The sequence below is a fragment of the Pseudomonas sp. GW456-L12 genome, from assembly GCF_059424045.1.
Map to the genome: position 1 here is coordinate 56,561 of NZ_JBWKZA010000018.1, position 54,559 is coordinate 111,119.

Below are 54,559 nucleotides of genomic sequence, written 5' to 3' on the forward strand. Positions count from 1 at the left end.
CGCCGAACAGCGCCAGGTCTAGCCCCTGGATGCCCAGGGCTTTCGGCCCGCCGGCGGCGCCGGGCAGGGTGCCGACCTCGGCCGCGCTCAGGCCGTTGGCGCGAATGCGCGCCAGGGCGCGTGGGCCGGCCTTGAGGGTCAGGGCAGGGAACTTGATGTGGATAGCGGTCATACCGGCCTCAATCTCGAGCGACAGCCGAGTATAAAAGCTCGGGCCCGCGGCGCCGAATGAAACCTGCGCGGCGCCGATGATGGCCATTCAGTTTCAATTAAGTTCGACCGGCTATCGTGAGCCCCGTAGCAACACATAACGAGAAACTCGGAGACACCCCATGAAAACCCTGACTGCCCTGTTCACCGCGACCCTCATCGGTATGACCGCCAGCCTGGCCCATGCCCGCGACCTGGGGCCCGACGAGGCCCTGAGACTGCGCGACGCTGGTACCATTGTGTCCTTTGAAAAACTCAATGCCACGGCATTGGCCAAGCACCCGGGCGCGACCATCACCGAAACCGAGCTGGAAGAGGAGTACGGCAAGTACATCTACCAGATCGAGATGCGCGACCCTCAAGGGGTTGAGTGGGACCTGGAATTGGACGCAGTGAGCGGCCAGGTGCTCAAGGATCATCAGGATACGTAATGAAGGTGAATCTACGCGCCGGCAGCAGGGTGGCCCTGGCGCTTCTGGCTTTTTGCTCGGTGGCGCTGGCCCGCGACCTGGACCAGGACGAAGCCCTGCGCCTGCGCCAGCAAGGGGTGATCCTGCCGCTGGAGCAATTGCTGCAGCAGGCCCTGGACCGTTACCCCGGGGCCAAGCTGCTGGAAGCCGAGCTGGAAGAAAAACACGACGTCTACATCTATGAAGTCGAGCTGCTGACCGCCGAGGGCGTGGTTCGCGAGCTGGACCTGGAGGCCACCACCGGCCGCTTACTGAAAGACAAGGAAGATGACTGATGCGCCTGCTCCTGGTGGAAGACCACGTCTCCCTGGCCGACGAACTGCTGGCCGGGCTCAACCGTCAGGGCTACGCCGTGGACTGGCTGGCCGATGGCCGTGACGCGCTGTATCAGGGCGCCAGCGAGCCCTACGACCTGATCGTGCTCGACCTCGGCCTGCCCGGGGTGCCGGGCCTGGAAGTGCTGGCCAAATGGCGCGCCGGCGGCCTGGCGACCCCGGTGCTGATCCTCACCGCCCGCGGGTCCTGGGCCGAGCGCATCGAAGGCCTGAAGGCCGGCGCCGACGACTACCTGACCAAACCCTTCCACCCGGAAGAATTGCACCTGCGCATCCAGGCGCTGCTGCGCCGTTCCCACGGCCAGGCCAACCAACCGACGCTGCAGGCCGCCGGGCTGCACCTCGACGAAGGCCGCCAGTGCGTGCTGCGCGACGGCGTGGACATCCAGCTGACCGCCGCCGAGTTCCGCCTGTTGCGCTACTTCATGCTGCACCCGGAACAGATCCTCTCGAAAAGCCATTTGGCCGAACACCTCTACGACGGTGAGACCGAGCGCGATTCCAACGTGCTGGAAGTCCACGTCAACCACCTGCGGCGCAAGCTCGGGCGCAGCGTGATCGAAACCCGCCGCGGCCAGGGCTACCTGTTCGGCGGGAACGCCCAGTGAGGTCGATCCAGCGCCGCCTGAGCCTGGGCCTGATCAGTGTGATGGTGATTGTCGGCCTGGTGCTGGCGCAGACCAGCCTGTGGCTGTTCGAGATGGGCTTGCAACGCTACCTGGAAGCCGGCTTGCGCAACGACAGCGAAAGCCTGCTGGTGGCGCTGGTCCGGGGCCCCCAGGGTTTGCAGCTGGACGAGCGGAGGTTGTCGCCGGCTTATCAGCGACCGTTTTCCGGGCATTACTTTCGCATCGACTTCGATGACGTGCACTGGCGCTCCCGCTCGCTGTGGGACCAGGACCTGCCTGCACTGGCACAGACCGGCCTGCACAGCAACCTGCAGCTGGGACCGGAAGGCCAACGCCTGCTGGTGCTGCGCACCGACTACCGGCGCCTCGGGCAGTCGATTTCCATCAGCGTGGCCCAGGACTACACCCCGGTGCGCGAGAGCTTCCTGCGCATGCAGCAGGTGGGCCTGGGCCTGGGCCTGGCCGGCCTGCTGCTGATCCTGGTCCTGCAGCGGGTCACCGTGCGCCGCGCCTTGCGCCCGCTGGAGCAGGCCCGCGAGCAGATCGCCCAATTGCAGCGCGGCCAGCGTTCGCAACTGGACGAACAGGTGCCGCTGGAGCTGGAACCGCTGGTGGCGCAGATCAACCATTTGCTGGCCCATACCGAAGACAGCCTGAAGCGTTCGCGTAATGCCCTGGGCAACCTCGGGCACGCGCTGAAGACCCCGCTGGCGGTGCTGCTGAGCCTGGCGTCCAACCCCAAGCTGCAGGCGCACCCGGAGCTGCGCCAGTTGCTCGAGGAGCAGCTGGAGCAGGTGCAGCAGCGGCTCAACCGCGAGTTGAACCGCGCGCGCCTGGCCGGCGATGCGTTACCCGGCGCGCTGTTCGATTGCGACGCCGAGCTGCCGGGGCTGCTGGCGACCCTGAGCATGATCCATGGCGAGCACCTGGACCTGAGCTATCAGGCGGCTCCCGGCCTGCAACTGCCCTGGGACCGGGAAGACCTGCTGGAGCTGCTGGGAAATCTGCTGGACAACGCCTGCAAGTGGGCCGATGCCGAAGTGGCGCTGAGCGTGTGGCGAACCGCCGAGGGTTATGGCCTGGCGGTGGACGACGACGGGCCGGGGATTCCCGAGGAGCAGCGCAGCCAGGTGTTCAGCCGTGGCACGCGCCTGGACGAACAGACCGACGGCCACGGCCTGGGCCTGGGCATCGTGCGCGACATAGTCGAAAGCTGGGGCGGGGTGCTGCGCTTGCTGGAAAGCCCGCAGGGCGGCCTGCGGGTGTTGATCGAGTTGCCTGGGCGCCAGTAGCGGTTGCCCCCGAGCCTGGCGATGACAGGTGGGTCGCTATCGCGAGCAAGCTCGCTCCTACACTGACGGCGCCGTCCCTGTAGGAGCGAGCTTGCTCGCGATGAGGGGCGTCAGACCCGGAACTGGTCCATCAGGCTCTGCTGCTGGTTGGCCAGGCTGTTCAGCGACTGGCTGACCCGCGCCGATTCGTTGGCCTGTTCCGACAGCGATTCGGTGACGTCGCGGATGGTCGCCACGTTGTTGTTGATCTCCTCGGCCACCGCGCTTTGCTCTTCGGCGGCGCTGGCGATCTGCAGGTTCATGTCGCTGATCACTGTCACCGCGTCGCCGATCTGCCGCAGGGCGGTGACCGCCTGGCCGACCTGCTCGACGCTGCCCTGGGCCTGGCGATGGCTGTTGCCCATCGAGCCGACCACTTCCTGGGTGCCGCTTTGCAGCTGCTCTATGACCTGGCGGGTTTCCTCCACCGACTCCTGGGTGCGCCGGGCGAGGTTGCGCACTTCGTCGGCGACCACTGCGAAACCGCGCCCGGCCTCGCCGGCGCGGGCGGCCTCGATGGCGGCGTTGAGGGCCAGCAGGTTGGTCTGTTCGGCGATGGCGCGAATCACTTCCAGCACCGTACCGATCTTTTCACTGTTGGCGGCCAGGCCTTCGACCTGGGTCATGGCGGTGCTCATATCGGCCGCCAGGTGATCGATGCTCGCGGTAGTGCGGTCGATCACGCTCAGGCCCTGGCGCGTGGCCTGGTCGGCATCGCGGGCGGCCTGCGCGGCCTGGGCCGCGCTGCGGGCGACGTCCTGGGCGGTGGCGCTCATCTCGTGGGACGCGGTGGCCACCTGGTCGACCTGGCGATACTGCTGCTCCATGCCGGCGCTGGTCTGGGTGGCGATGGCCGAGGACTGGTCGGCGGTGCCGCGGGCGTCCTGCACCGAGCGTTTCACCTCGGCGATGATCGGTTGCAGCTTGTCGAGGAAGCGGTTGAACCAGCCGGCCAGCTGGCCCAGTTCATCTTTTTTGTCGTAGGCCAGGCGCCGGGTCAGGTCGCCTTCGCCGCTGGCGATGTCTTCCAGCATGTGCGCCACGCCGAGGATCGGCCGGGTCACGCTGCGCGCCATCAGCCACACCAATAGCAGGCCGAGCACCGCGGCCAGCAGGCCCAGGCCCAGTTCGACCAGGGTGCCGGCTTTATTGCTCTGGTCCAGCTGGTTTTTCAGGGCTTCGGCCGGACCCACCAGGACCCGCTCCGGCACTTGCAGCAGCACGCCCCAGGGCTTGCCGCCGGGAATCGGGGTGAAGGGCGCGAGCACTTTCAGGGCGTTGTCGTTGTGCAGGCTCTGGGTCTGGGTGCTGGCCGACAGCAGGCGGATCAGTTCGCCACCGTTGGTTTTGTCCAGTTGGTCCAGGCGCTGGCTGAGCTTGCTGGCGTCGGCGCTGTAGCCGGCGAGCAGGCCGACCGGGCTGATGATGCTGACCATGGTCTGGCCGTCGTAGAGCTCCTTGCTCGCTTGCTGGCTGACCGATTGCAGGCTGTTGAGGTTGATGTCCACCGACAGCGAGGCGATGACTTTGCCGTTCACCAGCAGCGGGAACACGATGCTGGTCATCAGCACGTTCTGGCCGTCGATCACATAGAAGTAGGGCTCGATCACACAAGGCTTGAGGGTGCTACGCGGGCAGGTGAACCAGGCATTGGCCGGCTGGCCGCTGGGGCCGGTGGTGGTGTCGCTCATGTCGCTTTCCGGCAGCGCCATGGAGGTCAGCTTGCCCGGGGTCGGCTGCGACCAGTAGAGGGCGAAGCGGCCCTTGTCGTTGCTGCCCAGTTCGCTCTGGCCGCTAAAGAGTTCGTCCTTGCCGTCCAGCGCGTTGGCTTCGAACACCAGCGACAGGCCGAGCAGGTCGGGGTTGGCCTGCAACGCCGACTTCACCTGGCGGGTCAGGTCCTCGCGCAGGTCGAAGGCATCGAGGAAGCGCTTTTCGGCCTGCTCGCGCAGGAACAGCACCTGGCGCGAGAAGCCGTGGCCGTATTGATAGGCGTCCATGAATTGCTGGCGGATGCCCAGCGCCTGGACCTCGCCCTGGGCCTCGATGCGGGCCTGGGCGGCTTCGTTGAGCATCTCCATGCTCGAGGCTTTCACCAGGGCGGAGCTGTGCTCCATGCGGTACAGCGAAAGCCCCACCAGCAGGGTCACTACACCGGCCAGGCAGAGGCCGGCGAGCAGGGTGATTTTCCACTGGATGGAAAGTTGTCTGAGCGACATGGAGACGTCCTTATTCGATATTTATTTGAGACTTTGCAGCGTATCGGCCGAAGAACAGCCTTCTTTAAACGCTCGTTCGAATGCCGCTCCCTGTAGCCGCTGCCGCAGGCTGCGATCGAGTGCGCAGCACTCGCAAAAAGGCACGCAATGCGACTGGCCTGGAAGACTCGATCCTCAGACCCGGCGTCCGCTGCGCGGCCGATCGCAGGCTGCGCCAGCGGCTACAAGTGACGGCGGAGCTGCCGGTGCAGGCGGTAGGCGGTCGGGCAGCGAGTGCCCACCGGTTTTGACAAGCGTTGCCCGCTGCTGCAAAGTGCGCGCCCTCTAATAAGACCCTCCTTTTTCAATCCGGCGTCGGCAATGGTTGCCCTCTGGCCGGACTCATTCCTTTTGCGGCGTTTTCCCGTCGCAGTGCCATGAGGTAACGATGATTAATGCAGTAATTGCCGCGGTTGGCGTCATGCTGGTCCTCAGCCTGTCCCGCGTGCATGTGGTGATCGCGCTGATCGTAGGCGCGCTGGTGGGAGGGCTGACCGGTGGCCTGGGCATCGAGGCGACCCTCAAGGCCTTCAACAACGGCCTCGGCGGCGGGGCGACGGTGGCCCTGTCCTACGCCTTGCTCGGCGCCTTCGCGGTGGCGATCGCCAAGTCCGGCCTGGCCCACGCCCTGGCGGACAAGATCCTGCTGCTGGTGGACCGCCAGGACGCCAACGGCGGCGGCAACATCAAATGGCTGCTGATCGGCCTGTTGTGGGTGGTGGCGATCGCCTCGCAGAACATCCTGCCGATCCATATCGCCTTCATCCCGCTGCTGGTGCCGCCGCTGTTGTATGTGCTGAGCAAACTGCAGCTGGACCGACGGTTGATCGCCTGCGTCATCACCTTCGGCCTGATCACCCCGTACATGTTCCTGCCGGTGGGGTTCGGCAACATCTTCCTCAACGAGATCCTGCTGGCCAACGTCGCCCGCAGCGGTGTGGACATCAGCAACATCAATGTCACCCACGCCATGGGCATTCCGGCCCTGGGCATGGTCTTCGGCCTGCTGCTGGCCTTTGTCAGCTACCGCAAGAAGCGCGTGTATGACCTGGAGCTGATCGAGAAAGTCGAGCAGGTGACGGTGCAATACAACCCGCGCACGCTGCTGGTGGCGGGCCTGGCGATTGTCGCGGCCTTTGTCATCCAGCTGTTGCTGGACTCGATGATTATCGGCGCGTTGTCCGGCTTCCTGATCTTCTCGGTGTCGGGCATCGTGCGCTGGCGCGAGACCGACGACCTGTTCACCGAAGGCATGAAGATGATGGCGATGATCGGCTTCATCATGATCGCCGCCGCCGGTTTCGCCGAAGTGATGAAGGCCACCGGCGAGGTGAAGAGCCTGGTGGAGTCCTCGGCCAGCTGGATCGGCCACAGCAAGGGCGTCGGCGCCTTGCTGATGCTGCTGGTGGGGTTGCTGGTGACCATGGGCATCGGCTCGTCGTTCTCCACCGTGCCGATCCTGGCGACCATCTTCGTGCCGCTGTGCGTGCAGCTGGGCTTCAGCCCGCTGGCCATCGTCTGCATCGTCGGCACCGCCGGCGCATTGGGCGACGCCGGCTCGCCAGCCTCGGACTCGACCCTGGGCCCGACCTCTGGCCTGAACATCGACGGCCAGCACCACCACATCTGGGACACCGTGGTCCCGACCTTCCTGCACTACAACCTGCCGCTGCTGGCGTTCGGCTGGGTGGCCGCCATGGTGCTCTGAGCCCGCGGGGGTTCAGTTGCAGCGCGTTGTTCCTATCGCGAGCAAGCTTCGCTCCTACAGAAGCATCAGATATCTGTAGGAGCGAAGCTTGCTCGCGAAAGATCTCAAGGGCGCTGCGCGTCCGCAGATTCCGTTCATCTTCCTGCCGGGCTCAACTTTTGTGGCGGCGTGCCGTTAAGGCTGTATCACGCCAACAACATCAAGAGTGAACCTCCTATGCGCTTAAGTCTGAAGGGCAAAGTCCTGTCCCTCGCGGTCCTCCCGGTCCTGTTGTTTGCGCTGGTGATCAGCCTGACCACGGTCGTCATGCTCAAGGAGCAGGCACAGAACGAGGTGGACGAGACCCGGCAGCGCCTGCTCGGCGAGGCCAAGACCACGCTGCAAAGCTATGTGGAGGTGGCCCTGAGCACCGTCAAGCCGCTCTACGACGCGGCGGCGCCCGGCGATACCGCGGCCCGCGCCCAAGTGGTGAAGCTGCTGTCGAACATCACCTACGGCAAGGACGGTTACTTCTTCGGCTACGACTCCGAGACGGTGCGCCTGTTCAAGGGCAACAGCCCGGACGGCGTCGGCAAGAGCTTCAAGGACAACCGCGACCCCAACGGCGTGTACGTCAACCGCGAGCTGGTCAAGGTCGGCAAGGACGGCACGCATTATGTGCAGTACAGCTCGACCCAGCCGGGCAGCGACGTGCTGGTGCCGAAGCTGGGGTACACCGAATACCTGCCCAAGTGGGACCTGATCGTCGGCTCCTCGGTGAACCTGGACGGCATCGACGCCCAGGTGGCCGAGGTCGAGGCCAGCGTCAACCAGCGCATGCGGGGCATGGTCCTGAGCATCATCGGCATCGCCGTGGTGGTGCTGCTGGTGATCGCCGCCATCGGCCTGCTGGTGGCCAATACCATCCTGCGGCCGCTGAACCTGATGAAGCTCAACCTCGACGATATCGCCGCCGGCGAGGGCGACCTGACCCGCCGCCTGGCCATCACCAGCCAGGACGAGCTGGGCGACCTGGCCAGTTCCTTCAACCGTTTCGTCGACAAGATCCACGGCCTGGTGCGGCAGATCACCGAGATGACCGGCCAACTGACCGGCCTGGTGACCCAGGTGTCCGAACAGGCCCAGCGTTCCGAGCAGGCCATGGAGCGCCAGCGTCACGAGACCGATCAGGTGGCCACGGCGATCAATCAAATGTCGTCGGCGGCCCAGGAAGTGGCGCGCAGTGCCCAGGGCGCGGCCGTGGCGGCGCAGCAGACCGACGAGGAAGGCCAGGCGGCCAAGCGCGTGGTGGATGGCAGCATCCAGCAGATTCACGCGCTGGTCAGCGATATCCGCAGCAGCGGCACCTCCCTGGACAGCCTGCAGAAGGACGTGGCGTCGATTGTCAGCGTGCTCGACGTGATCCGTTCCATCGCCGAGCAGACCAACCTGCTGGCCCTCAATGCCGCCATCGAAGCGGCGCGGGCCGGTGAGGCCGGGCGTGGCTTCGCGGTGGTGGCCGATGAGGTCAGGGCCCTGGCCAGCCGCACCCAGCAGAGCACCCAGGAAATCCAGGGCATGATCGACCGCCTGCAACAGGGCACGCGCACCGCCGTGGAGGCCATGCGCCGCTCCAGCGATGCCGGCGACGGCACCTCGCACCAGGCCAACGAGGCCGGGGCGTCGCTGGATGCCATGGCGCAACTGATCGGCACCATCAACTCGATGAACGCGCAGATCGCCAGCGCCGCGGAAGAACAGACCGCGGTGGCCGAGGAGATCAACCGCAGCGTGCACCAGATCGCGGTGGCGGTGGACAGCGTCGCCGACGAAACCCAGCTCGGCGCCCAGACCTCACGCAGCCTGGCCGACCTCGGCCAGCGCCTGGGCAAGCTGGTGGGGCAGTTCCGCATTTGACGCTGGAGGCTCTCTTGTAGCCGCTGCCGCAGGCTGCGATAGGCCGGGGTCGCGCTCGACCCGCAGGACCTTCCGAGGCCCTCAAGAGCACGGCTCCTTCGGAGCCGATCGCAGCCTGCGGCAGCGGCTACAGGGGCTGTCAGGCATTCACATCGAGCCAGCCCCTGTAGCCCGATAAAAACCGCCTCACGGCTTGCGCGGTTTGCCGCTGCCCGGGATATGCAGGTAGGACATCACGCTTTCGGTCAGCTCGGTCGCCAGCTTGACCGCTTCCTTGTTGCGCGCCATCACCCCGGCCACCAAGCCTTCGATCAGGGCCAGCACCGCGATGTTGGAGCTGGTCATCACCGGATGGTCGGCGGGGGCGAACAGCACATGTTCGGCAATGCTGGCCAGCGGCGAGGCAGGCGAGTCGGTGATGGCCAGCACTGAGGCGCCGCGTTCGTTGGCGAAACGGGCGAGTTGCAGGGTATCGAGGGAGTAGCGCGGCAGGGAGATCGCCAGCAATACATCCTGATCGGTGATCGCGGCCAGGCGGTAGGCGGCGTTTTCGTTGCCGCCCTCCATGCTGATGGCGGTGGCATCGGCGCAGAACGGCATCAGGGTCGAGGCGGCGAGGCCGGCGAAGTAGACGCTGTTGCCAAAGCCCAGGATGTAGATCTTGCGCGCCTGGACCAGGCTGGTGACGAAGGCGTCGAAGGTCTGGGCATGATTGTTGGTCGCCGCCATGGCGAGGTTGCTGCTGGCGCTCTGGATCTGCTCGTGCAGGCCGAAGGCGCCACCGGGACGATGGGCCAGTTCGTTGCGCAGCTTGTCGACCGGCGAGACCATTTGCTGCAGCGTCGTCACCAGCTCGGCCTTCATGCCGGTGTAGCCGCCGAGATCGAGGGTCTTGGCCAGCCGGTTGACCGCCGCCGGCGAGGTCGAGGTTGCGTGGGCCATCTCCTCGATGGTCAGCGTCGCGGCCTTCAACGGATGGCGCAGGATAAAGTCCGCGACCTTGCGCAGCGACGGCGGCAGGTCGGCAACGATTTGTGCCAGTTTGCGCATCACCGGCGCGGCATAGACCGTGGTGTCTTTCAGTGGGGTCGGCATATCCGGCTCACATGTCCTGAGGATGGGAGGAGGGGCACAAGGTTGGCGGAGTGTATCCGAAGCCGCCCCCTGGCGTGCAGCGCCAGGCCAGGGGGCGCCGCGTCGGGTTATTTCAGGCTGCCGGCGAGGAACTGCCGCAGGCGTTCGGACTGGGGCCTGGCCAGCACTTCGCGCGGCTCGCCGCGTTCTTCGACCAGGCCCTGGTGGAGGAATACCAGCTGGTTCGAAACCTCGCGGGCAAAGCCCATTTCGTGGGTCACCACGACCATGGTCCGGCCTTCCTGGGCGAGGTCCTGCATCACCTTGAGCACGTCGCCGACCAGTTCCGGGTCGAGTGCCGAAGTCGGCTCGTCGAACAGCATCACTTCCGGCTCCATGGCCAGCGCCCGGGCAATCGCCACGCGCTGCTGCTCGCCGCCCGACATATGGGCCGGCCAGGCGTCCATGCGGTGCGCCACGCCGACCTTGTCCAGGTAGTGCCCGGCCTTTTCCCGGGCCTCCTGCTTGCTCAGGCCCAGCACATGCACCGGTGCTTCCATGACGTTTTCCAGGGCGCTCATGTGCGACCACAGGTTGAAGTGCTGGAACACCATCGACAGCCGCGAACGCATGCGTTGCAACTGCCTGGGGTCGGACGCCTTGAGGCTGCCGAGTTTACTGGCGCGCAGTTCGAGGGGTTCGCCATTGAGTACGATGCTGCCTGCGCTGGGCTGCTCCAGCAGGTTGATGCAGCGCAGGAAGGTGCTTTTGCCGGAACCGCTGGAGCCGATGAGGCTGATCACGTCGCCGGCTTTCGCCTGCAGGGACACACCCTTGAGTACCTGGTGCGCGCCGTAGCTTTTGTGCAGGTCCTGAATTTCAAGTTTGTACATGGTTGCGATTCTCTGGAGTCAGTCGCTGAGCAGGCGACCCTGGCGGATGGGGGTATTGCCGGCCACCTTGGCCAGCCACAGACCGGGTTGGGCAAAACGCAGGCGCTCGCGGGCATAGAGGATGCCGTTGGTCTCGGCGCGCACCAGGCTGTGGTGATCGGTCAGCGGGTCGATGACCTCGAACAGCGGGTCGCCGACCTTGACCCGGGCCCCCAGGGGTTGCAGGAAACTCACCACCCCCGGGTGCGGCGCATAGGCGTACTGCGCGCCGGCGAAGGGCGTTGCTTCGCAGAGGCACGGTGGCGGTGTCGGCCAGCCGCCGCTGATCAGGCCCTGGTCGGCGAGGTAGCCGAGAATGGCCTGGGCACTATCGGCGCAGGGCTCGCGCTCGGTGTCGGCCATGCCGCGCAGTTCGATGGTGGTGGCCACGCACGCCAGCGGAATATCGGCCGCCGGAAAGCGCTCGGCCAACTGTAGCCAGGGGATGGCGCAGGCTTCATCGAAAGCGCTGCCGCCCGCGGCCTCGGCCAGCAGGGCGACCCCTGCGTACAGGCGCGCGGCCAGAGAGCGCAGGTGTGGCCAGTTCTGCGGCATGGCGTACAGCAGCATCACCGACTCGAAGTCGCAGTGCAGGTCCAGCACCACGTCGGCATCGCAGGCATGTTGCAACAACAGGCGGCGCAGGCCGTCGAGTTCCGAGTCTGGCGCCGGCATGTCCGCCAGGGCATCGAGCAGGGCGCGGCGGATCAGCGCGATGTTGGCGCTGGCGTCGTCGCCCAGCCGGCCTTCCAGCAACGGCGTCACGGCCTCGGTCAGCTCCGGGAAATCGCGATTGAAGTTCTTGCCGCTGCCGAACTCGAAGCGGCCTTGGTGGGTGGCCTGGAACATCTGGGCGATGCCGATCGGGTTGGCCATCGGCACCAGCTCGATCACTCCCGTCAGGCGGCCTTGTTCTTCCAGTTCGAGCAGGCGCCGCTTGAGTTCGACGGCCACCCGCATGCCCGGCAGCTCGTCGGCGTGCAGGGATGCCTGGATGTAGGCCTTGCGCGGCCCGCTGCCGAAACGAAACAGCGTCAGCTGGCGTTCGGTACCCGAAGCGCTCCAGGGCAAGCGGTATTGAATGTGTTCCATAACAGCTCCTCAGTGCTTGCGCGGTGCCAGGTACGCCAGCCAGCGGCGCTCGGCGAGCTTGAACAGGCGGACCAGGATGAAAGTCAGGACCAGATAGATGAGCCCGGCGGTGATGAACGCCTCGAACGGCAGGTAGAAGCGTGAACTGACGGTGCGCGCGGCGCCGGTGATGTCGACGAGGGTGACGATGGAGGCCAGGCTGGTGGTTTGCAGCATCATCAGCACTTCGTTGCTGTACTGCGGCAGCGCCCGGCGCAAGGCCGAGGGCAGGAGAATGCGCCGGTACAGGGTCAGGCGCGACATGCCCATGGCCCTGGCGGCCTCGATCTCACCGTGGGCCGTGGCCTTCAGGCTGCCGGCCAGCAGTTCGGCGCTATAGGCGCCGGTGTTGAGCGCGAAGGCCAGGCAGGCACAGAAGGTGGCGCTGGAGAGGTAAGGCCAGAGCAGGCTCTGGCGTACCGCTTCGAACTGGGCCAGGCCGTAGTAGATCAGGAACAGCTGCACCAGCATCGGCGTGCCGCGGATCACGTAGGTGTAGAGCCAGGCCGGGAAGTTGATCAGCGGCGAGCGGGACACCCGCATCAGCGCCAATGGAACCGCCAGCAACAGGCCGCAGGCCAGGGAAATCAGCAGCACTTTGAGGGTCACCAGTACGCCACCGAAATACAGCGGCAGGTTCTCCCAGATCAGGTGGTAGTCGAGAATCATGGGGGCTCCCAATCACAGTTCGGCGGCTTTGAGGCCGACCGAGTAGTGTTTTTCCAGATAACGCAGCACCAGCAACGACAGGCTGGTCAGCAGCAGGTAAAGCGCCGCCACGGCGAGAAAGAAGGTGAAGGGTTCATGGGTGGCGTCCGCCGCGTTCTTGGCCTTGAACATCATGTCTTGCAGGCCGATCACCGAAATCAGCGCGGTGGACTTGGTCAGTACCAGCCAGTTGTTGGTGAAGCCGGGAATGGCGAAGCGAATCATCTGTGGCACCAGAATCCGCCAGAACACTTGGGCGCCACTCATGCCATAAGCCGCGCCGGCCTCGGCCTGGCCCTTGGGGATCGCCATGAAGGCGCCGCGAAACGTCTCCGAGAGATAGGCGCCAAAAATGAAGCCCATGGTGCAGACGCCGGCGATAAACGGGTTGATGTCGAGATAGCGGGTGTAACCGAGCGCCAGGGCAAGGCGGTTCACCAGATCCTGGCCGCCGTAGAAGATCAGCAGGATCAACACCAGGTCGGGAATCCCGCGAATCAGGGTCGTATACCCTTCGCCCAGCATCGCCAGCCATTTCAGCGGCGACAGGCGAAAGGCCGCGCCGACCAGGCCCAGGGCAATGGCCAGGGTCATGGAGGTCAGCGCCAGGTTGATGGTCAGCCAGGCGCCATCGAGAATGCTCGATCCGTAGCCGTGGAGCATGATGAAGTTCCTCAAGCGAGCGCCGCGAGGCGCAAGGCGGGCGCGGCACCGGCAACGGGCCGGCGCCAGGGCCCTGGGTCAGGCTTATTCGCCGTAGATATCGAACGCGAAGTAACGGGCCATTACCTGCTGGTACTTGCCGTTGGCGCGGATGGCGTCGATAGCCGCATTGAGGCGCGCGGCATTGGCGCTATCGCCCTTGCGCACGGCGATCCCGGCGCCCCTGCCGAAATAGTTCGGGTCGCTGATGTCCGGCCCGACCAGGGCGAAACCCTTGCCTGCCGCGGTCTTGATAAAGCTCTCGTCGGTGTTGACGATGTCGGCGAGGGTGGCGTCCAGGCGGCCCGAGGCGAGGTCGAGGAAGGCTTCGTTCTGCGAGGCGTAGCGCACCACCTCGATCCCGGCGTTGGCCAGTTGCTCGGTGGCGAAACGGTCGTAGGTCGAGGAGCGTTGCACGCCGACTTTCTTGCCCTTGAGGTCCTGCACCGGATCGTTGATCACGTTGCCGGCCTTCATCGCGAACTTGCCCGGCGTGTGGTAGTACTTTTTGCTGAAGTCGACCGACTTCATCCGGTCCTCGGTGATCGACATCGACGACAGCACGGCATCGATCTTGCGCACCTTGAGCGACGGGATCATGCCGTCGAATTCCTGGATGACCCACTCGCATTTCACCTTCATCTCTGCGCACAAGGCGTTGCCGATGTCGTAGTCGAAACCACTGACGTTGCCCTCCGGCGTCTTGAAGGAAAAGGGCGGGTAGGCGGCTTCGATGCCGATACGCAGGCTGTCTTCGTCGGCATGGGCCAGGAAGCTTGCGGCGCACAGCGCCAGAGCACCTAGAAGTTCTGTCTTGTTCATATTGTTGACTCCTTGGAGGGGCGTTGGGGTGGTACGGGTACAAGCCGTCCGTTCTGGCGTGCTTCGGTCCTGGTGATTTTGGTGTGGCTATAAATGACATGTATTATTTCATAAATCAATATTGTGAAAATAATAATGTCAGAATGGCCCGTGCGGATATCCGGCCGCACCGGTCGGCGCAGCCTGTTGGGATGGATTTGGGGGAGGGGGCGTACGTGATGCAGGTGCAGGGTTATTGCGGTGTAGAAGCGAGCGGGCGGCGATCCGGCTTGCCCGCGATGGCGTCATCAGCGACGCCACCTCAATCAGGATTACACCGCGCTGTTCGCCGTCACGTCGCGCATCAACAAGGCAAAGCGCAGATCCACGGCGTCCGGGATCGGCAGGTACACCGTATGCCCGTCCCCCGGCGCGACCTCGATCGGCTCGCCGCGCACGTTGTGCAACTGGTGCAGGTCGAAGTGGAAGTTGCCCTTGGGGGTCATCAGTTCCATATGGTCGCCCAGGGCAAAGCGGTTCTTCACCTTCACTTCCGCCAGCCGGTCGCGGCGTTCGCCGGTGAGTTCGCCGACGAACTGCTGGCGTTCCGATACCGAGCTGCCGTTCTGGTAGTTCTGGTACTCGTCGTGCACGTGGCGGCGCAGGAAACCTTCGGTGTAGCCACGCTGGGCCAGGGACTCCAGGTCGTTCATCAGGCTGCGGTCGAACTCGCGGCCGGCCACCGCGTCGTCGATGGCCCGGCGATAGACCTGGGTGGTGCGGGCGCAATAGAAGTGCGACTTGGTGCGGCCCTCGATCTTCAATGAATGCACGCCCATGCGCGTCAGGCGCTCGACGTGCTGCACCGCGCGCAGATCCTTGGCGTTCATGATGTAGGTGCCGTGCTCGTCCTCGAAGGCTGGCATCGCTTCGTCCGGGCGATTGGCCTCGCGCAGCAGGAACACCTGGTCGGTCGGCGCGCCCTGGCCCAGGGTCGGCTCGGGCTGGAACGGCTGGACGATCTCGCCGAGGGTATTCTGCGTAGCCTCCTGGGCCTGGTATTTCCAGCGGCAGGCATTGGTGCAGGTGCCTTGGTTGGCGTCGCGCTTGTTCATGTACCCCGACAGCAGGCAGCGCCCGGAATAGGCCATGCACAGCGCGCCGTGGACGAATACCTCGAGCTCCATGGCCGGCACTTGCTGGCGGATTTCCTCGATCTCTTCCAGGGACAGCTCGCGGGACAGGATGATCCGGCTCAGGCCCTGTTGCTGCCAGAACTCGACGCTGGCCCAGTTCACCGTATTGGCCTGCACCGACAGGTGGATCGGCATCTGCGGGAAGTGCCGGCGCACCAGCATGATCAGCCCCGGGTCGGACATGATCAGCGCGTCCGGGGCCATGGCGATCACCGGCTCCAGGTCCTTGAGGAAGGTCTTGAGCTTGGCGTTGTGCGGGGCGATGTTGACCACCACATAGAAGCGCTTGCCCTGGGCCTGGGCCTCGCGAATGCCGAGGGCCAGGTTGGCGTGGTCGAATTCGTTGTTGCGCACCCGCAAGCTGTAGCGCGGCTGGCCGGCGTACACCGCGTCGGCGCCATAGGCGAAGGCGTAGCGCATGTTTTTCAGGGTGCCGGCGGGGGCGAGCAGTTCGGGGCGGGTCAGGGGCGTCATGGCGATTGTCGATGGCAAAAGGTCGCGAGGGTAAGGCCAGGGCCGGTTGGCGGCATTGATCTGGGTCTATGCTCGACGAATAAAACAGGGCACTTGGCCGAACGCCGGCGGACTAACGCTGTAGGAGCGCTTTGCGGCGTCCTGGACCTTATTGACGGGGAGCGGACATGAACCAGCACCTCATGCAACACAAAAGCCTGTTGCTTCTGCTGACCCTGGTGACCGTCGCCTTTATCTGGCTTCTGCTGCCCTTTTACGGCCCGGTGTTCTGGGCGGTGATTCTCGGCATCCTGTTCGACCCGCTGCAACGGCGCCTGCAACTCAAGTTCGGTTGGCCACGCAACCTGACCGCCCTGTGCACCCTGAGCATCTGCCTGGTCATCGCCATTCTGCCGGTGGCGATCATCAGCACCTTGCTGGTGCAGGAGGGCGCCAACCTCTACCAGAGCATCGAAAGCGGCAAGCTGGACATCGCCGGTCACCTGGACCAGTTCAAGCACAGCCTGCCGCCGTACTTCCAGCAACTGCTGGACCGTTTCGGCCTGGGTGAGCTGGAGAGCGTGCGCGAGAAAATCGTCAAGAGTGCGCTGCAAGGCAGCCAGTTCTTCGCCACCCAGGCGTTCAGCGTCGGCCAGGGCACCTTCAAGTTCGTGGTGAGCTTTTTCGTGATGCTGTACCTGCTGTTCTTCTTTTTGCGCGATGGCCCCGAACTGGTACGCAAGGTGCGCATCGCGGTGCCGTTGGCCGAGCACCAGAAACGCCGGTTGCAGCTCAAGTTCAGTCGGGTGGTGCGGGCCACGGTGAAGGGCAACGTGCTGGTAGCGGTCAGCCAGGGAGTGCTGGGCGGGCTGATTTTCTGGTTTCTGGAAATTCCCAGCCCGCTGCTCTGGGCGGTGCTGATGACCTTGCTGTCATTGTTGCCAGCGGTGGGTGCGGCGATCGTCTGGGGCCCGGTGGCCCTGTACTTTCTGCTCAGCGGGGCGATCTGGCAAGGGGTGGTGCTGGGCTTGTACGGGGTGTTCGTGATTGGTCTGGTGGACAACGTGCTGCGCCCGATCCTGGTGGGCAAGGACACCAGGATGCCGGATTACCTGATTCTGATTTCGACCCTGGGGGGCCTGGCGATCTTCGGCCTGAACGGCTTTGTCATCGGGCCATTGATCGCCGCGCTGTTCATCTCCAGCTGGGGCCTGTTCGTCGATACCCGGCCGCGGCCACAGCTGCCGTTGCCTTAGGCATGCAGGACGCGCTGCTCGATCTTTTGCGACAGGGCCTGGGCGGCGGTCAGCGAAGTGAGCGGGCCGCTGACCGGCTCGCCGTCGCGCACCAGGTACCAACACGCCAGCAACCCCAGTTCCCTGAGCGAGGTGGGAACGGCGCTACCGATAACGGACATGATCTGAACCTTGGGCATAAGTACCTCCATCAATCTGTGGAGTTACCTTACGGACCGGCAGGTGCTACGAAAAATCACCGCGCTCGATAGTGGACATCGATACCGGCGAAAAAAGCGCCAGCCCGATCAGTCCACGACCTGATCGAGCATGTAGACCACTTCCGGGTCGTGCAGCAGGCCCTTGCGCACCAGGTGCTCGGCCAGCAAGGCCAGGAACTTGGCGCTGCGGTGGCCTTCCAGGTGCTTGAGTTCGGTCAGGGCGCTGTACACCTTGCTCGCGGTACCCAGGGTGGGGGAGTGATGGGGGTTCTGTGTCGGCATGGGAGTCGTCCTTGTTGTTATGGGGCTGTTTTGTGGACAGATCCGATCTTGCGGACCTGGCATGACATAAATATGACAGTCGTGGGCTCGCCTACACGGGCTGCCGTTGGGCAACACTATTGCCGGATTGAATCGCAAAAACTGTTCCAGCAACGACCTTTGCAAGATTTATTCAGACGTTTGGCAAAACGCAACAGGCCCCGCTGGCGAAGGCGGGGCCTGTAGGTGTGTGGTCGCCTGGCTTACCAGCGGCCAGGGCCATAGTAGTAATGGCGGGGCGGGCCGTAGTAGCCGCGAGGTGGGCCGTAGTACACCGGGGCCGGGCGGTAATAGACCGGCGGGCCTTCCACGTACACCGGCTGTGGCTGGTAGTAGACCGGTGGCGGCGCGGCATAGACCGGCTGCGGCTGGACGTAGACTGGCTGTTGCACGTAGACCGGGCGGCTGTGGCTGGCGATCACCGAACCCACTACCGCGGCACCGACCACCGCACCGACTACCGCCGGGCCACCCCAACCACCGCCACCGTGGGCGGACGCTTGACCGGCGACAGCAAGTGCACCAATGAGCAAGGCTATCTTGGGGATTTTACGCATCATGGCTATTCCTCGGTTCCGACCCCAGCGCTCGGTCTTCAATAGACGCGAGGACTGTCGCGGGGATACTTCTAAGACCGCTTTTTTCTGAAAAACTGCACAGCCGCCGGGTAAATTTTGTGTAAGGTCTGTACCGGTTTATTGACCCTCGTCCGTGGGCGGCAGGCCCGTTTTTCAGGCACGTCGATATGATCGGGCAGAACCCGATGACTGGCTAATCCCGTCTATCCGAAAGTGCGTTCCAAGGAGATCAACATGCAGATGAACCCCAACAAAGACACCCAATTGTGTATGTCGCTGTCAGGGCGTCCGGGGAATTTCGGCTTGCGCTTTCACAATCACTTGTATGAACAGCTGGGCTTGAACTTCTACTACAAGGCCTTCAGCAGCCAGGACCTGCCAGGCGCCGTCGGCGGGATCCGCGCCCTGGGCATTCGCGGCTGTGGCGTGTCCATGCCGTTCAAGGAAGCCTGCATTGCCTTGGTGGACGAACTGGATGCCTCGGCCAGCGCCATCCAGTCGATCAACACCATCGTCAACACCAATGGCCACCTCAAGGCCTACAACACCGACTACATCGCCGTCGCCCAGTTGCTCGAACACCACCGGATTCCCAAGGACACCCGCTTTGCCCTGCGCGGCAGCGGCGGCATGGCCAAGGCGGTGGCCAGTGCCTTGCGCGATGGTGGCTACCGCGATGGCGTGATAGTTGCCCGCAATGCCCAAGCCGGGCAGGCCCTCGCCGACTCCCTGGGGTATGCCTGGCAGGCGGAGCTGGGCGAATTGCGCCCGCAGATGCTGATCAACGTCACCCCGATCGGCATGAGCGGCGGTCCCGAGGCCGACCAGCTGGCGTTCCCGGTCGAGGCGATCGAGGCCGCGCGCACGGTGTTCGACGTGGTGGCGGTGCCGGCGGAAACCCCGCTGATCCTGCGCGCCCGGATGGAGGGCAAGCAAGTGATCACCGGCCTGGAAGTGATCGCCATCCAGGCCCTGGAGCAGTTCGTGCTGTACACCGGCGTGCGCCCCAGCACCGAGCAGTTCCAGCAGGCGGTGGCCTTCGCCAGGGCCTGATCGGTGGGTGGGGCAGGGCAGGTCCGTGGGGCGCAAAGCCCTGCCTATACTGGTCGCCAGCAAGCTCAGACTTGCCCCTGTTCCCTGCCACCGTGATCGAGGTCTGTATGCCACCTGCCATTCTCAATCTGGATCAGGCGGACCTTCAGCCGCTGCCTGAAGCCCTGAGCCCCACCGGCGAGACCGCCGGCCGTTATGTCCAGCGCATCGCCCGCATCGGCCAGCAACTGGGTGCCCAGAAGCTCGGCTACCGGCTGATTGCCCTGGGCCCGGGGATGCGTGCCAGCCCCTTCCATAACCATCGCGTCAACGAAGAGATGTTCTACATAGTCGCCGGCGAGGGCGAGATCCGCCTCGGCGCCGAGCGTTTTGCCATCCGCGCCGGTGATGTGATCGCCTGCCCGCCGGGCGACATGGACAGCGCACACCAGATCATCAACACCAGCCAGGGCGAGTTGCGCTACCTGGCGGTCAGTACCCAGGAAGCGCCGGACATCTGCGAATACCCGGACTCCGGCAAATATGTGGTGATGAAGGACTTCAAGATCGACGACCAGGGCAACGCCTCGGGATTCGTCGCAGTGGCGCGGCATGCGGATGGGGTGGATTACTGGGACGGGGAGTAGCGGGAAGTCTTCTGAGGCTTTACCCCGACTGCGTCGGCGATCGCAGCCTGCGGCAGCGTCTACAAGGCGCTGCCGCAGGAGCGGGGATCAGCCTTCGAGTTTCGCCAGGCGTTCTTCGAGGGCGGCGATGCGCGCTTCCAGCTCTTCGATGCGCTCGGCGGACACGCCGCTGGCCGAGCCGCGTTCCACCGGGTTCTGCCGGGCGGCGAGGATCGCTTCGATATCCGCCGGGTCGCCCAGGGCATGCATGTAGCGATCTTCGCGCTGCCCGGCCTGGCGCGGAATCAGTAGCGCCAGGCCACGGGCGATCAGGCGTTCCAGTTGGTGCACCACCTGTTCGCTGTCTTCGAAGTCGTGCATGCGGCCGCTGCGGGTCAGCAGTTCGTTGACGGTCTGCGGACCGCGTAAAAACAGCAGTCCGGCCAGGGCCACCTGTGCCGGTACCAACTCCAGCGCCTTGTCCAGGCGATGCTCCCAGCGGTCGGCGCGGCTGCCCATCACCAGGCGGGCGAAGCCGCGGTTTTCCAGGGCGCGCAGGCTCTGGCCGACCTGGCCCTGGGTGAGGTTCATCACCGGTTCGCGGCTGGTTTTCTGGTTGCAGGCGATGACCAGGGCATTGAGGGTCAGCGGATAGGTTTCCGGGCTGGTGGCCTGCTTCTCGATCAGCGACCCGAGAATGCGCAGTTCGGTGCTGTTCAGTTGCAATTGCTCGCTGGAGGTTTCTTGCTCGATGCTCATCGCGCGTTCCCTATGCTGTCGAAGGCGACTAGCCTAATCCTTGCTGGATAAAAGACAAGCCGCCGGCGGCACCCAAGCAGGTCTATAATCGCGCCACCTTTGTTTGTGCTTTTTTCCGTCAGCCTGTCGAGATCACCATGACTATTTCCCTGTACGCCGCCTCCGTTCCTGTCTTCAAGCAAATGCTCAACGCCCTGAGCGATGTCCTGAACAAGGCCGAAGCCCACGCCACCGCCAAGAACATCGACCCGAATGCCTTCCTCCAGGCGCGCCTGTACCCGGACATGTTCCCGCTGATCCGCCAGGTGCAGATCGCCGTCGATTTCGCCAAGGGCGTTTCCGCTCGCCTGGCCGAAGTCGAACTGCCGAAGTACGACGACACCGAAACCACCTTTGCCGAGCTGCAGGCGCTGCTGGCCAAGGTCCTGGCCTTTATCGACGGCATCCAGCCAGCGCAGATCGATGGCAAGGAAGGCATCGAGATCGTCACCCGTCCGGGCACCCCGAAAGAGAAGCGCTTCAGCGGCCAGTCCTACCTGCTGACCTACGGCCTGCCGCAGTTCTTCTTCCACGTCACCACCACCTACGCGATCCTGCGCCACAACGGCGTGGAAATCGGCAAGCGCGACTACATGGGCGCTTTCTGACGTAGTTGTGGGCCAGGCCCATAAAAAAGCCCGGCAAGGTGCGAGCCTTGCCGGGCTTTTTAGTGCGCGCTATTCGTGCAGGATCAGGCGGTCTGGCGGACCTTCTCTTCCTGGGCCATGCACGCGGCGGCGGTGAAGAGCACATCGGTGGAGGAGTTCAGCGCGGTTTCCGCCGAGTCCTGCAGTACGCCGATGATGAAGCCGACGGCGACCACCTGCATGGCGATTTCGCTGGGGATGCCGAACAGGCTGCAGGCCAGCGGAATCAACAGCAGCGAACCGCCGGCCACGCCGGAAGCACCGCAGGCACAGATGGCGGCGACTACGCTGAGCAGCACGGCGGTGGGCAGGTCGACGGCGATACCCAGGGTATGCACGGCCGCCAGGGTCAGCACGGTGATGGTGATGGCGGCACCGGCCATGTTGATGGTGGCGCCCAGCGGGATCGACACCGAATAGGTGTCTTCATGCAGGCCCAGGCGCTTGCTCAGCTCCAGGTTGACCGGAATGTTGGCCGCCGAGCTGCGGGTGAAGAAGGCGGTGATGCCGCTTTCGCGCAGGCACATGAGCACCAGCGGGAACGGGTTGCGGCGGATCTTCCAGAACACGATCAGCGGGTTCATCACCAGCGCGACGAACAGCATGCAGCCGATCAGTACCGCCAGCAGGTGCATATAACCGAGCAGGGCGCCGAAGCCCGAGGTAGCCAGGGTCGAAGCCACCAGGCCGAAGATGCCCAGGGGGGCGAAGCGGATCACTACCCGCACGATCAGGGTCACGCCATTGGACAGGTCGTCCAGCACGGTGCGGGTGGTGTTGCCGGCATGGCGGATGGCCACGCCCATGCCGATGGCCCAGGCCAGGATGCCGATGAAGTTGGCATTCATCAGCGCGCTGACCGGGTTGTCCACCACGCTCAGCAGCAGGCTTTGCAGGACTTCGCTGATGCCGCCGGGGGCGGAGATGGCGACATCATGGGTGCTCAGCACCAGGGAGGAGGGGAACAGGCTGCTGGCGATCACCGCCACCACCGCCGCGGCGAAAGTGCCCAGCAGGTAGAGCCAGAGGATCGGGCGGATATGGGTTTCCTGGCCGTGCTTGTGGTTGGCGATGGAGGCCATGACCAGCACGAATACCAGGATCGGCGCGACGGCTTTCAGCGCCGAGACAAAGACCTTGCCGATAAAGGCGGTGGATTTCGCCAGTTCGGGGGCCAGCAGCGCCAGGGCGATACCGGCGATCAGGCCAATGACGATCTGCGTGACCAGGCTGGTGCGTTTGAGTTTTTCCAGGAGCGACGGGGGCGAAGCAGTCATAGCGGTATCTCTGATTTTTTTAATATGCCGTGCGTCGACGTGGGACGCCGTGCTGATGAGTTGCTGAAAGTACGGGGTGTTGCGGCAGGGGGCGGACTTTATCACACGGGGTTCGCCCACGGATGTGACGATCTGCCACCTGAGCCTTAGAGTAGCCAGCGTTTTTTTCGCCGCTGCCCCAGACATGGGCGGACACATTCTGTTAGGATTCGCCATCCTCTTCTCATCTCCAGTCAGCGGGCCACCAGGCCATCGCTGATGTCGTCGTTTCCGGAGTTTTCCATGCTGTTGCCCATTCTGCTGTTGTCAGCCGCCGGTTTTACCGTGCTGACGACGGAGTTCATCATTGTCGGCCTGCTGCCTTCGATTGCCCGGGACCTTGCGGTCAGCGTGCCTCAGGCCGGCCTGCTGGTGACCTTGTTCGCCTTCACCGTGGCGGCGTTCGGGCCGTTCCTCACGGCCTATTTCGCCCGCTTCCAGCGCAAGCGCCTATTCATTTCGGTGCTGGTGATGTTCGGCCTGGCCAACACCCTGGCGGCGCTGGCGCCGAATATCTGGGTGATGGCGGTGGCGCGGCTGATCCCGGCGCTGGGCTTGCCGGTGTTCTGGGCTTTGGCCAGCGAAACCGCGGTGGACATCGTCGGTCCCGACTACGCCGGGCGGGCCATCGCCAAGATCGGCTTCGGCATCGTCTGCGCCACGGTGTTCGGCATTCCGGTGGGTACGCTGATTTCCGATGCCTTCGGCTGGCGCGCCGCGTTCGGCATCCTGGCGCTGGTGGCCTTTGCCAAGGCGTTGCTGCTGTATGTCTACCTGCCGCAAACCCGCGTGCACAACGAGCAGGCCAGCCTGCGCTCGCAGTTCGGCATCCTGCGCAACCCCTTGATGCAGGGGCATGTGCTGCTGTCGATCCTGGTGTTCAGCGGCATGTTCACCGCCTACACCTACCTGGCGGATATCCTCGAGCGCCTGGCCGGTTTCAACGGCACGCTGGTGGGTTGGTGCCTGATGGGCTTCGGTGCGGTGGGGCTGATCGGCAACTCGCTGGGCGGCCGTGCGGTGGACCGCCATCCGTTGCTGGCCTCCATGGGCTTCTGCGCCTTGATGATCGGCGGCATGGTGGCGCTGGTGCCAAGCATCCACTCGCCGCTGGGCCTGGCCGCGGCCATGGGCATCTGGGGCGTGACCCAGGCGGCGCTGTTTCTGGTCAGCCATGTCCGCCTGATCAAGGCTGCGCCTCAGGCGCCGGCGTTTGCCGCTTCGCTGAACATCGCCGGAGCCAACCTGGGAATCGGCCTCGGCGCCATGGTCGGCGGCCGGGTGATCGACACCCTGGGGCTGGGCAGCCTGGGGTTCGCCGCCGCCGGTTTTATCCTGGTGTCGATCCTGCTGGCCCTGCTGTTGATGACCCTCAAGCCACAGGCCAGCTGCGCCTGACTCTCCTCAAGCGCCCATGGCGGTGAACAGCTCGCGGCGGGCGCCCTCGGTGATCGCCACGATGCCGGGGTGCTTGACCTTGCGTTCGACCGAAATGGCGTAGAACGACTCGCTGACCGCATCGGTCTGGCCGATCAGTTGCACGCCGTATTGGCGCCGCACTTCGTCGGCGATCACGCTGGGGCTGATAAAGATCCCGCTGCCTGATTGGCCGAATGCCTGCATCAAGGCACTGTCGTCGAACTCACCGATGATCCTGGGCTGTATCTGCTGCTCGGCCAGCCAGCGCAGCAGCCGGCTGCGCACCACGGTTTCCTGCCCGGGAATCAGCAGCGGAGCGCCATGCAGGCTATGGGGAAAGTTCGTTCCATAGCGCTCGGCCAGTTCTTCGGTGGCGAAAAAACTGATACCGCATTCGCCGAGTTTCTGGCTGTAGCCCTTGATATCCAGGTGCGAAGGCATGGGGCTGTCGGAAATCACCAGGTCCAGGCGCTGGATGGCCAGGTCGGCCAGCAGGCGTTCGAGTTTGTCCTCGCGGCAGGTGATGCGGATCGGTTCGTTCAGCTCCATGGTCGGGGCGATCAGGCGGTAGACGATCGATTTGGGCACCACATCGGCCACGCCGACCCGAAACAGGATCTGCTGTTCGTTGGGCTGGGCCTGGAGCATGGCTTCCAGCTCGCCGCCGAGCTGGAACATCTGCTCGGCGTAGGGCAGGGTCTGGCGCCCGGCTTCGGTCAACTCCAATTGTCGGCCGACCCGGCGAAACAACTCGATGCCGTAGGTTTGTTCGAGCAGGGTGATCTGGCCGCTGATGGTTTGCGGGGTCAGGTTCAGTTGCTCGCAGGCCCGGACGATGCTGCCAGTCTTGGCGACGACCCAGAAGTAGTGCAGTTGGCGATAGTTGAGCATGGCTGGCTTTAATTCGTAAAAATCGAAGTATAGCTGTTAAAAATACGAATTTTCCTGAAGTGTCAGCCTCCATAGAATGCCTCGCTATTGACGGGCCATCATCTCGGCCCGGTCCGTTCTAACGAGGAAAGCGCAATGACCTATAAATCCATCGCCGCATCGTTGCTGGCGTTGTCGTTGATCACCCTTGCCGGTTGCGAGCAGGCGGAAAAAAGCGCTCAGCAACTGTTGGGCAAGGCCGCGGAAAACGCCAAGCAGGCGATCGACGACACGCACAAGGCCGCCGAACAGGCGATCAGCGACGCGACCCAAGGCTTGATCAGCAAGCAGGAAAAGCCGGCTGACGAGGCCAAAGAAGCCACCTCGTCGTCCCAGGAAATCTGATTCCCCCATACCCCGACTCAGGACTGAGCCATGGAATACCTTTTACAACTCGCCGCCAGCCCCACCGCCTGGGTCGCCCTGGCAACCCTGGTGGTCATGGAAATCGTGCTCGGCATCGATAACCTGATCTTCATTTCGATCCTGACCAACAAGCTGCCCGAGCAGCACCGGGCCAAGGCCCGGCGGATCGGTATCGGCATGGCCCTGATCCTGCGTCTGGCACTGCTCAGCACCATCGCCTTCATCGTGCAACTGACCGAGCCGGTGATCGATGTCTTCGGCCAGGTCTTCTCCTGGAAGGACATGATCCTGATTGCCGGCGGCCTGTTCCTGCTGTGGAAGGCCACCACGGAAATCCATCACAGCATGGACCCGGAACCGCAGGACAGCAAAAGCGAGACCGCTGGCGTGTCCTTGGGTTTTGCCGCGGCGATCGGCCAGATCCTGATGCTGGACATGGTGTTCTCCATCGACAGCATCATCACCGCGGTCGGCATGACCGAGCACTTGCCGATCATGATCATCGCGGTGGTGGTGTCGGTACTGGTGATGTTGCTGGCGGCCGAGCCTTTGGCCAAGTTCATCAATGACAACCCGACGGTGGTCATGCTGGCCCTGGGCTTCCTGATCATGATCGGCATGACCCTGATCGCCGAAGGTTTCGGCGCCCATGTGCCAAAAGGTTATGTGTACGCGGCCATGGCCTTCTCGGCGGCCATCGAGGGGCTGAACATGCTGGCTCGTCGTGCCCGGCAGAAGCGGGTGGCGGCGGAGGCGGAAGTCGAAGCCTGATTCGCGGCAACAACCGACGGCGGCCTGTGTTCAAGGACACAGGCCGCCGTTTTTTATTGGGCAGAAGAAAAAGTGCCAGTCAGTGCGCGGTGGCGTGATGCCGGGCCGGTTTTGCGGTTTTCGCGGCGGGAGTCGGCAAACGCGGATGATGGTGTCGGCGAACGATCCGCAAGACACCCCAGAGCATGGCAGCGGCAACGGCCAGCCAGCCGCCGATCAGCATCAGGATTGTCGTTGTCAGGCTCATGCATGCCTCCTTGTTGCCCTGTCCAGGGCAAACACTCTTCGCAATGGACAGTCTAGTCGCGGATGTGTTTCAAGCCATTGACCAATAGTCGAGTGTCATCGACCGCTTTGCTCTATGGGGCGCAAATTACCGCGGCTTAACGCTATACCCCTGCATCGCGGCGCCCTATGATCAGCGTTTCGGCCGGGGCTCCTGGCTTGGCGTCTGCACAAGAGAGTCATGATGGAACGGATGTTTCTGCGATTTCGAACACTGTTGTTGGCGGGCGCTTGCGCCCTGACGCTGGCCGGTTGCGCCAGCAGCGTGCAGCCGGAGATTCAGCGCCTGCCCGAGCGGGTGGAACTCAACGGCGTGCCGTTTTTCCGCGGCGAAACCTATCAGAGCGGCCCGGGCACCCTGGCCAGCATGCTGTCCCAGCAAGGCATCGCGATCACCCCAGGTCTGCTGGACAAGCCGCTGCATCTGCCAGGCGCCGAGGCGAAGTTGCAGCAGAACATGCTGACCCTGGCGCGTGAGTACGGGATGGTGGTCTATCCGCTGGACGACAATTTATCGGCGCTGCTGACCCAGGTTGCCGCGGGATACCCGGTGATGGTGCGTTACACCGAAGGTTCGGCGTTCTGGGCCGAACCTCGTTATGCCGTGCTGGCGGGCTATAACCGGCACAAACAGACGGTGCTGCTGCGAGCGGGAATGAATCGTCGTCTGTTGATGGACTTTGCCAAGTTCGAATCGGCCTGGAGCAATGCGGGACACTGGGCGGTGTTGATTCAGGGGCCGACCCAGGTGCCAGCCCAGGTCGATCGCCAGCGTTGGTTGAAGGCAGCCGATGAGTTGGCCCGGGCCGGGCAGGAGAACGCGGCGGCACGGGCGACCAAGGCGTTGAGCGCCAACTGAGGTTGCAGAAATGCTGACGGCGCCCTTGGGCGCCGTCCTTTGAACTGGCTGCGATCGACGGATCTGCAGCCTTTTTTGTGTCTGCCGGGTTCTATTCGGCAGTTTGGGCGACGCCGCTCTGACGGCTTTTCAGGTTTTTGCCGGCCTTGTAGCTCAAGGCGGCATTCGGTACCGAGCCGCTTTTACCTGTTTCCAGCCACTGGCGGATACGGCTGGCATCGGCGAAGTGCGTGTATTTGCCAAAGGCGTCGAGAATGACCAGGGCGACCGGGCGGTTGCTCATGCTGGTCACCAGTACCAGGCAGTGGCCTGCTTCATCGGTAAAGCCGGTCTTGGTCAGCTTGATGTCCCAGTTGGCCTTGTTGACCAGGTGATCGGTATTACGAAAACCCAGGGTGTAGTTGGGTTTGCGGAACGCCACGGTCTTTTCCTTGGTAGTGCTCAGCTCGCTCAGCAGCGGGTATTTGCGTGCCGCCAGCAACAGTTTGCTCAGGTCGCGGGCGGTGGACACGTTATGGACCGACAGGCCGGTCGGCTCGACATAGTGCGTGCTGGTCATACCCAGTGCCTTGGCCTTGGCATTCATGGCGGCAATAAAGGCTGCGTACCCGCCCGGGTAGTGGTGGGCGAGGCTGGCGGCGGCACGGTTTTCCGACGACATCAGGGCGATCAGCAGCATCTCTTTGCGTGGGAGTTCGCTCTTGAGCTTGACCCGGGAAAACACGCCTTTCATTTCCGGGGTGTTGCTGATGTCCACGGAAATGTACTCATCCAGCGGTTGTTTGGCGTCGAGTACGATCAGACCGGTCATCAGCTTGGTCACCGAAGCGATGGGCACGACCACGTCGGGATTGCTGGAATAGATGACCTTGTTGGTCTGCAGATCCAGCAGCATGGCGCTGCCGGAGGCGATGTGCAGTTGGGAGGGGTCGCGTGGCGCTTCGGTGGTTTCGCGAGCGACGGCGCTCTGCGCGATAAAGGTGCCTGTAAATGCAAAAAATAGGCTCAGGATAGAAAGACGGATTTTCACGCGGGCGGACTCATGAAGTGGATATGCCGTTCTGCAACGGGCTGCTTTCAGAAAAACGTTACATTTTATGAGTATGTGCCAGGAAAGAGCTACACGCCCGTAGGTAAAGGGCTTCAGGTAAATTAAATTTCATCCTGTATCAGTTTTGTATCGGTTCGATCCCCTCCTTTCTGATGAGTTGATCGTCACTGCAAGCGGGGGGGCTCGCTTCAGGTTTTCGGTGAGCAGAAACAAAGAACCCCGCCAGTGGCGGGGTTCTTTTATCCGGGCTATTTCCCAGCGTCAGTCGTGCAGCGTTTCTGCCGCATACAAGGTGTTTTCCAGCAGGCAGGCGCGAGTCATCGGACCAACACCGCCCGGTACCGGGGTGATCCAGCCGGCGCGGGGCAGGGCAGTCTCGTAGACCACGTCACCCACCAGCTTGCCGTCTTCCTGGCGGTTGATGCCGACGTCGATGACGATGGCGCCTTCCTTGATCCACTCACCCTTGACCAGGCCCGGCTTGCCGGCGGCCACGACCACCAGGTCGGCACGCCCGACGTGGCCGGCCAGATCCTTGGTGAAGCGGTGGGTAACGGTAACGGTGCAGCCGGCGAGCAGCAGCTCCATCGCCATCGGGCGCCCGACGATGTTGGAAGCGCCGACCACTACCGCATCCATGCCGTACAGATCGGCACCGGTGCTTTCCAGCAGGGTCATGATGCCTTTCGGCGTGCATGGGCGTAGCAGAGGGATACGTTGGGCCAGGCGGCCGACGTTATAAGGATGGAAACCATCCACGTCTTTATCCGGGCGGATGCGCTCCAGCAGCTTGGAGGCATCGAGGTGTTCGGGCAGTGGCAGTTGCAGCAGGACGCCATCGATGTTCGGGTCATCGTTGAGGCGGTCGATCAGGCCGGCCAGTGCTTCTTGAGTGGTGTCAGAAGGTAAGTCATAGGCTTGTGAAAGAAAGCCGACCTCTTCGCAGTCTTTACGCTTGTGCGAGACATAAACCTGAGAGGCCGGGTCGCTGCCGACCAGGATCACCGCGAGGCCTGGAGTACGCAGGCCTTGCTGGCGACGCTCGGCGACACGTTTGGCGATCTGCTGGCGCAGGCTAGCGGCGATCGCTTTGCCGTCGATTAGTTGTGCAGTCATGACGCGTGATTAACCATCGAGAGGGAGAGAAAAAGAGAACGCATTCTCGCATGCCAGGACGTGAGGGCAAAGGCGCTTGGTCTGCAAATTCCCCTAACTCCTTTAATTAAATGAATTTTTTTCAAAAAAGAGTTGACGACCTAACGGCTCGTCTATAACATTCGTCGCACTTGTCGGGCACAGCCTAGCACTGGTTAAGAAGGTCGGGCAGAGTTGATGTTTAACTCGTAACGACTGAAAGCACTTAGTTTGTAATCATTAAAGAATACAGATTAATAAGGCGCCCGTAGCTCAGCTGGATAGAGCATCCGCCTTCTAAGCGGATGGTCGCAGGTTCGAGTCCTGCCGGGTGCGCCATTAGGCAGCTTTGGCACAAGTAACGCAACAACGCAATATGGTGGGCGTAGCTCAGTTGGTAGAGCACAGGATTGTGACTCCTGTTGTCGTGGGTTCGATCCCCATCGTCCACCCCATATTCCGAAAGGCGCCAGATTAATAGTCTGGCGCCTTTGCTTTAAAAGCTTGATACGCGGACGTGGTGGAATTGGTAGACACACTGGATTTAGGTTCCAGCGCCGCAAGGTGTAAGAGTTCGAGTCTCTTCGTCCGCACCAATTAAGTAGCTATTTATATAGCGGAAAACGGCGCAGCACCTGAAAAGGGCTGCGCCGTTTTCGTTTCAGAAGTCTGTATTTCCAGCGGGCCGCAGGTGGTGGGCCGGGGAGGCGACGAAACACTCGTCCTTTTGTCGCTGGAATGCTGAAGGTTTACCGGTCGGGCTGTGGTTTGGTCCGGTCATCCGGGGTGTGACGCGCCGTTCCTTCTATATATAGAAGCACGGGTGCAGAGGCCCTGGTTTGATTCGCTGTATTTGCTCTCAGGGCGCGGCTCAACCGTTGGTCCCCGCCTTTAAATCGCCAGCTGTTTTTTTACCCGTTTTCAGTAGGGTGACTTCTTGAGTTTGACCCACTAGAATGCATGCCCTTGATTCTGGGGTCGGAAACGGCCGGCTAACGTCTGTGCAACGAGGAATATCCATGCAAGTTTCTGTTGAAAATACTTCTGCTCTTGAGCGCCGCATGAGCATCACCGTGCCGGCTGAGCGCATCGAGACACAGGTCAACAAGCGTCTGCAGCAGACTGCCCAAAAGGCCAAGATTCCAGGCTTCCGTCCTGGCAAAGTCCCAATGAGCGTGATCCGTCAGCGTTATGAAGCTGATGCGCGTCAAGAAGCTGTGGGCGACGTGATCCAGGCTTCCTTCTACGAAGCTGTTGTCGAGCAGAAGCTGAACCCGGCTGGCGCTCCTTCGGTTGAGCCAAAGGTTCTGGAGAAGGGCAAGGATCTGGAATACGTTGCAACGTTCGAAGTGTTCCCTGAGTTCACCGTTGCTGGTTTCGAGTCCATCGCCGTTGAGCGCCTGAGCGCTGACGTGGCTGATGCCGACCTGGACAACATGCTGGAAATCCTGCGCAAGCAGAACATTCGCTTCGAAGTGGCCGACCGCGCCGCTCAGAACGAAGATCAACTGAACATCGATTTCGTCGGCAAGGTCGACGGTGAAGTGTTCGCTGGCGGTTCCGCCAAGGGTACTCAGCTGGTGCTGGGTTCCGGCCGCATGATCCCAGGCTTCGAAGAAGGCCTGGTTGGCGCCAAAGCGGGTGAAGAGCGTGTTCTGAACCTGACTTTCCCAGAGAACTACCAGAACCTGGACCTGGCTAACAAAGCCGCCGAGTTCACTGTCACCGTCAACACCGTTTCCGAGCCTAAGCTGCCAGAGCTGACCGAAGAGTTCTTCGCTCAATTTGGTATCAAAGAAGCCGGTCTGGAAGGTTTCCGCGCCGAAGTTCGCAAGAACATGGAGCGTGAACTGCGTCAGGCCATCAAGTCCAAGGTCAAGAACCAGGTAATGGACGGCCTGCTGGCTGCCAACCCGATCGAAGTGCCTAAGGCTCTGCTGGACAACGAAGTGAACCGTCTGCGCGTTCAGGCCGTTCAACAGTTCGGTGGCAACATCAAGCCTGATCAACTGCCGGCCGAGCTGTTCGAAGAGCAAGCCAAGCGTCGCGTTGTACTGGGTCTGATCGTGGCCGAAGTGGTCAAGCAATTCGACCTCAAGCCTGACGAAGCCCGCGTGCGTGAGCTGATTCAGGAAATGGCTTCTGCTTACCAAGAGCCAGAGCAGGTCGTGTCCTGGTACTACAAGAACGAGCAGCAACTGAACGAAGTCCGTTCGGTTGTGCTGGAAGAACAAGTTGTGGATACTGTTCTGCAGAAAGCTAGCGTGACCGACAAATCGGTCTCTTACGAAGAAGCGGTCAAGCCGGTAGAAGCACCACAAGCCGACTGATTTTTTACTCGTTCGAAAATACACACCATAAGCCAGCCTTCGTGCTGGCTTATGCGTATTCAAGACATGACTATTTGGGAGTGACTGCAGGACATGTCCCGCAATTCTTATTATCAGCAGAGCTCTGACATCCAGGCCGCAGGCGGCCTGGTCCCGATGGTTATCGAGCAGTCCGCCCGTGGCGAACGCGCCTATGACATCTACTCGCGCCTCCTCAAGGAGCGGGTGATCTTCCTGATTGGCCCGGTAGAAGACTACATGGCCAACCTGGTCGCGGCACAATTGCTCTTCCTTGAAGCGGAAAACCCGGACAAGGACATCCATCTCTACATCAACTCGCCAGGCGGTTCGGTGACTGCGGGCATGTCGATCTACGACACCATGCAATTCATCAAGCCGGACGTTTCCACCATCTGCATCGGCCAGGCCTGCAGCATGGGGGCCTTCCTGCTCGCCGGTGGCGCAGCGGGCAAGCGTCATTGCCTGCCTAACTCGCGGATGATGATTCACCAGCCATTGGGCGGTTTCCAGGGCCAGGCGTCGGATATCGACATCCATGCCAAGGAAATCCTGCACATCCGTTCGCGTCTGAACTCGCTGCTGGCTCATCACACCGGTCAGAGCCTCGAGACCATCGAGCGCGATACCGAGCGCGACAACTTCATGAGCGCAGAGCGCGCGGCTGAATACGGCCTGATTGACTCTGTGATCACCAAGCGTCAAATGCCTGCCTAAGCAACTCAAATGTAGGTGGTTGGTTTAACCGGCCACCTGTGGGCTTGAAAAAGCCCGCAATTGCCTTCATCTTGTGTTGCAAGCCTATCGGATTTGGATCGATCGAATGACTGACACCCGCAACGGCGAGGACAACGGCAAACTGCTTTATTGCTCCTTCTGTGGCAAAAGCCAGCATGAAGTACGCAAATTGATTGCCGGCCCCTCGGTCTTTATCTGCGACGAGTGCGTCGACCTGTGCAATGACATCATCCGTGAGGAGGTGCAGGAAGCACAGGCCGAAAGCAGCGCGCATAAATTGCCTTCGCCTAAAGAAATCAGCGGCATCCTTGATCAGTATGTGATTGGTCAGGAACGTGCGAAAAAGGTTCTGGCAGTAGCGGTATACAACCACTACAAGCGCCTCAACCAGCGTGACAAAAAGAATGACGAGGTCGAGCTGGGCAAGAGCAACATCTTGCTGATCGGCCCTACAGGTTCGGGCAAGACTCTGCTGGCAGAGACCCTGGCGCGCCTGTTGAATGTACCGTTCACCATTGCCGACGCCACCACCCTGACCGAAGCCGGTTATGTGGGTGAGGACGTCGAGAACATCATTCAGAAACTGCTGCAGAAGTGCGATTACGATGTAGAGAAAGCTCAAATGGGCATCGTCTATATCGATGAAATCGACAAGATTTCCCGCAAGTCTGACAACCCTTCGATTACCCGTGACGTTTCGGGTGAAGGCGTTCAGCAGGCCCTGTTGAAACTGATCGAAGGTACTGTGGCTTCCGTTCCGCCTCAAGGTGGTCGCAAGCATCCGCAGCAAGAGTTCCTGCAGGTCGACACGCGCAACATCCTGTTCATCTGCGGTGGTGCGTTCTCGGGTCTGGAAAAGGTTATTCAGAACCGTTCGACTCGCGGCGGTATCGGCTTCAATGCCGAAGTACGCAGCAAGGAAGAGGGCAAGAAGGTCGGCGAATCCCTGCGTGAAGTCGAACCGGACGATCTGGTCAAGTTCGGCCTGATTCCGGAGTTCGTGGGTCGTCTGCCGGTTCTGGCAACCCTGGACGAGTTGGATGAAGCAGCGCTGATCCAGATCCTCACCGAGCCGAAGAACGCCTTGACCAAGCAGTATGCCAAGCTGTTCGAGATGGAAGGCGTCGATCTGGAGTTCCGTACCGATGCCCTCAAGTCGGTCGCCAAGCGTGCGCTTGAGCGCAAGACCGGTGCTCGCGGATTGCGTTCTATTCTCGAAGGCGTGTTGCTCGACACTATGTATGAGATCCCCTCGCAGTCCGAGGTGAGTAAAGTAGTGATCGATGAAAGCGTTATAGAGGGTAAGTCCAAGCCACTGTATATCTATGAAAACAGTGAGCCGACTGCCAAGGCAGCCCCGGACGCTTAAGCGCCGGACTGCTGGTTTGACAGAAGGGGCCTTCGGGCCCCTTTGCTTTTACTGCCTTTAAAGTACTGTCTTTGAGCTTGTTTTTTTTCGAGGCAGCCCCCATCTTGGTTTCAAGCTTACTTCCATCTGTTTACGGCCTTATGGCCGCCGTAGAGGCGAAATCATGAAGACAACCATCGAATTGCCTCTCCTGCCATTGCGTGATGTCGTGGTTTATCCGCACATGGTTATCCCGCTGTTCGTGGGGCGCGAGAAGTCTATCGAAGCCCTCGAGGCCGCGATGACGGGCGACAAGCAGATTCTTCTGTTGGCTCAGAAAAATCCTGCTGATGATGATCCCGGTGAAGATGCACTCTATCGCGTAGGTACCATTGCCACTGTTCTGCAATTGCTCAAGTTGCCCGACGGCACCGTCAAAGTACTGGTCGAGGGCGAGCAGCGGGGCGCTGTGGAGCGTTTCAGCGAAGTGGATGGCCACTGCCGTGCCGAAGTCTCCCTAATTGACGAGGTGGACGCTCCTGAGCGCGAGTCGGAAGTCTTTGTCCGCAGTCTGCTGTCCCAGTTCGAGCAGTACGTGCAGTTGGGCAAGAAAGTCCCCGCCGAAGTGCTGTCGTCCCTCAACAGCATCGATGAGCCGAGCCGCCTGGTAGACACCATGGCCGCCCACATGGCGCTGAAAATCGAGCAGAAGCAGGAAATTCTCGAAATCATCGACCTGTCGGCGCGTGTCGAACACGTGCTGGCGTTGCTGGATGCGGAAATCGATCTGTTGCAGGTCGAGAAGCGCATTCGCGGTCGCGTGAAGAAGCAAATGGAGCGCAGCCAGCGCGAGTACTACCTGAATGAGCAGATGAAGGCCATTCAGAAAGAGCTGGGCGACGGTGACGAAGGTCACAACGAAGTCGAAGAGCTGAAAAAGCGCATCGATGCCGCCGGCTTGCCAAAGGATGCCCTGGCCAAGGCCCAGGCCGAGCTGAACAAGCTCAAGCAGATGTCGCCGATGTCGGCTGAAGCCACAGTGGTGCGTTCGTACATCGACTGGCTGGTTCAGGTGCCCTGGAAGGCCCAAAGCAAGGTTCGCCTGGACCTGGTGCGTGCCGAAGACATCCTCGACGCCGACCACTATGGCCTGGAAGAAGTCAAAGAGCGGATTCTCGAATACCTCGCCGTGCAAAAGCGCGTGAAGAAAATTCGTGGTCCGGTACTGTGCCTGGTCGGACCTCCAGGGGTCGGTAAAACCTCCCTGGCGGAGTCGATTGCTCACGCCACTAACCGTAAATTCGTACGCATGGCCCTTGGCGGCGTGCGCGATGAAGCGGAAATTCGCGGCCATCGTCGTACCTATATTGGTTCGATGCCGGGAAGATTGATTCAAAAGATGACAAAGGTGGGCGTTCGCAACCCGCTGTTCCTGCTCGATGAAATCGACAAGATGGGCAGCGACATGCGCGGCGATCCGGCTTCGGCATTGCTCGAAGTGCTCGATCCCGAGCAGAACCACAACTTCAACGACCACTATCTGGAAGTCGATTACGACCTCTCCGATGTGATGTTCCTTTGCACCTCCAACTCGATGAATATTCCGCCAGCGTTGCTGGACCGGATGGAGGTGATTCGTCTGCCGGGTTACACCGAGGACGAGAAGATCAACATCGCGGTCAAATACCTGTCGCCGAAGCAGATCCAGGCCAACGGCCTGAAGAAAGGCGAGCTGGAGTTCGACGAAGAAGCCATTCGCGACATCATCCGCTACTACACCCGCGAAGCCGGTGTACGTGGGCTGGAACGCCAGATCGCCAAGGTTTGCCGCAAGGCGGTGAAGGAGCATGCGCTGGAAAAACGCTTCTCGGTGAAGGTCACTTCCGACCTGCTGGAGCACTTCCTCGGCGTGCGCAAATTCCGCTACGGCCTGGCCGAGCAACAGGATCAGATCGGTCAGGTAACGGGCCTGGCCTGGACCCAGGTCGGTGGCGAGCTACTGACCATCGAAGCCGCCGTGGTACCTGGCAAAGGTCAGTTGATCAAGACCGGTTCGCTGGGCGACGTGATGGTCGAATCGATCACCGCGGCACTGACGGTGGTGCGTAGCCGTGCGAAGAGCCTGGGAATCCCCCTGGACTTCCACGAGAAGCGCGACACCCATATCCATATGCCGGAAGGGGCGACCCCGAAAGACGGCCCTAGCGCTGGCGTAGGCATGTGCACGGCTCTGGTTTCTGCACTGACCGGTATTCCGGTGCGGGCTGATGTGGCCATGACCGGGGAAATCACCCTGCGTGGTCAGGTGTTGGCTATCGGTGGTTTGAAAGAGAAACTTCTTGCAGCACATCGTGGTGGAATCAAGACCGTCATCATTCCAGAAGAGAATGTGCGCGATTTGAAGGAAATTCCTGACAATATCAAGCAGGATCTGCAAATTAAGCCAGTTAAATGGATTGACGAAGTCCTCCAAATTGCGCTGCAATACGCGCCGGAGCCCTTGCCGGATGTGGCTCCAGAGATAGTTGCAAAGGATGAAAAACGCGAGTCTGACTCTAAGGAAAGAATTAGCACGCATTAGTACGCATTAGCCTGGGGGGCTTCCTTGACAGCTTTTTAGAGCCCTTGTTATAAAGCGGCTCTTAAGTGTCTGTAGGCCATTCAGCACTGGTTTTTGCTTTCACCAAAAAACTTAGAATCATACTCAAATAGATATATAAGGGGACTTAGAGTGAACAAGTCGGAACTGATTGATGCTATCGCTGCATCTGCTGATATCCCGAAAGCTGCTGCTGGCCGTGCGCTGGATGCAGTAATCGAATCCGTCACTGGCGCTCTTAAGGCTGGCGACTCCGTTGTACTGGTTGGTTTCGGTACTTTCTCTGTTACCGATCGTCCTGCTCGCATTGGTCGTAACCCACAGACCGGTAAGACGCTGGAAATCGCTGCAGCCAAAAAACCAGGTTTCAAAGCCGGTAAAGCACTGAAAGAAGCCGTTAACTAAGCCTCCTTCAAGCCTTTGCCTACCCGGGTCGGGGTCTTTCCCGACCTGGCAGCGGAGCGGTAGGGCAGCCGGTTAGAAATCCGGTTTGTCACATCGGGGATCGAAGGTTCGAACCCCAGTCCGCTCCGCCAGTTACGAGAAAGGCGCATCCTCGGATGCGCCTTTCTTCTATCCGGACTCTACCCACGCTCCACGGTTGCTTAATTTGAAGTACAACCGTTTCTGGGGGACGCATGCTGCAGAATATCAGGGACAATTCACAAGGCTGGATTGCCAAGACCATTATCGGGGTCATCGTCGCACTGATGGCGCTGACCGGTTTCGATGCCATTTTTCAAGCCACTTCCACCAGTCAGGACGCGGCCAAGGTCAATGGCGAAGAAATCACCCAGAATGAGCTGAGCCAGGCGGTTGATATGCAACGCCGTCAGCTCATGCAACAACTGGGCAAGGATTTCGACGCTTCCTTGCTCGACGAGAAGCTGCTGCGTGAAGCCGCTCTCAAAGGTCTGATCGACCGCAAGCTGCTGCTGCAAGGCGCGGAAAACTCCAAGTTCGCTTTCTCTGACGCCGCTCTGGATCAGGTGATCCTGCAAACGCCGGAATTCCTGGTGGACGGCAAGTTCAGCCCTGAGCGTTTCGACCAGGTGATCCGTCAGCTGGGTTATAGCCGGATGCAGTTCCGTCAGATGCTGGCGCAGGAAATGCTGATCGGCCAGGTACGCGCCGGTCTGGCTGGCAGCGGTTTCGTGACCGATGCCCAGGTGCTGGCATTCGCTCGTCTGGAAAAGCAGACCCGCGATTACGCTTCCCTGACCATCAAGGCCGACCCTGCGGCAGTCAAGCTGACCGACGATGAGGTCAAGGCTTACTACGACGAACACGCCAAGGAATTCATGTCTCCGGATCAGGTGGTTATCGACTATCTGGAGTTGAAGAAGGCTTCCTTCTTCGATCAGGTCAGCGTCAAGGACGAAGACCTGCAGGCGCTGTATCAGAAAGAAACCGCCAACCTGTCCGAGCAGCGTCGTGCCGCGCACATCCTGATCGAAGTGAACGACAAGGTGAACGAAGCGCAGGCCAAGGCCAAGATCGAAGAGATCCAGGCGCGCCTGGCCAAGGGCGAAAGCTTCGAGGCGCTGGCCAAGGAGTTCTCCCAGGATCCGGGTTCGGCGAACAACGGTGGTGACCTCGGTTATGCCGGCCCTGGCGTCTATGACCCGGCCTTCGAGGAAGCGCTGTACGCCTTGAACAAGGACCAGGTATCGGCACCGGTACGCACCGGTTTCGGTTTCCACCTGATCAAGCTGCTGGGCGTCGAGGCACCTGAAGTGCCAAGTTTCGCCAGCCTGAAAGACAAGCTGACCCGCGAGCTGAAAACCCAGCAGGTCGAGCAACGTTTTGTCGAGGCGACCAAGCAGCTGGAAGACTCCTCGTTCGAAGCCTCGGATCTGGCCCAGCCGGCTCAAGAGCTGAAACTGACCGTACACACTTCCGCACCGTTCGGACGTGAAGGGGGCGAGGGCATCGCCGCCAACCGCGCCGTGATTCAGGCTGCTTTCAGCCCTGAAGTGCTGGATGAGGGTGCCAACAGCACCGCTATCGAGCTGGACCCGGAAACCGTAGTGGTCCTGCGCGCCAAAGAGCACCGCAAGCCAGAGCAGCTGCCATTGGACAGCGTCGCCAGCAGCATCCGCGCGCAATTGGCCAAGGAGCACGCCAGTGCTGCTGCCAAGGCCAAGGCCGATGCCTTGATCGCCAGCCTGCGTGAAGGCAAGACTGCGCTGAAGGCGCCTGTCGATGGCCAGAACTGGAAGGTTTCCGAAGCGGTGACCCGCGGTCAGGAAGGTGTTGAGCCGATCGTGCTGCAGACCCTGTTCCGCATGGCCAAGCCAGCGGCCAAGGACAAGCCGACCTTCAGCAGCGTGACGCTGCCGAACGGCAGCCTGGTGGTCTTGCAACTGAGTGGTGTGAACGAAGCCGCAGCTCCAACCGATGAAGAGAAGGCTCAGTACCGTCGCTTCCTCGCGTCGCGTGTGGGTCAGCAAGACTTCGCCGCGTACCGCAAACAGTTGGAAAACCAGGCTGACATCAAGCGCTTCTGATGCCCGACTGAAGTAACAAACAGGAACCCCGGCCAACGCGCCGGGGTTTTTGTTTTCAGCGTATGGCGGGAAACCCATGGCGTCGGGCGTTCACGGCCACCAGCAGGCAAGCCAGCAACAGGCCGATGATCACCCAGGGAAACGACAATACGCCCGGACCTTCCAGCAGCACGCCACCCACCAGCCCGCCCCCGGCGATCGCCAGGTTCCAGGCGGTCACCAGCATCGACTGCGCGGCATCGGCAGCGCTCCCGGCAGCCTTGGCCAGTGCGGTTTGCAGCAACGTGGCCAAGCCTCCGAACGACAATCCCCAGAGGGCTATCGAGGCATAGACCGCCATCGGCGTATCGGCCTGGAACGCCAGCAGCAGCGCCGAAAGAGCGAACAGGACGCAACTGACGAGTACCAGTTGACGCAACCAGCGATCGATCAGCAGGCCGATGATCCAGATGCTCAGCAGTGCGCTCAGGCCGAACGTCAGCAGTACCCGGTCAATTTGCCCGCCGATGCCGGCCGGCTCCAGAAACGGTGCGATATAGGTGTATAGGATGTTGTGGCCCAGGACATAAGCGAAAGTCACGAACAGCACCGGCTTGACCCCGGGCAAAGCGAACACGTCCGTGAGCGGCAAGCGTTTGTCGGCGCGCTGGCCGGGAAAGTCCGGCACCTGCCAGCGCACCCAGCCGAGCAACAACAGCGTCAGCAGAGTCATCAGGGCAAAGCTCACCCGCCAGCCCACCAGCGTACCGAGCAGTGTGCCCGCGGGGATCCCCAGGGACAGTGCCAGTGGTGCGCCAAGCATGGCCACGGCGATGGCCCGCCCCTGCAGGTGCGGCGCGACCATGCGGCTTGCGTAGCCGGCCAGCAGGGCCCAGAGCAGCCCGGCAAATACCCCGGCGAACAAGCGGGCGACCAGGGTCAGGCTGTAGTTGGTGGAGATCGCGGTGACACTGTTGACCAGGGCAAAGCCGCCGATTGCGATCATCAGCAAAGGGCGGCGGCGCCAGCCTTGGGTGAGGATCACCAACGGGATCGCCGCCAGCAGTGAGCCAATGGCGTACAGGGTGACCAGTTGGCCGACCAGCGCCGGGGACACCGCCAGGTCCTGGCTCATCTGCGGCAGCAGGCCCGCGGGCATGGCTTCGGTAAGAATGGTGATGAAGCCGGCGGTCGCCAGCGCCAGCAGGCCACCCAGTGGAAGTCGGTCGCGACGCCTGGACTCGATGTCCAGCAGGTCGGCGGTGCCAAGAGGTTTGGTCATGGTGTCAGGCTCGCTACAGGTTTCAGGAAGTAGGGAGGCTGAGGGTAGGGCGCTGTGGTAAAGAGAAAAATAGGCTAAGGTTCCGAACTTATCGGACATCTGTGTCCGTAATGGTGAGGTCGGCGATGGACTGGTTGAGCAATATCTCGGTCTTCCTGCATGTGGCGAAAACCCGCAGTTTCACCGAGGCGGGGCGGTTGTTGGGGGTATCCTCGTCGGCTGTCGGCAAGAGCATCGCGCGACTCGAGGAGCGCCTGGAGACCCGGCTGTTCCATCGCAGTACCCGCAGCATCACCCTGACCGCCGAAGGCGCGAGTTTTCTCGAGCGCTGCCGCAGAATTGTCGCCGAGGCCGAGGCGGCCGAATTCGATCTGTGCAAGTCCTCCAATGCCCCGCGGGGCAAGTTGCGAGTCAGCCTGCCGCAGGTTCACGGCCTGGTGATGCCGGTATTGGTGGAGTTCATGCAGCGTTATCCGCAGATAGAACTGGATATCGAGCTGACGGACCGCATAGTGGATGTCGTGGAGGAGGGCTTCGATGCCGTGATACGGACCGGCAGCCCCGGCGACTCACGGCTGATGGCCCGGTCGCTGGGCCAGTTCCGCCTGGTGCTGGTGGGCACGCCTGGGTACTTTCGCGAGCGCGGCGTTCCGCAGGCCCCCGCGGACCTGGCTAACCATGGGTGCTTGCGGCATACCTTCCATAACACCGGCAAATTCGAGCATTGGCCGCTGCGACGAGCGGTCGATGCCCCGGAGCCGCTGTTGCCGACGCGTTTTGTCAGTACCTCTATCGAAGCGGTGGACCACGCCGTGCGCAGTGGGCTGGGGATCGCCTGCCTGCCCGATTTCATGGTGCGTGAGGCGGTTGCACGGGGCGAGTTGCAGCAGGTGCTCGATGAGCATCTGGAACACCGCGGCACCTTCTGGCTGCTCTGGCCTGCGAGCCGACACACCGCCGCCAAGCTGCGGGTGTTCATCGATCATCTGTGCGCGCGACTTTTTCCGGCAAACCGTGGTCAGTAGCCTTGTATTAATTTTAAGACACTAATCCGCGCGCCCTGTGGCCTCGAACTGTTGCACAATACGCCCCGGACCGTTTTCCTCAGGATTTTCGATGCATAGATCATTTCACCTGCGTGCTGCCGGGTTGACGCTGCTGCTGGCGGCCGTCGCCGGTTGTTCGTCGCAGAAGACCGCCATTTACGAGCATGAAAACTTCGATGACTCCGGCACTTTTTCGCGCAATTACCCGGTGAATGAGACGGCGTCCTGCGAGGCCGCCCGTCGCGCCTTGCTCAGCCAGGGCTACATCATCACCAGCAGCGATCCGAAGCTGGTCAGTGGTCACAAGAGCTTCCAGCAGACCGGCGAAACCCACATGGAGATCAGCTTCAGCGTGGTGTGCGCCCAGGATGGCAACAGCGGTCACCGTTCCACGGTGTTCGCCAACGCCCTGCAAGACCGTTATGCCCTGAAGAAGGTCAACAACTCGGCAAGCCTGGGGGTGGGTGTGCTGGGCTCGGTATCGATGCCGATCGGCTCGACCGACGACTCGATGGTCAAGGTCGCCAGCGAGACGGTTTCCTCGGCGAAGTTCTACGAGCGTTATTTCGCCCTGGTGGAGCTGTTCCTGCCGCAGGAAGCGAAAAAGGCCGCGCACATCATCGAGAAACCCAAGACCGATCTGGGCGTGCCCGAACCCAAGCCCGCCGAGCCTGCCGCAGCGCCGGCCCCGGCCCCAGTGACGCCACAACCGGCGCCTGTTGCACCGGCCGCCGAGCCGGCCCCGGCCACCCCTCCGGTTGTGCCAGCCGAATCGAACCTCTCGCAACCGCTGGCACCACCGGCGGAAGCGGCGCCCATTGCGCCGGGCGCACCTGCCGAGCCGACGCCGTCCACCGAGATCGTTACCCCGCCTCCCGCCAGCACCTTGCCGGCCCCGACAGAGCCGATTCCGGCGCCGCCACAGTAAGCATCTGCAGATAGCTGCGAGATCGACCCAGGTGTCGATCCCGCGGTTGCCGAGCCTCTCTGAAAATTTCTTTGCCAGCTCGCGGGTAAATCCGTTGCCAGCTGCTACGTTCCATTTGAGGGACGCAGATTGCGCGCGGTATTTTTTCTGTCACACCGGCACTTTATGCTGGTGGCCAAGGTCAGTAAGAAGACTACTCAGCGAGCAGATTACCTACACCCCACACACAAGGAGTCCGCCATGGACGATTACCAAGAAGAACTGCTGGAATTCCAGGCTTTCGAACTGGACCCGCTGGAACCCGCAGAAGACGCCACCGAGCTGTAACGCCGGTGGCGTTTTTTTTAGGCGGACTGCCGGTGGCTGCGACGAAATTCACCCGGTGTCTGGCCGCTCCAGCGCTTGAAGGCGCGTTGAAAGGCCTCGGCTGAGGCAAACCCCAACAGATAGGCAATTTCCCCGAAGGCCAGTTCGGTATCGCGAATGTAGGTCATGGCCAGGTCGCGACGGGTGTCGTTGAGAATGGCGCGAAACTGCGTGCCTTCCTCGGCCAGTTTGCGGCGCAAGGTCCAGGTTGGCAGCTTCAGGCGTGCCGCCACTTCTTCCAGGTCGGGTTCCCGGCCACCATTGAGCAAAGGCCCGAGCAACTGAGTGATGCGTTCACGCAGGCTGCGGGTACGGGTCAGTTGCTCCAGTTCCCGTTCACACAGTTGCAGCAGATGGCGCCAGGTACTGGGGCAGTGCTCGACATTGCGCTGGGCCAGGGTGGCCTGGCTCAGGCGCAGTTGATTGTGCTCGGCGCCGAACTGGATCGGGCAATCCCCCAGGCTGGTGTAGCGTTCGCGGTAATCGGTCTGGGCAAACTCGATCTCGATGCGTTCGGCCTTGACCGGTAAACCGAGGCTGCCCAGTTGCTGGAGCCAGCCGGCCAGGATCGAGTCCACCACAAAGCGGTTGTAGGCGTTATAGGGGCTGATGGAGTAGAAGCGCAGCCAGGCGCCGTCGGCGTCTTCGTGGAAGCTCGACTGGCCGCGATAGTTCGAGCCATACAGGGCCTCGAAGCGGGTCAGGCAGCGTGCGGCTTCACGCACGGTCGGCGCCTGGGCGGCGGTGACGCCCGCCAGCCCGGCCTGGCTCAGGCGGCTGAGCTGGCCCATGCGCAGCCCCAGCGCCGGATCGCCGGTCAGTTGAATCGCCGCGTGGCCCAGGCGCATGTAACGGGGAATCGACAGCCGCGCCCCGGCCTCGGCCAGGCGTGCGGTATCCAGTCCGTATTGTTCCAGCAGCGGCTGCGGGTCGAGGCCATGGCTGCGCACGGCGTCGGCCAGGCTATGGACGAAACCCACCGACAGGTCTCCGAGGCGCATCGGCTGGGGCTTCATGGATTTACAACCAGATATTCAGCAAGCGCGCGCCACGGGCATCGCCATCGGCGAAGTGCTCGCCGTTGCTGTTGATGAAGCTTTGTCCGGCGCTGCCCTGATCCCAGAACTGGCCGCGCAGAAACACGCTGACACCGGCGCTGGCCAGGCTGCTGGGCACGCGGCTGGTCAGGGTCAGGCGACGCCAGGCCTCGCCTTCGCTGACTTCTTCCGGCTTGAGGCTGACCTCGCTCGGGGTAGAGAGATTCTTGTAGCCGCGCCACGGCCGGTCCCAGGCGCCGCGGCCCATGACGAAGGCCGGGACCGCCACCAGTTGCGCGCCCTGGGCGTTGAGCTTGCGGTAGTTGTCCGGGTACCAGCTGTCGCTGCCGATCAGCACGCCCAGGCGCCCGGCCGGGGTGTCGACCACCTGCACAGTCTGGTCGGCGCTGGCCTGGATAAAACCGCGTTCGTCGAAGGTCGGGTACAGCTGGCGTTGCGGCTGGCCGATCGGCAGGCCGTCGCTGCCGAAGACCAGGGTGGTGTTGTACAGCGCGCCGCTGCCGATGCGCAGGTTGCTGCCTTCGATCACCGGCTCGGGCAGGACAATGGAGCCGGCCACCAGGGTGATACCAAATTCCTTGGCCAGGCCGCCGAACAGCCGCTGGTATTGATCGGCCATGCTCCTGGCCTTCATCCGCAGGTGCGCGTCGTCCAGGCGATTGTCACCCTTGGCGGTGATCAGCGCGCGCAGGAAGGGCAGTGGGTTGCTCACCGCCAGCCAGTTCATCGCCTCTTTCAGGCTGGCGGCCTGGTACAGCTCGTTTTTCTCGCCGCTGACCATTAGCCAGGTGCCAATGTGCTCCGGCAGCACCACCACAGTCTTTTCATTCAACAGCCCCTGGTCCCGGGCCTGCTGCAGGTAGGCCGCAAGCTTGCGGTGCAGGCGCTCGGGGCTCTGGTAATCGGTGGGGAACAGCTCGGGCTGGATGCCCAGCAGATTGCCGTGATCGGCCGGAGTGCCCTGGTCCACCGCGAGCTGGATGCGCAGGTCGGAAAGGTAGTGACCGATCGGCCGCTCGCGGGTCCACAGGGCGTAGCTGGTGATGGCGGCAATCAGGGCCAGGGTGAAGGTGAAATAAAGAAGTTTGCGCATGGGAAGACAGTCGGCAGCCGTGTGCGGGATTCGCTGACTAGGGTAGGGCCCATGTCCGCGATTGCCAAGGCCGGGCTGCGCATTTGGATCAATAAGTTGTCAGTTACGGTCATTGAGCGCCTTGGGGGCTGCTCTTAGTCTGTCGAACATGACCGACGGAGGCCGCAGAGCTTCCGCATTTTTTCCGTGATCGTTCGATGTGGAGTTACCGATGGCCGCCGCTCACTACCCGCATTTGCTGGCCCCGCTGGACCTGGGCTTTACCACCCTGCGCAACCGTACCCTGATGGGCTCGATGCACACCGGCCTGGAAGAAAAGCCCGGTGGCTTCGAGCGCATGGCCGCCTACTTCGCCGAGCGCGCCCGCGGCGGCGTTGGCCTGATGGTCACCGGCGGCATCGGCCCCAACGACGAAGGCGGCGTGTACTCCGGCGCGGCCAAGCTGACCACCGAGGAAGAAGCGCTCAAGCACCGCGTCGTCACCCGTGCGGTCCACGAGGCGGGCGGCAAGATCTGCATGCAGATCCTCCACGCCGGGCGTTATGCCTACAGCCCGAAACAGGTGGCACCGAGCGCGATCCAGGCACCGATCAACCCGTTCAAGCCCAAGGAGCTGGACGAAGAAGGCATCGAGAAACAGATCCGCGACTTCGTCACCTGCTCCAGCCTGGCGCAGCAGGCCGAGTACGACGGCGTCGAGATCATGGGTTCCGAGGGCTACTTCATTAACCAGTTCCTCGCCGCGCACACGAACCACCGGACCGACCGCTGGGGCGGCAGCTACGAAAACCGCATGCGCCTGCCGGTGGAAATTGTCCGCCGCGTGCGCGAAGCGGTAGGCCCGAACTTCATCATCATCTTTCGCCTGTCGATGCTCGACCTGGTGGAAGGCGGCAGTACCTGGGAAGAAATCGTGCAACTGGCCCAGGCCATCGAGCAGGCCGGCGCGACCCTCATCAACACCGGGATCGGCTGGCACGAAGCGCGGATCCCGACCATCGCCACCAAGGTGCCGCGTGCCGCCTTCAGCAAGGTCACGGCCAAGCTGCGCGGTTCGGTATCGATCCCGCTGATCACCACCAACCGCATCAACACCCCGGAAGTGGCCGAGCAGATCCTTGCCGAAGGCGACGCCGACATGGTTTCCATGGCGCGGCCGTTCCTCGCCGACCCGGAGTTCGTCAACAAGGCGGCTGCGGGGCGTGGCGACGAAATCAATACCTGCATCGGCTGCAACCAGGCCTGCCTGGACCACACCTTCGGTGGCAAGCTCACCAGCTGCCTGGTCAACCCGCGGGCCTGCCACGAGACCGAGCTCAACTACTTGCCGGTGCAGCAGATCAAGAAGATCGCCGTGGTCGGCGCCGGCCCTGCCGGGCTGTCCGCCGCGACCGTGGCGGCCGAGCGCGGCCACCAGGTGACGCTCTTCGATTCGGCCAGCGAAATCGGCGGCCAGTTCAATGTCGCCAAGCGCGTGCCGGGCAAGGAAGAGTTCTTCGAAACCCTGCGCTACTTCAAGCGCAAGCTGCAGACCACCAACGTCGAGCTGTGCCTGAACCGCCGGGTCGATGTCGAGCAACTGGTGGCCGGCGGCTATGACGAAATCATCCTGGCCACTGGTATCGCCCCGCGCACACCGGCAATCCCGGGCGTCGACAACGCCAAGGTCCTGAGCTACCTGGACGTGCTCTTGCAGCGCAAGCCGGTGGGCCAGAAAGTGGCGGTGATCGGGGCCGGCGGCATCGGCTTCGACGTCTCCGAGTTCCTCGTGCATCAGGGCGTGGCCACCAGCCAGGACCGTGAAGCGTTCTGGAAGGAGTGGGGCATCGACACGCACCTGGAGGCCCGTGGCGGCGTCGCCGGCATCAAGCCCGAGCGCCATGCCCCGGCGCGCCAGGTGTTCCTGTTGCAGCGCAAGACCTCCAAGGTCGGCGACGGCCTGGGCAAGACCACCGGCTGGATCCACCGCACCGGCCTGAAGAACAAGCAGGTGCAGATGCTCAACAGCGTCGAATACCTGAAGATCGACGACGCCGGCCTGCACATCCGCATCGGCGAGAGTGGCGAACCGCAGGTCTTGCCGGTGGACAACGTTGTGATCTGCGCCGGCCAGGACCCGCTGCGTGAACTGCACGAAGGCCTGGTGGCCGCCGGGCAGAGCGTGCACCTGATCGGTGGCGCCGATGTGGCCGCCGAGCTGGACGCCAAGCGAGCGATCAACCAGGGCTCGCGCCTGGCCGCCGAACTCTGATCCGCCGCTAGTCATGGCCACCGCGACTAGCGCGGTGGCCTGATTACGTCCGCTGCGTGGCCGATCGCAGCCTGCGCCAGCGGTTACACCGGGGATCAGGTAACCGCTGGCGAAGCCTGCGATCGGGGCCGTAGGACCCGCTATCAGGGACTCCGCGGTTTTGCTGATAGACTCTCGCCTCACTCCTTCCAAACCTCCCCATCCATGGCGTTTCCTGCTTCCTTCGACTGGCTACCCAGCGCACCCTTGCAACCCCTGGACCTCGACTGGCTGACCGAGGCCGGGGTCGAGGTGGCGGTCTTGCGCCTGGACCAGATCGACCCGCTGATCTCCGGCAACAAGTGGTTCAAGCTCGCCCCGCATCTGGCGGCGGCTCGCCAAGCCGGCGCCTGGGGCATCATCAGCCTGGGCGGCGCGCACTCCAATCACCTGCATGCGCTGGCGGCCGCCGGCAAGCGTTTTGGTTTTGCCACCGTGGGGCTGCTGCGTGGCCATCCGCAGGACACGCCCACCGTGCTCGACCTGCAAGGCTTTGGCATGCGGCTGCACTGGCTCGGTTACGCCGGCTACCGGGCGCGGCATGAGCCAGGGTTCTGGCAGCCCTGGCAGGCGCAGTACCCCGGGCTGTTCCCGGTGGCGGAGGGTGGCGGTGGCTTGCTCGGGGCGACCGGCTGCATGCCGCTGGTGAAGCAGTTGCGCAGCCAGCTGGATACCCTGGGTTGGGACGACTATCACGGCTGGTGGCTGGCCGCCGGCACCGGCACCACCCTGGCCGGACTGGTGTTGGGGGAAGCCGGTGCCCACCCGGTGTATGGCGCCCTGGCGGTGCCGGACGATCATGGCGTCGCGCAGCAGGTGGCGGCGATTGTGCGGGAGGCGGGGCTGCTGGCTGCGGGCTATGAACTGCTCGATAGCAGTCGTGGCGGTTTCGCCAAGGTCGACCCGCTGCTGCTGGAATTTATCGAGGAGAGCGAACGGCACAGCGGCATCCCCCTGGAGCCGCTGTACACCGGCAAGGCCTTGCTGGCCCTCAAGCAACAGGTCGAGGCCGGGCGGTTTGCCGCCGGCAGCCGCCTGGTCTTCGTCCATACCGGCGGCTTGCAGGGCCGCCGGGGTTTCGCCGCGCCAGCGCAGCCTTAGCCGCGTTTGGGCAGCATGCGTTGCAGGGTGTTGTCGCGCATAAAGTAGTGGTGATAAAGCCCAGCCACCGCATGCAGCCCGATCAGCCAGTAGCCGACGGTGCCCAGCAGCACGTGCCAGCCTTCGACCTGCTTGGCGAACTGTTTGTCTTCAGCCACCAGCAGCGGCAGGTCGATGCCGTAGAACATCACCTGATGGCCTTCGGCGCTGGTGATCAGCCAGCCGAGGATCGGCATGGCGATCATGAACAGGTACAGGGCCCAGTGCATCAGCTTGGCCAGGACCGTCTGCCAGCTCGGCGGGGTCGGCAGGATCTTCGGCGCTACCCCCAGGCTGCGGGCGAACAGGCGCAGCCAGACCAGCACGAACACGGTCAGGCCGAGCATGAAGTGCGCTTCCTTGATCAGCGTCCGGCCACCGCTGCCCTTGGGGAAAATGCCGCGCAGTTCGATGCAGGCGTACACCGCGATCAACAACACCAGCATCAGCCAATGCAATGCAATCGACACCGTACTGTAACGGCTGTCGGAGTTCTTCCAGGGCATAGATCCTTCCTCGTTCATCAGGTCAGTTGTCTCCGTTCTTAACGACGGAGTGCTGTAACTGTAATCCTGTTTCCGAGGCTCTGCCCGGGGCAAATGCGCGGTTTGAGCGGGTAGCGGAAAAAAAACGGCAGCCGCGGATCGGGGCTGCCGTTGGGGGCAAGTGGCCGATCAGCTGCTTTGCGGCATCTCGCCGTTGGCCAGGCGCTGGTTGATGTCGGTGATCACCTGCGGCAGGTCGCTGATGGTGTCGATCATGTAGTGCGGGCGCGAACCTTCGAATAACGCGTGGATGCGCTGGCGCTCGCTGGCCAGGGTGTCGCTGCCCAGGGCGCGATAGGCTTCGTAGGTAAGGCCCAGGGCGTTGCCGGAGCAGATCAGGGCCACGGTCCACATGCCGGCGCGACGGCCTTCGAGAATGCCCGGCACGGTGTCGTCGATCTTCACGCAGGCGGCGACCTCGTCGATCCCCAGGGCGATCACGTTGGCCAGGGCCTGGGCCGGCCATGGGCGGCCGTTCGGCACTTCATCGGTGGCTACCACATGGTCGGCGACGTAGCCATGGGTCGCGGCCAGTTCCACCACCTTGTCCATGACCTGCTTCGGGTAGCCGGAGCAGGAGCCGATCTTTATGCCTTGCTGGCGCAGGGTGGCGATGGTCTCCAGGGCGCCGGGAATCAGCGCCGAATGTTCGGCGATCTTTTCGATCTGCAGCGGCATGAAGCGCTGGTAGATGGCGGTGACATCCTCATCGGTCGGGGTGCGGCCGAACACCTGGCGATAACGCTCGGCAACCTGCGGCAGGTCGCACAGGGTGCGGATATGGTCCCACTTGCCCATGCCCATCGGGCCGCGGGCTTCTTCGATGGAGACCTGTACATCGAACTCGGCGAAGGCTTCGACGAAGATCTGGGTCGGCGCGAAGGAGCCGAAGTCGACCACGGTGCCGGCCCAGTCGAGGATGGCGGCTTGCAGCTGGTTGGGGGTGTTGTAGTTCATGTGTCGAAGACCTGTGTGGGGGCGAGGCTTGCCCGCGATGATGAGGTTGACCTGAAAGAGCGCGGTGCCCGCATTCGCGGGCGAGCCTCGCTCCTACAGGTTGTGTGTCGGGGTCAGATATCCAGTACTTGCATTTCCCGCAGCACGTCGGCGATGGCCTGGACCGCGGTGCGCATCCCGGCTGGGTCGACATGGCCGATGCAGCCGACGCGGAAGGTTTCGACCTGGGTCAGCTTGCCGGGATAGAGGATGAAACCCTTGGCCTTGACCCGTTCGTAGAACTCCTTGAACTGGTAGCGCGGATCTTTCGGCGCGTGGAAGGTGACGATGATCGGCGCCTGGATCGCCGCCGGCAGAAAGCTGCGCAGGCCCAGTCGCGCCATGCCGTCGAGCAGCGCCTGGCAGTTGGCGGCATAGCGCTGGTGGCGCGCCGGCAGGCCGCCTTCTTCGTGGTATTGCAGCAGCGCTTCGTGCAGCGCCGCGACCACATGGGTCGGCGGGGTGAAGCGCCATTGCCCGGTCTTGACCATGTAGCCGTGCTGGTCGTGCAGGTCCATGGCCAGCGAGTGCGAGTTGCCGGCGGCCGTGGCCAGGGCTTCCTGGCGGGCGAAGACGAAGCCCATGCCGGGGACGCCTTCCAGGCATTTGCCGGACGCGGCGATCAGCGCGTCGAACGGCATGTGCCTGGCATCGATCGGCAGCGCGCCGAAGGAGCTCATGGCGTCGATGATCAGGCGCTTGCCATGCCCGGCCACGACCTGGGCGATCTCCGGCAGCGGGTTGAGGATGCCGGTGCTGGTTTCGCAGTGGATCAGCGCCACATGGCTGATGGCGGCATCGGCTCGCAGCAGGCGATCGACGTCGGCGGCGCTGGTCGGCTGGTCCTCGGCGGTTTCGAAGGTGCTGAAGTCGCGGCCCAGCACTTCGCAGATCTTCGCCAGGCGCTTGCCGTAGGCACCGTTGATCAGCACCAGCACCTTGCCGCCCCGTGGCACCAGGGTGCCGATGGCGGCTTCCACGGCGAAGGTGCCGCTGCCTTGCAGGGGCACGCAGTGGTGGCTGGCGGCGCCGTTGACGATGGCCAGCAGCTGTTCGCAGAGGCTGGCGGTCAGTTGGTTGAAACGCTCATCCCAGGAACCCCAGTCCACCAGCATCGCCTGGCGGGTGCGGGCCGAGGTGGTCAGGGGGCCGGGGGTGAGCAGGATGGGCTCGGCAGTACTCAATTCGGGTGTCCTCGCAGAAGCGCTGTGGGATGCGCTTGGGATAAAAACTACGGGGCCTAAATTGCAGTTTGGCTCTTTATCAATCAAATTGTTTGTCGTTATGCCAGCCATAAGCGAGGCCGATAGATATGAACCTGTTCCAACTGCGCGCATTCGATGCCGTGGCCCGTGAAGGCAGCTTCACCCGCGCCGCGGCGCGGCTGTTCATCAGCCAGCCGGCGGTCACCGGGCATATCAAGGCGCTGGAAGAGCACTACCAGATCACCCTGCTGCGCCGCACCGCGCGCCGGGTCGAACTGACAGAAGAGGGCACCAAGCTGGCGGCGATCACCCGCGCCATGTTCGGCCTGGCCGAAGAGGCCCAGGCCATGCTCGAAGCCAACCGGCAACTGCTCACCGGGCGCCTGGAAGTGGCGGCGGACGGCCCGCACCTGGTGATGCCGATGCTTGCCAGCCTGCGCGAGCGCTATCCGGGGATTACCGTCAACCTGCGCCTGGGCAATGCCCAGGAAACCCTGGCGGCGCTGCTTTCGGAGCACGCCGATGTGGCGGTGCTGACCGAGGTCGAGCCGCGCAAGGGCCTGCATCTGCAAAGCCTTGGCGAGTCGCGGATCTGCGCGCTGGTGCCGCAGGGCCATCCATGGCTGACCGAGCCTGAGGGCGTGCGGCTGGAGCGACTGGACCAGGTGATCATGGTCCTGCGCGAACCCAGCTCGATCACCCGCCGCACCTTCGACCAGGCCTGCGCCCAGGCCGAGGTCAACCCCAAGGTGCTGCTGGAGCTGGACAGCCGCGAGGCGGTGACCGAGGCGGTGGCGGCGCAGCTGGGGGTGGGCGTGGTGTCGTCGCTGGAACTCAGCCCCGACCCGCGGGTGCGGGCGGTGCCGATCATTGGCGAAGGGCTGTTGAACCGGCACATGCTCGGCTGCCTGGAGCGGCGCCGGGACTTGCGCTTGATCCAGGCGTTTCTGCAGCTGGCGCCGACGAACTGACGCGCGGATTGCCCTGAACCTGTCGCCGCTGCCGCAGGTTGCGATCGATCTGGGCGGCATTCCGACAACGCGGGCGCACGATCTTGAGACCGCTGAAGGCCTTCGGCCTTATCGCAGCCTGCGGCAGCGGCGACAGGGGCACCCGGCTTTCGCGACCACGATTCAGGAAAGGTCGCCACTGGCTCCGATGCGGGACAGGTGGTCGCGGATCTGACTTTTTGGTCGATTGGTGCCTTCAGGCCGTATAAACTTGCCCATCGCGTCGGCCACATCCAACTCGACGCCACAGATCAAAGAGAGTGAGTAATGGGCGCACAGTGGAAGGTTAAACACAAAGAAGCAGCAGCCAACGCCAAGGGCAAGATCTTCGGCAAGCTGGTCAAAGAGATCACCATTGCTGCCCGCAACGGCGCTGACGTCGCCACCAACGCACACCTGCGTCTGGTGGTGGAGCAGGCGAAAAAGGCCTCGATGCCCCGCGAGACCCTGGAGCGTGCGATCAAGAAAGGTTCGGGCCAGCTCGGCGAGACCGTGCAGTACCACCGTGTGACCTACGAAGGTTTCGCGCCGCACCAGGTGCCGCTGATCGTCGAATGCGTGACGGACAACATCAACCGCACCGTGGCGGAAATCCGCGTGGCCTTCCGCAAGGGCCAGCTGGGCGCTTCCGGTTCGGTGTCCTGGGACTTCAACCATGTCGGCATGATCGAAGCCGCGCCGGACAGCCCGGACGCCGATCCGGAGCTGGCGGCCATCGAAGCCGGGGCCCAGGATTTCGAGCCTGGGGACGAGGGCGCGACCCTGTTCCTGACCGAGCCTGCCGACCTCGACGCGGTGCAGAAAGCCCTGCCCGAGCAAGGCTTCACCGTGCTCTCGGCCAAGCTCGGCTACCAGCCGAAGAGCCCGGTCAGCGGCCTGTCCGACGAGCAGATGGCAGAAGTCGAAGCCTTCCTCGAAGGCCTGGACAACCATGACGACGTGCAGGACATGTTCGTCGGCCTGGCGGGTTGAGCCCGGCCCGGTGAATCGCGCTACCTGAGCGATTCTTGCGCCAGCCGGCAAGCTCCAGCAGGAGCGAGTTGGCTGGCGATGCTCTTCAAATCCCCCGCAACACGTCCCCGACTTCGGCAAATCCCGGTCGCGCCAGCACCTGCGGCTGACAGCAGTCGTTGATCAGCGCCGCCAGGCGTTCATGCTGCCGCGGGCTCAGGCCCGACTCGATCCTTGCCAGCAACTCCTCCAGCAGAATGCCGAAGGCCCGTACTTCGATGCGTTGCAGGGCCCGGGTTTCCTCGGTGTCGGCCAGCGCATGGAAGGACGCCGCGCCAAAATCCCCCAGCAGGCACTCGCCCTGTGGGTTCCACAGAATGTTATGGCCGTACAGGTCGCCGTGGGTGATGCCCTGGTGGTGCAAGTGCGCGCCGACCGAAGCGATGCCGCGGGCCATGCGCAAGGCCGCGTCGGCGCTGAAGCGGGTGCTCTCGTCGTAGATGTCCCGGGTGCAGGAGGCCAGGCTCGGCAAGGCCGCCAGGTTGCGGTAGCTCGGCTCGATCAACTGCATCACCAGGCCGTTCTGCCCTTCGGGATGATCGCTGATCCGGCCTTCGACCCGGATCAGGTTCGGGTGCCGGCCGGCGCTGATGCAGGCGTTCATTTCATGCAGCGGCGAGCCGTCGCTGGTCATGCTGCCCTTGTACAGCTTGACCGCCACCTCGCTTGGCGCTTGCCCGGGGGGCTGCCAGCGGGCCTGGTGAATCACTCCGGACGCGCCTTCGCCCAGGCGCTGCTGCACTTCCAGCTCGGCCCAGGGAATGCGTGCCACCGATTCCAGCGCCGCGGCGTCGGCCTCGGATTCCAGCGGGTTGCCGGCATAGGCCAGCCAGGTCAGGCGCGGCAGGCCAAGCAGGAAGGCCGGCAGTGCGCTGAGCCGGTTGGCGGCGATGCGGATCAGCTCCAACTGCTGGCATTGGCCGAGGCTCTGGGGCAGCCGGGTCAGGCGGTTGCCGGAGAGCATCAACTTTTGCAGGTGCGGGCGCTGGCCCAGCTCGTCCGGCAGTTCCTCGATGCGGTTGTCGGTGAGGATCAGCCAGCGCAACAGCGGCGGCAGGGCGGTGGCGGGCACCCGCTCGATGCGGTTGGCCTTGAAGCCGACCATGCTCAGTTGCGTGCACTGGCCGACACAGGCCGGCATCTCGGTGAAGAGGTTATCGGAGCAGAACAGCACCCGCAGGCGGGTCAGGCGGTGCAAGTCGTCCGGCAGGCTGCTCAGGGCATTGCCGCTGAGGTTGAGGACTTCCAGCGAGTCCGCCAGGTCGAAGATTTCCCGGGGGAATTCGCTCAGCCCGCAAGACAGGTCCAGACGCTTGAGCCCGGTCAATTGGCCGGCTCGCAGTTGGGCAAGGGTATCCATGAACAGATTCGACACTCAGGCAGGAGGAGGGCGCGTGGCCCTGGAAATGGCCGCCATGATAGCGGCGTGGAGCAGTGGGTGGCGACCGCCGGTTCAGCCCGGCGGCGTATCCGCGCTGATTTCCTGCAGCTGGCCCAGGCGGCTGCGGGTGCGCGCCAGGTCGATGGCGTTACCGCCCAGGCTTTCACGCAGGGAGCGTTCGCCGATCAGGGTCAGGTGCTTGTCCTGGTCGTACAGCACGTCGATCAGGTTGATAAAGCGTTGCTGCACGGCAATCGGGCATT

At 62.8% G+C, this 54,559-nt stretch carries 53 protein-coding genes, 3 tRNA genes and 1 pseudogene (2 of these 57 cut by a window edge); 30 read left to right on the top strand and 27 right to left on the bottom strand.

Going from position 1 to position 54,559, the window contains the following annotated elements:
- A protein-coding gene (locus AC07Y9_RS21125; protein ID WP_037035686.1) for a patatin-like phospholipase family protein crosses the window boundary here: on the bottom strand, window positions 1–172 show its 5' end (the start). 908 nt of this gene lie to the left of the window's left edge; only the first 172 of its 1,080 coding nucleotides appear in the window; it begins with the start codon at window positions 170–172; its stop codon lies off the left edge, out of view.
- 160 nt (window positions 173–332) lie between these two features.
- Here AC07Y9_RS21125 and AC07Y9_RS21130 point away from each other — a divergent pair, with 160 nt between their 5' ends.
- From AC07Y9_RS21130 to AC07Y9_RS21145, 4 genes are read left to right on the top strand one after another with little or no spacing between them, the layout of a single operon-like run.
- The gene (locus AC07Y9_RS21130; protein ID WP_007930566.1) at window positions 333–641 is read left to right on the top strand and encodes a PepSY domain-containing protein; all 309 of its coding nucleotides are present in this window, start codon (window positions 333–335) and stop codon (window positions 639–641) included.
- The gene (locus tag AC07Y9_RS21135) at window positions 641–955 is read left to right on the top strand and encodes a PepSY domain-containing protein (protein WP_007930564.1); all 315 of its coding nucleotides are present in this window, start codon (window positions 641–643) and stop codon (window positions 953–955) included. The genes AC07Y9_RS21130 and AC07Y9_RS21135 overlap by 1 nt, the downstream gene beginning before the upstream one ends.
- On the top strand, window positions 955–1,623 hold the full coding sequence (locus tag AC07Y9_RS21140; protein WP_007930561.1) for a response regulator transcription factor: 669 nt from the start codon (window positions 955–957) through the stop codon (window positions 1,621–1,623). Before AC07Y9_RS21135 ends, AC07Y9_RS21140 begins: the two co-directional genes overlap by 1 nt.
- Complete coding sequence (locus AC07Y9_RS21145) at window positions 1,620–2,936, top strand: sensor histidine kinase (protein ID WP_102680736.1); 1,317 nt, start codon at window positions 1,620–1,622, stop codon at window positions 2,934–2,936. Before AC07Y9_RS21140 ends, AC07Y9_RS21145 begins: the two co-directional genes overlap by 4 nt.
- A gap of 110 nt (window positions 2,937–3,046) precedes the next feature.
- Here the strand turns inward: AC07Y9_RS21145 and AC07Y9_RS21150 are convergent, their stop codons facing one another.
- Both AC07Y9_RS21150 and AC07Y9_RS21155 read right to left on the bottom strand, forming a co-directional pair.
- Window positions 3,047–3,802, bottom strand: a complete 756-nt coding sequence (locus AC07Y9_RS21150; RefSeq protein ID WP_371858248.1) for a methyl-accepting chemotaxis protein — start codon at window positions 3,800–3,802, stop codon at window positions 3,047–3,049.
- A 102-nt stretch (window positions 3,803–3,904) separates the two neighbouring features.
- Window positions 3,905–5,194: pseudogene (locus AC07Y9_RS21155) on the bottom strand (cache domain-containing protein); the annotation flags it as partial.
- A 430-nt stretch (window positions 5,195–5,624) separates the two neighbouring features.
- Here AC07Y9_RS21155 and AC07Y9_RS21160 point away from each other — a divergent pair.
- Both AC07Y9_RS21160 and ctpM read left to right on the top strand, forming a co-directional pair.
- Window positions 5,625–6,941, top strand: coding sequence for a Na+/H+ antiporter family protein (locus AC07Y9_RS21160; protein ID WP_173679806.1), 1,317 nt, complete (start codon window positions 5,625–5,627; stop codon window positions 6,939–6,941).
- A 216-nt stretch (window positions 6,942–7,157) separates the two neighbouring features.
- Window positions 7,158–8,837 (top strand): methyl-accepting chemotaxis protein CtpM, encoded by a 1,680-nt coding sequence (ctpM, locus tag AC07Y9_RS21165; protein ID WP_007932949.1) that lies wholly within the window; start codon window positions 7,158–7,160, stop codon window positions 8,835–8,837.
- Between the two features lie 186 nt (window positions 8,838–9,023).
- Here the strand turns inward: ctpM and AC07Y9_RS21170 are convergent, their stop codons facing one another.
- The 7 genes from AC07Y9_RS21170 to trhP form a co-directional block, all read right to left on the bottom strand.
- Window positions 9,024–9,932, bottom strand: coding sequence for a MurR/RpiR family transcriptional regulator (locus tag AC07Y9_RS21170; RefSeq protein WP_053261908.1), 909 nt, complete (start codon window positions 9,930–9,932; stop codon window positions 9,024–9,026).
- Between the two features lie 107 nt (window positions 9,933–10,039).
- Window positions 10,040–10,804, bottom strand: coding sequence for an ABC transporter ATP-binding protein (locus tag AC07Y9_RS21175; protein ID WP_102680739.1), 765 nt, complete (start codon window positions 10,802–10,804; stop codon window positions 10,040–10,042).
- 18 nt (window positions 10,805–10,822) lie between these two features.
- Complete coding sequence (locus AC07Y9_RS21180) at window positions 10,823–11,935, bottom strand: succinylglutamate desuccinylase/aspartoacylase family protein (protein ID WP_102680740.1); 1,113 nt, start codon at window positions 11,933–11,935, stop codon at window positions 10,823–10,825.
- Window positions 11,936–11,944: 9 nt separating this feature from the next.
- Window positions 11,945–12,643, bottom strand: coding sequence for an ABC transporter permease (locus tag AC07Y9_RS21185; protein ID WP_007927258.1), 699 nt, complete (start codon window positions 12,641–12,643; stop codon window positions 11,945–11,947).
- Window positions 12,644–12,655: 12 nt separating this feature from the next.
- Window positions 12,656–13,345, bottom strand: a complete 690-nt coding sequence (locus AC07Y9_RS21190; protein WP_102680741.1) for an ABC transporter permease — start codon at window positions 13,343–13,345, stop codon at window positions 12,656–12,658.
- An 84-nt stretch (window positions 13,346–13,429) separates the two neighbouring features.
- Window positions 13,430–14,206: an ABC transporter substrate-binding protein gene (locus AC07Y9_RS21195; RefSeq protein WP_053261905.1), complete on the bottom strand. Its 777-nt coding sequence runs from the start codon at window positions 14,204–14,206 to the stop codon at window positions 13,430–13,432.
- A 311-nt stretch (window positions 14,207–14,517) separates the two neighbouring features.
- Entirely contained in the window at window positions 14,518–15,855 is a 1,338-nt protein-coding gene (trhP, locus tag AC07Y9_RS21200) for a prephenate-dependent tRNA uridine(34) hydroxylase TrhP (protein WP_102690485.1), read from the bottom strand.
- Window positions 15,856–16,022: 167 nt separating this feature from the next.
- Here trhP and AC07Y9_RS21205 point away from each other — a divergent pair, with 167 nt between their 5' ends.
- Window positions 16,023–17,090, top strand: coding sequence for an AI-2E family transporter (locus AC07Y9_RS21205; protein WP_102681097.1), 1,068 nt, complete (start codon window positions 16,023–16,025; stop codon window positions 17,088–17,090).
- On the opposite strand, the gene AC07Y9_RS21210 is transcribed toward AC07Y9_RS21205, so the two are convergent.
- The 3 genes from AC07Y9_RS21210 to AC07Y9_RS21220 all read right to left on the bottom strand — a co-directional run bounded on the left by AC07Y9_RS21210 (window position 17,087) and on the right by AC07Y9_RS21220 (window position 18,171).
- Window positions 17,087–17,269, bottom strand: a complete 183-nt coding sequence (locus AC07Y9_RS21210; RefSeq protein WP_007927236.1) for a hypothetical protein — start codon at window positions 17,267–17,269, stop codon at window positions 17,087–17,089. The two genes, AC07Y9_RS21205 and AC07Y9_RS21210, sit on opposite strands and share 4 nt — an antisense overlap.
- A 108-nt stretch (window positions 17,270–17,377) precedes the next feature.
- Entirely contained in the window at window positions 17,378–17,572 is a 195-nt protein-coding gene (locus tag AC07Y9_RS21215; RefSeq protein ID WP_007927235.1) for a hypothetical protein, read from the bottom strand.
- A 242-nt stretch (window positions 17,573–17,814) separates the two neighbouring features.
- Window positions 17,815–18,171, bottom strand: a complete 357-nt coding sequence (locus AC07Y9_RS21220; protein ID WP_007927233.1) for a hypothetical protein — start codon at window positions 18,169–18,171, stop codon at window positions 17,815–17,817.
- 252 nt (window positions 18,172–18,423) lie between these two features.
- On the opposite strand from AC07Y9_RS21220, the gene AC07Y9_RS21225 reads away from it, so the two are divergent.
- Window positions 18,424–19,242, top strand: coding sequence for a shikimate 5-dehydrogenase (locus AC07Y9_RS21225; protein ID WP_102681096.1), 819 nt, complete (start codon window positions 18,424–18,426; stop codon window positions 19,240–19,242).
- Window positions 19,243–19,349: 107 nt separating this feature from the next.
- Window positions 19,350–19,868 carry a cupin domain-containing protein gene (locus AC07Y9_RS21230; RefSeq protein ID WP_102681095.1) on the top strand — a complete coding sequence of 173 codons (519 nt, stop codon included), beginning with the start codon at window positions 19,350–19,352 and terminating at the stop codon, window positions 19,866–19,868.
- A gap of 87 nt (window positions 19,869–19,955) precedes the next feature.
- On the opposite strand, the gene AC07Y9_RS21235 is transcribed toward AC07Y9_RS21230, so the two are convergent.
- Window positions 19,956–20,606, bottom strand: coding sequence for a YceH family protein (locus tag AC07Y9_RS21235; protein WP_102681094.1), 651 nt, complete (start codon window positions 20,604–20,606; stop codon window positions 19,956–19,958).
- A 137-nt stretch (window positions 20,607–20,743) separates the two neighbouring features.
- Here AC07Y9_RS21235 and AC07Y9_RS21240 point away from each other — a divergent pair, with 137 nt between their 5' ends.
- Window positions 20,744–21,253 carry a DUF1993 domain-containing protein gene (locus AC07Y9_RS21240; protein ID WP_007927228.1) on the top strand — a complete coding sequence of 170 codons (510 nt, stop codon included), beginning with the start codon at window positions 20,744–20,746 and terminating at the stop codon, window positions 21,251–21,253.
- Window positions 21,254–21,336: 83 nt separating this feature from the next.
- On the opposite strand, the gene sstT is transcribed toward AC07Y9_RS21240, so the two are convergent.
- A complete protein-coding gene (sstT, locus tag AC07Y9_RS21245) occupies window positions 21,337–22,569 on the bottom strand; it encodes a serine/threonine transporter SstT (protein ID WP_053261898.1) in 1,233 nt (410 codons plus the stop codon).
- A 282-nt stretch (window positions 22,570–22,851) separates the two neighbouring features.
- Between sstT and AC07Y9_RS21250 the strand changes: the two genes are divergently transcribed.
- Window positions 22,852–24,006: an MFS transporter gene (locus tag AC07Y9_RS21250; protein WP_102681093.1), complete on the top strand. Its 1,155-nt coding sequence runs from the start codon at window positions 22,852–22,854 to the stop codon at window positions 24,004–24,006.
- Between the two features lie 6 nt (window positions 24,007–24,012).
- Here AC07Y9_RS21250 and nhaR read toward each other — a convergent pair whose 3' ends face one another.
- A complete protein-coding gene (gene nhaR, locus AC07Y9_RS21255; RefSeq protein ID WP_007927225.1) occupies window positions 24,013–24,918 on the bottom strand; it encodes a transcriptional activator NhaR in 906 nt (301 codons plus the stop codon).
- A gap of 135 nt (window positions 24,919–25,053) precedes the next feature.
- On the opposite strand from nhaR, the gene AC07Y9_RS21260 reads away from it, so the two are divergent.
- Both AC07Y9_RS21260 and AC07Y9_RS21265 read left to right on the top strand, forming a co-directional pair.
- Window positions 25,054–25,302 carry a hypothetical protein gene (locus AC07Y9_RS21260; protein WP_009044657.1) on the top strand — a complete coding sequence of 83 codons (249 nt, stop codon included), beginning with the start codon at window positions 25,054–25,056 and terminating at the stop codon, window positions 25,300–25,302.
- Window positions 25,303–25,332: 30 nt separating this feature from the next.
- Window positions 25,333–26,094, top strand: coding sequence for a TerC family protein (locus AC07Y9_RS21265; protein WP_007927218.1), 762 nt, complete (start codon window positions 25,333–25,335; stop codon window positions 26,092–26,094).
- 79 nt (window positions 26,095–26,173) lie between these two features.
- Here AC07Y9_RS21265 and AC07Y9_RS21270 read toward each other — a convergent pair whose 3' ends face one another.
- Window positions 26,174–26,341: a hypothetical protein gene (locus tag AC07Y9_RS21270; protein WP_009044656.1), complete on the bottom strand. Its 168-nt coding sequence runs from the start codon at window positions 26,339–26,341 to the stop codon at window positions 26,174–26,176.
- Window positions 26,342–26,563: 222 nt separating this feature from the next.
- On the opposite strand from AC07Y9_RS21270, the gene AC07Y9_RS21275 reads away from it, so the two are divergent.
- Complete coding sequence (locus tag AC07Y9_RS21275) at window positions 26,564–27,238, top strand: PA2778 family cysteine peptidase (RefSeq protein WP_102681092.1); 675 nt, start codon at window positions 26,564–26,566, stop codon at window positions 27,236–27,238.
- A 91-nt stretch (window positions 27,239–27,329) separates the two neighbouring features.
- Here AC07Y9_RS21275 and pbpG read toward each other — a convergent pair whose 3' ends face one another.
- Together pbpG and folD are read right to left on the bottom strand one after the other, a co-directional pair.
- The gene (gene pbpG / locus AC07Y9_RS21280; RefSeq protein WP_102681091.1) at window positions 27,330–28,268 is read right to left on the bottom strand and encodes a D-alanyl-D-alanine endopeptidase; all 939 of its coding nucleotides are present in this window, start codon (window positions 28,266–28,268) and stop codon (window positions 27,330–27,332) included.
- Window positions 28,269–28,550: 282 nt separating this feature from the next.
- Complete coding sequence (gene folD, locus AC07Y9_RS21285; RefSeq protein WP_007927213.1) at window positions 28,551–29,405, bottom strand: bifunctional methylenetetrahydrofolate dehydrogenase/methenyltetrahydrofolate cyclohydrolase FolD; 855 nt, start codon at window positions 29,403–29,405, stop codon at window positions 28,551–28,553.
- 280 nt (window positions 29,406–29,685) lie between these two features.
- Between folD and AC07Y9_RS21290 the strand changes: the two genes are divergently transcribed.
- The 9 genes from AC07Y9_RS21290 (at window position 29,686) to AC07Y9_RS21330 (ending at window position 38,966) form a co-directional block, all read left to right on the top strand.
- Window positions 29,686–29,762: transfer RNA gene (locus AC07Y9_RS21290), tRNA-Arg, on the top strand.
- A gap of 40 nt (window positions 29,763–29,802) precedes the next feature.
- Window positions 29,803–29,878 (top strand) — tRNA-His (locus tag AC07Y9_RS21295).
- 56 nt (window positions 29,879–29,934) lie between these two features.
- Window positions 29,935–30,019: transfer RNA gene (locus AC07Y9_RS21300), tRNA-Leu, on the top strand.
- A gap of 423 nt (window positions 30,020–30,442) precedes the next feature.
- A complete protein-coding gene (tig, locus tag AC07Y9_RS21305; RefSeq protein WP_009044653.1) occupies window positions 30,443–31,753 on the top strand; it encodes a trigger factor in 1,311 nt (436 codons plus the stop codon).
- A gap of 93 nt (window positions 31,754–31,846) precedes the next feature.
- Window positions 31,847–32,488, top strand: coding sequence for an ATP-dependent Clp endopeptidase proteolytic subunit ClpP (gene clpP / locus AC07Y9_RS21310; protein WP_007927205.1), 642 nt, complete (start codon window positions 31,847–31,849; stop codon window positions 32,486–32,488).
- Window positions 32,489–32,594: 106 nt separating this feature from the next.
- The gene (gene clpX / locus AC07Y9_RS21315) at window positions 32,595–33,878 is read left to right on the top strand and encodes an ATP-dependent Clp protease ATP-binding subunit ClpX (protein ID WP_007927204.1); all 1,284 of its coding nucleotides are present in this window, start codon (window positions 32,595–32,597) and stop codon (window positions 33,876–33,878) included.
- A gap of 163 nt (window positions 33,879–34,041) precedes the next feature.
- Complete coding sequence (lon, locus tag AC07Y9_RS21320) at window positions 34,042–36,438, top strand: endopeptidase La (protein ID WP_102681090.1); 2,397 nt, start codon at window positions 34,042–34,044, stop codon at window positions 36,436–36,438.
- A 93-nt stretch (window positions 36,439–36,531) separates the two neighbouring features.
- Window positions 36,532–36,861, top strand: coding sequence for an HU family DNA-binding protein (locus AC07Y9_RS21325; RefSeq protein ID WP_020296819.1), 330 nt, complete (start codon window positions 36,532–36,534; stop codon window positions 36,859–36,861).
- Window positions 36,862–37,094: 233 nt separating this feature from the next.
- On the top strand, window positions 37,095–38,966 hold the full coding sequence (locus tag AC07Y9_RS21330; RefSeq protein ID WP_102681089.1) for a SurA N-terminal domain-containing protein: 1,872 nt from the start codon (window positions 37,095–37,097) through the stop codon (window positions 38,964–38,966).
- Window positions 38,967–39,021: 55 nt separating this feature from the next.
- On the opposite strand, the gene AC07Y9_RS21335 is transcribed toward AC07Y9_RS21330, so the two are convergent.
- Window positions 39,022–40,227 carry an MFS transporter gene (locus AC07Y9_RS21335; protein ID WP_102681088.1) on the bottom strand — a complete coding sequence of 402 codons (1,206 nt, stop codon included), beginning with the start codon at window positions 40,225–40,227 and terminating at the stop codon, window positions 39,022–39,024.
- Window positions 40,228–40,352: 125 nt separating this feature from the next.
- Between AC07Y9_RS21335 and AC07Y9_RS21340 the strand changes: the two genes are divergently transcribed.
- The 3 genes from AC07Y9_RS21340 (at window position 40,353) to AC07Y9_RS21350 (ending at window position 42,528) form a co-directional block, all read left to right on the top strand.
- On the top strand, window positions 40,353–41,252 hold the full coding sequence (locus tag AC07Y9_RS21340) for a LysR family transcriptional regulator (protein WP_087091663.1): 900 nt from the start codon (window positions 40,353–40,355) through the stop codon (window positions 41,250–41,252).
- A gap of 91 nt (window positions 41,253–41,343) precedes the next feature.
- On the top strand, window positions 41,344–42,201 hold the full coding sequence (locus AC07Y9_RS21345; RefSeq protein ID WP_102681087.1) for a DUF2242 domain-containing protein: 858 nt from the start codon (window positions 41,344–41,346) through the stop codon (window positions 42,199–42,201).
- A gap of 129 nt (window positions 42,202–42,330) precedes the next feature.
- Window positions 42,331–42,528 (top strand): hypothetical protein, encoded by a 198-nt coding sequence (locus tag AC07Y9_RS21350; RefSeq protein ID WP_146021805.1) that lies wholly within the window; start codon window positions 42,331–42,333, stop codon window positions 42,526–42,528.
- A gap of 17 nt (window positions 42,529–42,545) precedes the next feature.
- Here the strand turns inward: AC07Y9_RS21350 and AC07Y9_RS21355 are convergent, their stop codons facing one another.
- Together AC07Y9_RS21355 and AC07Y9_RS21360 are read right to left on the bottom strand one after the other, a co-directional pair.
- The gene (locus tag AC07Y9_RS21355; RefSeq protein ID WP_007927193.1) at window positions 42,546–43,583 is read right to left on the bottom strand and encodes an AraC family transcriptional regulator; all 1,038 of its coding nucleotides are present in this window, start codon (window positions 43,581–43,583) and stop codon (window positions 42,546–42,548) included.
- A gap of 4 nt (window positions 43,584–43,587) precedes the next feature.
- A complete protein-coding gene (locus AC07Y9_RS21360; protein ID WP_102681086.1) occupies window positions 43,588–44,718 on the bottom strand; it encodes a carbon-nitrogen hydrolase family protein in 1,131 nt (376 codons plus the stop codon).
- A gap of 211 nt (window positions 44,719–44,929) precedes the next feature.
- Here AC07Y9_RS21360 and AC07Y9_RS21365 point away from each other — a divergent pair, with 211 nt between their 5' ends.
- Together AC07Y9_RS21365 and AC07Y9_RS21370 are read left to right on the top strand one after the other, a co-directional pair.
- Entirely contained in the window at window positions 44,930–46,969 is a 2,040-nt protein-coding gene (locus AC07Y9_RS21365; RefSeq protein WP_102681085.1) for an NADPH-dependent 2,4-dienoyl-CoA reductase, read from the top strand.
- Between the two features lie 204 nt (window positions 46,970–47,173).
- Window positions 47,174–48,109 carry a 1-aminocyclopropane-1-carboxylate deaminase/D-cysteine desulfhydrase gene (locus AC07Y9_RS21370; RefSeq protein WP_102690486.1) on the top strand — a complete coding sequence of 312 codons (936 nt, stop codon included), beginning with the start codon at window positions 47,174–47,176 and terminating at the stop codon, window positions 48,107–48,109.
- Here the strand turns inward: AC07Y9_RS21370 and AC07Y9_RS21375 are convergent.
- From AC07Y9_RS21375 to AC07Y9_RS21385, 3 genes are all read right to left on the bottom strand, one after another.
- Window positions 48,106–48,654, bottom strand: a complete 549-nt coding sequence (locus tag AC07Y9_RS21375) for a cytochrome b (protein WP_007927183.1) — start codon at window positions 48,652–48,654, stop codon at window positions 48,106–48,108. The genes AC07Y9_RS21370 and AC07Y9_RS21375 overlap by 4 nt on opposite strands.
- A 168-nt stretch (window positions 48,655–48,822) precedes the next feature.
- The gene (gene phnX, locus AC07Y9_RS21380) at window positions 48,823–49,650 is read right to left on the bottom strand and encodes a phosphonoacetaldehyde hydrolase (protein WP_102681083.1); all 828 of its coding nucleotides are present in this window, start codon (window positions 49,648–49,650) and stop codon (window positions 48,823–48,825) included.
- Between the two features lie 113 nt (window positions 49,651–49,763).
- The gene (locus AC07Y9_RS21385; RefSeq protein WP_102681082.1) at window positions 49,764–50,873 is read right to left on the bottom strand and encodes a 2-aminoethylphosphonate--pyruvate transaminase; all 1,110 of its coding nucleotides are present in this window, start codon (window positions 50,871–50,873) and stop codon (window positions 49,764–49,766) included.
- Between the two features lie 128 nt (window positions 50,874–51,001).
- On the opposite strand from AC07Y9_RS21385, the gene AC07Y9_RS21390 reads away from it, so the two are divergent.
- Together AC07Y9_RS21390 and AC07Y9_RS21395 are read left to right on the top strand one after the other, a co-directional pair.
- A complete protein-coding gene (locus tag AC07Y9_RS21390; RefSeq protein ID WP_102681081.1) occupies window positions 51,002–51,865 on the top strand; it encodes a LysR substrate-binding domain-containing protein in 864 nt (287 codons plus the stop codon).
- A gap of 306 nt (window positions 51,866–52,171) precedes the next feature.
- Window positions 52,172–52,876, top strand: coding sequence for a YebC/PmpR family DNA-binding transcriptional regulator (locus AC07Y9_RS21395; RefSeq protein WP_102681080.1), 705 nt, complete (start codon window positions 52,172–52,174; stop codon window positions 52,874–52,876).
- 85 nt (window positions 52,877–52,961) lie between these two features.
- Here AC07Y9_RS21395 and AC07Y9_RS21400 read toward each other — a convergent pair whose 3' ends face one another.
- Both AC07Y9_RS21400 and zapE read right to left on the bottom strand, forming a co-directional pair.
- The gene (locus AC07Y9_RS21400; RefSeq protein WP_102681079.1) at window positions 52,962–54,275 is read right to left on the bottom strand and encodes a leucine-rich repeat-containing protein kinase family protein; all 1,314 of its coding nucleotides are present in this window, start codon (window positions 54,273–54,275) and stop codon (window positions 52,962–52,964) included.
- A 93-nt stretch (window positions 54,276–54,368) separates the two neighbouring features.
- Window positions 54,369–54,559, bottom strand: the 3' portion of a protein-coding gene (zapE, locus tag AC07Y9_RS21405; RefSeq protein ID WP_102681078.1) for a cell division protein ZapE. It continues 955 nt past the right edge of the window; the window shows 191 of its 1,146 coding nt (coding positions 956–1,146); its start codon lies beyond the right edge, outside the window; it ends in the stop codon at window positions 54,369–54,371.

What these genes read in the sequence shown, in the direction of transcription:
- AC07Y9_RS21130 (WP_007930566.1), top strand. Translation starts at nt 333, where the DNA reads ATGAAAACCCTGACTGCCCTGTTCACCGCGACCCTCATCGGTATGACC.
- AC07Y9_RS21135 (WP_007930564.1), top strand. Translation starts at nt 641, where the DNA reads ATGAAGGTGAATCTACGCGCCGGCAGCAGGGTGGCCCTGGCGCTTCTG.
- AC07Y9_RS21140 (WP_007930561.1), top strand. Translation starts at nt 955, where the DNA reads ATGCGCCTGCTCCTGGTGGAAGACCACGTCTCCCTGGCCGACGAACTG.
- AC07Y9_RS21150 (WP_371858248.1), bottom strand. Translation starts at nt 3,802, where the DNA reads ATGGAGCAGCAGTATCGCCAGGTCGACCAGGTGGCCACCGCGTCCCAC.
- ctpM (WP_007932949.1), top strand. Translation starts at nt 7,158, where the DNA reads ATGCGCTTAAGTCTGAAGGGCAAAGTCCTGTCCCTCGCGGTCCTCCCG.
- AC07Y9_RS21170 (WP_053261908.1), bottom strand. Translation starts at nt 9,932, where the DNA reads ATGCCGACCCCACTGAAAGACACCACGGTCTATGCCGCGCCGGTGATG.
- AC07Y9_RS21175 (WP_102680739.1), bottom strand. Translation starts at nt 10,804, where the DNA reads ATGTACAAACTTGAAATTCAGGACCTGCACAAAAGCTACGGCGCGCAC.
- AC07Y9_RS21180 (WP_102680740.1), bottom strand. Translation starts at nt 11,935, where the DNA reads ATGGAACACATTCAATACCGCTTGCCCTGGAGCGCTTCGGGTACCGAA.
- AC07Y9_RS21185 (WP_007927258.1), bottom strand. Translation starts at nt 12,643, where the DNA reads ATGATTCTCGACTACCACCTGATCTGGGAGAACCTGCCGCTGTATTTC.
- AC07Y9_RS21190 (WP_102680741.1), bottom strand. Translation starts at nt 13,345, where the DNA reads ATGCTCCACGGCTACGGATCGAGCATTCTCGATGGCGCCTGGCTGACC.
- AC07Y9_RS21195 (WP_053261905.1), bottom strand. Translation starts at nt 14,206, where the DNA reads ATGAACAAGACAGAACTTCTAGGTGCTCTGGCGCTGTGCGCCGCAAGC.
- trhP (WP_102690485.1), bottom strand. Translation starts at nt 15,855, where the DNA reads ATGACGCCCCTGACCCGCCCCGAACTGCTCGCCCCCGCCGGCACCCTG.
- AC07Y9_RS21205 (WP_102681097.1), top strand. Translation starts at nt 16,023, where the DNA reads ATGAACCAGCACCTCATGCAACACAAAAGCCTGTTGCTTCTGCTGACC.
- AC07Y9_RS21210 (WP_007927236.1), bottom strand. Translation starts at nt 17,269, where the DNA reads ATGCCCAAGGTTCAGATCATGTCCGTTATCGGTAGCGCCGTTCCCACC.
- AC07Y9_RS21215 (WP_007927235.1), bottom strand. Translation starts at nt 17,572, where the DNA reads ATGCCGACACAGAACCCCCATCACTCCCCCACCCTGGGTACCGCGAGC.
- AC07Y9_RS21220 (WP_007927233.1), bottom strand. Translation starts at nt 18,171, where the DNA reads ATGATGCGTAAAATCCCCAAGATAGCCTTGCTCATTGGTGCACTTGCT.
- AC07Y9_RS21225 (WP_102681096.1), top strand. Translation starts at nt 18,424, where the DNA reads ATGCAGATGAACCCCAACAAAGACACCCAATTGTGTATGTCGCTGTCA.
- AC07Y9_RS21230 (WP_102681095.1), top strand. Translation starts at nt 19,350, where the DNA reads ATGCCACCTGCCATTCTCAATCTGGATCAGGCGGACCTTCAGCCGCTG.
- AC07Y9_RS21235 (WP_102681094.1), bottom strand. Translation starts at nt 20,606, where the DNA reads ATGAGCATCGAGCAAGAAACCTCCAGCGAGCAATTGCAACTGAACAGC.
- AC07Y9_RS21240 (WP_007927228.1), top strand. Translation starts at nt 20,744, where the DNA reads ATGACTATTTCCCTGTACGCCGCCTCCGTTCCTGTCTTCAAGCAAATG.
- sstT (WP_053261898.1), bottom strand. Translation starts at nt 22,569, where the DNA reads ATGACTGCTTCGCCCCCGTCGCTCCTGGAAAAACTCAAACGCACCAGC.
- AC07Y9_RS21250 (WP_102681093.1), top strand. Translation starts at nt 22,852, where the DNA reads ATGCTGTTGCCCATTCTGCTGTTGTCAGCCGCCGGTTTTACCGTGCTG.
- nhaR (WP_007927225.1), bottom strand. Translation starts at nt 24,918, where the DNA reads ATGCTCAACTATCGCCAACTGCACTACTTCTGGGTCGTCGCCAAGACT.
- AC07Y9_RS21260 (WP_009044657.1), top strand. Translation starts at nt 25,054, where the DNA reads ATGACCTATAAATCCATCGCCGCATCGTTGCTGGCGTTGTCGTTGATC.
- AC07Y9_RS21265 (WP_007927218.1), top strand. Translation starts at nt 25,333, where the DNA reads ATGGAATACCTTTTACAACTCGCCGCCAGCCCCACCGCCTGGGTCGCC.
- AC07Y9_RS21270 (WP_009044656.1), bottom strand. Translation starts at nt 26,341, where the DNA reads ATGAGCCTGACAACGACAATCCTGATGCTGATCGGCGGCTGGCTGGCC.
- AC07Y9_RS21275 (WP_102681092.1), top strand. Translation starts at nt 26,564, where the DNA reads ATGGAACGGATGTTTCTGCGATTTCGAACACTGTTGTTGGCGGGCGCT.
- folD (WP_007927213.1), bottom strand. Translation starts at nt 29,405, where the DNA reads ATGACTGCACAACTAATCGACGGCAAAGCGATCGCCGCTAGCCTGCGC.
- tig (WP_009044653.1), top strand. Translation starts at nt 30,443, where the DNA reads ATGCAAGTTTCTGTTGAAAATACTTCTGCTCTTGAGCGCCGCATGAGC.
- clpP (WP_007927205.1), top strand. Translation starts at nt 31,847, where the DNA reads ATGTCCCGCAATTCTTATTATCAGCAGAGCTCTGACATCCAGGCCGCA.
- clpX (WP_007927204.1), top strand. Translation starts at nt 32,595, where the DNA reads ATGACTGACACCCGCAACGGCGAGGACAACGGCAAACTGCTTTATTGC.
- lon (WP_102681090.1), top strand. Translation starts at nt 34,042, where the DNA reads ATGAAGACAACCATCGAATTGCCTCTCCTGCCATTGCGTGATGTCGTG.
- AC07Y9_RS21330 (WP_102681089.1), top strand. Translation starts at nt 37,095, where the DNA reads ATGCTGCAGAATATCAGGGACAATTCACAAGGCTGGATTGCCAAGACC.
- AC07Y9_RS21335 (WP_102681088.1), bottom strand. Translation starts at nt 40,227, where the DNA reads ATGACCAAACCTCTTGGCACCGCCGACCTGCTGGACATCGAGTCCAGG.
- AC07Y9_RS21340 (WP_087091663.1), top strand. Translation starts at nt 40,353, where the DNA reads ATGGACTGGTTGAGCAATATCTCGGTCTTCCTGCATGTGGCGAAAACC.
- AC07Y9_RS21345 (WP_102681087.1), top strand. Translation starts at nt 41,344, where the DNA reads ATGCATAGATCATTTCACCTGCGTGCTGCCGGGTTGACGCTGCTGCTG.
- AC07Y9_RS21355 (WP_007927193.1), bottom strand. Translation starts at nt 43,583, where the DNA reads ATGAAGCCCCAGCCGATGCGCCTCGGAGACCTGTCGGTGGGTTTCGTC.
- AC07Y9_RS21360 (WP_102681086.1), bottom strand. Translation starts at nt 44,718, where the DNA reads ATGCGCAAACTTCTTTATTTCACCTTCACCCTGGCCCTGATTGCCGCC.
- AC07Y9_RS21365 (WP_102681085.1), top strand. Translation starts at nt 44,930, where the DNA reads ATGGCCGCCGCTCACTACCCGCATTTGCTGGCCCCGCTGGACCTGGGC.
- AC07Y9_RS21370 (WP_102690486.1), top strand. Translation starts at nt 47,174, where the DNA reads ATGGCGTTTCCTGCTTCCTTCGACTGGCTACCCAGCGCACCCTTGCAA.
- AC07Y9_RS21375 (WP_007927183.1), bottom strand. Translation starts at nt 48,654, where the DNA reads ATGCCCTGGAAGAACTCCGACAGCCGTTACAGTACGGTGTCGATTGCA.
- phnX (WP_102681083.1), bottom strand. Translation starts at nt 49,650, where the DNA reads ATGAACTACAACACCCCCAACCAGCTGCAAGCCGCCATCCTCGACTGG.
- AC07Y9_RS21390 (WP_102681081.1), top strand. Translation starts at nt 51,002, where the DNA reads ATGAACCTGTTCCAACTGCGCGCATTCGATGCCGTGGCCCGTGAAGGC.
- AC07Y9_RS21395 (WP_102681080.1), top strand. Translation starts at nt 52,172, where the DNA reads ATGGGCGCACAGTGGAAGGTTAAACACAAAGAAGCAGCAGCCAACGCC.
- AC07Y9_RS21400 (WP_102681079.1), bottom strand. Translation starts at nt 54,275, where the DNA reads ATGGATACCCTTGCCCAACTGCGAGCCGGCCAATTGACCGGGCTCAAG.